Origin of the sequence: Streptomyces sp. E2N166, from assembly GCF_003671715.1 — a bacterium.
Classification (GTDB): domain Bacteria; phylum Actinomycetota; class Actinomycetes; order Streptomycetales; family Streptomycetaceae; genus Streptomyces; species Streptomyces thinghirensis.
Genome location: NZ_RAIF01000012.1, coordinates 1147502 through 1189399, shown reverse-complemented (window position 1 = coordinate 1189399; position 41898 = coordinate 1147502). Strand labels below are relative to the sequence as shown.

The 41898-nt window shown below is 71.2% G+C and carries 35 protein-coding genes, 1 tRNA gene and 2 pseudogenes; 12 read left to right on the top strand and 26 right to left on the bottom strand.

Annotated elements, in window-relative coordinates:
* The coding region (locus tag EBH09_RS13145) for a chitinase (RefSeq protein WP_121747131.1) at positions 1-1003 on the top strand (1003 nt) is incomplete at its 5' end.
* 110 nt (positions 1004-1113) lie between these two features.
* On the opposite strand, the gene EBH09_RS13140 is transcribed toward EBH09_RS13145, so the two are convergent.
* The 4 genes from EBH09_RS13140 to EBH09_RS13125 form a co-directional block, all read right to left on the bottom strand.
* Positions 1114-2553, bottom strand: coding sequence for a GH1 family beta-glucosidase (locus EBH09_RS13140; protein WP_121747130.1), 1440 nt, complete (start codon positions 2551-2553; stop codon positions 1114-1116).
* Positions 2554-2665: 112 nt separating this feature from the next.
* A complete protein-coding gene (locus tag EBH09_RS13135; protein ID WP_121747129.1) occupies positions 2666-3574 on the bottom strand; it encodes a carbohydrate ABC transporter permease in 909 nt (302 codons plus the stop codon).
* Positions 3575-3586: 12 nt separating this feature from the next.
* Positions 3587-4597, bottom strand: a complete 1011-nt coding sequence (locus EBH09_RS13130) for a sugar ABC transporter permease (RefSeq protein WP_121747128.1) — start codon at positions 4595-4597, stop codon at positions 3587-3589.
* 5 nt (positions 4598-4602) lie between these two features.
* The gene (locus EBH09_RS13125; protein WP_121747127.1) at positions 4603-5928 is read right to left on the bottom strand and encodes an extracellular solute-binding protein; all 1326 of its coding nucleotides are present in this window, start codon (positions 5926-5928) and stop codon (positions 4603-4605) included.
* A gap of 363 nt (positions 5929-6291) precedes the next feature.
* On the opposite strand from EBH09_RS13125, the gene EBH09_RS13120 reads away from it, so the two are divergent.
* Positions 6292-7347: a LacI family DNA-binding transcriptional regulator gene (locus EBH09_RS13120; RefSeq protein WP_121747126.1), complete on the top strand. Its 1056-nt coding sequence runs from the start codon at positions 6292-6294 to the stop codon at positions 7345-7347.
* A 132-nt stretch (positions 7348-7479) separates the two neighbouring features.
* Here the strand turns inward: EBH09_RS13120 and EBH09_RS13115 are convergent, their stop codons facing one another.
* From EBH09_RS13115 to EBH09_RS37810, 5 genes are all read right to left on the bottom strand, one after another.
* On the bottom strand, positions 7480-7677 hold the full coding sequence (locus EBH09_RS13115) for a hypothetical protein (RefSeq protein ID WP_121747125.1): 198 nt from the start codon (positions 7675-7677) through the stop codon (positions 7480-7482).
* A 15-nt stretch (positions 7678-7692) separates the two neighbouring features.
* A tRNA-His gene (locus EBH09_RS13110) sits at positions 7693-7765 on the bottom strand.
* Between the two features lie 110 nt (positions 7766-7875).
* Complete coding sequence (gene orn / locus EBH09_RS13105; protein WP_121747124.1) at positions 7876-8478, bottom strand: oligoribonuclease; 603 nt, start codon at positions 8476-8478, stop codon at positions 7876-7878.
* 166 nt (positions 8479-8644) lie between these two features.
* On the bottom strand, positions 8645-9832 hold the full coding sequence (locus tag EBH09_RS13100) for a helix-turn-helix domain-containing protein (RefSeq protein WP_121747123.1): 1188 nt from the start codon (positions 9830-9832) through the stop codon (positions 8645-8647).
* Between the two features lie 387 nt (positions 9833-10219).
* Entirely contained in the window at positions 10220-10573 is a 354-nt protein-coding gene (locus EBH09_RS37810) for a hypothetical protein (protein WP_193776268.1), read from the bottom strand.
* A 295-nt stretch (positions 10574-10868) separates the two neighbouring features.
* Here EBH09_RS37810 and EBH09_RS13090 point away from each other — a divergent pair, with 295 nt between their 5' ends.
* Together EBH09_RS13090 and EBH09_RS13085 are read left to right on the top strand one after the other, a co-directional pair.
* Positions 10869-11396, top strand: coding sequence for a universal stress protein (locus EBH09_RS13090; RefSeq protein ID WP_055417064.1), 528 nt, complete (start codon positions 10869-10871; stop codon positions 11394-11396).
* A gap of 20 nt (positions 11397-11416) precedes the next feature.
* Positions 11417-11725, top strand: a pseudogene (locus tag EBH09_RS13085) (hypothetical protein); the annotation flags it as partial.
* Between the two features lie 175 nt (positions 11726-11900).
* Here the strand turns inward: EBH09_RS13085 and glmS are convergent.
* The 3 genes from glmS to EBH09_RS13070 all read right to left on the bottom strand — a co-directional run bounded on the left by glmS (position 11901) and on the right by EBH09_RS13070 (position 14983).
* Positions 11901-13718, bottom strand: a complete 1818-nt coding sequence (glmS, locus tag EBH09_RS13080) for a glutamine--fructose-6-phosphate transaminase (isomerizing) (RefSeq protein WP_121747122.1) — start codon at positions 13716-13718, stop codon at positions 11901-11903.
* Between the two features lie 33 nt (positions 13719-13751).
* Positions 13752-14009 carry a hypothetical protein gene (locus tag EBH09_RS13075; RefSeq protein ID WP_055417062.1) on the bottom strand — a complete coding sequence of 86 codons (258 nt, stop codon included), beginning with the start codon at positions 14007-14009 and terminating at the stop codon, positions 13752-13754.
* Between the two features lie 89 nt (positions 14010-14098).
* Positions 14099-14983, bottom strand: coding sequence for a DUF4429 domain-containing protein (locus tag EBH09_RS13070; protein ID WP_121747121.1), 885 nt, complete (start codon positions 14981-14983; stop codon positions 14099-14101).
* A 90-nt stretch (positions 14984-15073) separates the two neighbouring features.
* Between EBH09_RS13070 and EBH09_RS13065 the strand changes: the two genes are divergently transcribed.
* A complete protein-coding gene (locus EBH09_RS13065; protein ID WP_121747379.1) occupies positions 15074-16684 on the top strand; it encodes a beta-N-acetylhexosaminidase in 1611 nt (536 codons plus the stop codon).
* A gap of 88 nt (positions 16685-16772) precedes the next feature.
* Here the strand turns inward: EBH09_RS13065 and EBH09_RS13060 are convergent, their stop codons facing one another.
* The 10 genes from EBH09_RS13060 to EBH09_RS13015 all read right to left on the bottom strand — a co-directional run bounded on the left by EBH09_RS13060 (position 16773) and on the right by EBH09_RS13015 (position 29780).
* Complete coding sequence (locus tag EBH09_RS13060; protein WP_121747120.1) at positions 16773-18545, bottom strand: IucA/IucC family siderophore biosynthesis protein; 1773 nt, start codon at positions 18543-18545, stop codon at positions 16773-16775.
* Complete coding sequence (locus EBH09_RS13055; RefSeq protein ID WP_121747119.1) at positions 18542-19099, bottom strand: GNAT family N-acetyltransferase; 558 nt, start codon at positions 19097-19099, stop codon at positions 18542-18544. The genes EBH09_RS13060 and EBH09_RS13055 overlap by 4 nt, the downstream gene beginning before the upstream one ends.
* A complete protein-coding gene (locus EBH09_RS13050; protein WP_193776267.1) occupies positions 19096-20376 on the bottom strand; it encodes a lysine N(6)-hydroxylase/L-ornithine N(5)-oxygenase family protein in 1281 nt (426 codons plus the stop codon). The genes EBH09_RS13055 and EBH09_RS13050 overlap by 4 nt, the downstream gene beginning before the upstream one ends.
* Positions 20360-21802, bottom strand: a complete 1443-nt coding sequence (desA, locus tag EBH09_RS13045; RefSeq protein ID WP_121747118.1) for a lysine decarboxylase DesA — start codon at positions 21800-21802, stop codon at positions 20360-20362. Before desA ends, EBH09_RS13050 begins: the two co-directional genes overlap by 17 nt.
* A 182-nt stretch (positions 21803-21984) precedes the next feature.
* The gene (locus tag EBH09_RS13040) at positions 21985-22845 is read right to left on the bottom strand and encodes a siderophore-interacting protein (RefSeq protein ID WP_121747117.1); all 861 of its coding nucleotides are present in this window, start codon (positions 22843-22845) and stop codon (positions 21985-21987) included.
* A gap of 34 nt (positions 22846-22879) precedes the next feature.
* The gene (locus EBH09_RS13035; protein ID WP_121747116.1) at positions 22880-23926 is read right to left on the bottom strand and encodes an ABC transporter substrate-binding protein; all 1047 of its coding nucleotides are present in this window, start codon (positions 23924-23926) and stop codon (positions 22880-22882) included.
* A gap of 132 nt (positions 23927-24058) precedes the next feature.
* Positions 24059-25219, bottom strand: coding sequence for an acyl-CoA dehydrogenase family protein (locus EBH09_RS13030; protein ID WP_121747115.1), 1161 nt, complete (start codon positions 25217-25219; stop codon positions 24059-24061).
* A 5-nt stretch (positions 25220-25224) separates the two neighbouring features.
* Entirely contained in the window at positions 25225-26193 is a 969-nt protein-coding gene (locus EBH09_RS13025; protein WP_121747114.1) for a hydroxymethylglutaryl-CoA lyase, read from the bottom strand.
* A complete protein-coding gene (locus EBH09_RS13020) occupies positions 26190-28127 on the bottom strand; it encodes an acetyl-CoA carboxylase biotin carboxylase subunit (RefSeq protein ID WP_121747113.1) in 1938 nt (645 codons plus the stop codon). Before EBH09_RS13020 ends, EBH09_RS13025 begins: the two co-directional genes overlap by 4 nt.
* A 36-nt stretch (positions 28128-28163) precedes the next feature.
* The gene (locus EBH09_RS13015; protein WP_121747112.1) at positions 28164-29780 is read right to left on the bottom strand and encodes a carboxyl transferase domain-containing protein; all 1617 of its coding nucleotides are present in this window, start codon (positions 29778-29780) and stop codon (positions 28164-28166) included.
* Positions 29781-29876: 96 nt separating this feature from the next.
* Here EBH09_RS13015 and EBH09_RS13010 point away from each other — a divergent pair, with 96 nt between their 5' ends.
* The 4 genes from EBH09_RS13010 (at position 29877) to EBH09_RS12995 (ending at position 33619) form a co-directional block, all read left to right on the top strand.
* Positions 29877-30476 (top strand): TetR/AcrR family transcriptional regulator, encoded by a 600-nt coding sequence (locus EBH09_RS13010; RefSeq protein ID WP_121747111.1) that lies wholly within the window; start codon positions 29877-29879, stop codon positions 30474-30476.
* Positions 30477-30590: 114 nt separating this feature from the next.
* Positions 30591-31748: an acyl-CoA dehydrogenase family protein gene (locus tag EBH09_RS13005; RefSeq protein ID WP_121747110.1), complete on the top strand. Its 1158-nt coding sequence runs from the start codon at positions 30591-30593 to the stop codon at positions 31746-31748.
* Between the two features lie 10 nt (positions 31749-31758).
* Complete coding sequence (locus tag EBH09_RS13000; RefSeq protein ID WP_121747109.1) at positions 31759-32631, top strand: acyl-CoA thioesterase II; 873 nt, start codon at positions 31759-31761, stop codon at positions 32629-32631.
* A 4-nt stretch (positions 32632-32635) separates the two neighbouring features.
* Positions 32636-33619: a cation diffusion facilitator family transporter gene (locus EBH09_RS12995; RefSeq protein ID WP_121747108.1), complete on the top strand. Its 984-nt coding sequence runs from the start codon at positions 32636-32638 to the stop codon at positions 33617-33619.
* A gap of 30 nt (positions 33620-33649) precedes the next feature.
* Here EBH09_RS12995 and EBH09_RS12990 read toward each other — a convergent pair whose 3' ends face one another.
* Positions 33650-34438 carry a phosphatase gene (locus EBH09_RS12990; protein WP_121747107.1) on the bottom strand — a complete coding sequence of 263 codons (789 nt, stop codon included), beginning with the start codon at positions 34436-34438 and terminating at the stop codon, positions 33650-33652.
* 61 nt (positions 34439-34499) lie between these two features.
* Positions 34500-36077: a PucR family transcriptional regulator gene (locus tag EBH09_RS12985; RefSeq protein ID WP_193776266.1), complete on the bottom strand. Its 1578-nt coding sequence runs from the start codon at positions 36075-36077 to the stop codon at positions 34500-34502.
* Between the two features lie 183 nt (positions 36078-36260).
* Between EBH09_RS12985 and EBH09_RS12980 the strand changes: the two genes are divergently transcribed.
* The 3 genes from EBH09_RS12980 to EBH09_RS12970 are packed head-to-tail and all read left to right on the top strand — an operon-like array spanning position 36261 to position 40460.
* On the top strand, positions 36261-37736 hold the full coding sequence (locus tag EBH09_RS12980; protein WP_121747105.1) for a sodium:solute symporter: 1476 nt from the start codon (positions 36261-36263) through the stop codon (positions 37734-37736).
* Positions 37737-37788: 52 nt separating this feature from the next.
* Complete coding sequence (gene speB / locus EBH09_RS12975; protein WP_121747104.1) at positions 37789-38778, top strand: agmatinase; 990 nt, start codon at positions 37789-37791, stop codon at positions 38776-38778.
* The gene (locus tag EBH09_RS12970) at positions 38775-40460 is read left to right on the top strand and encodes a thiamine pyrophosphate-binding protein (protein ID WP_121747103.1); all 1686 of its coding nucleotides are present in this window, start codon (positions 38775-38777) and stop codon (positions 40458-40460) included. The genes speB and EBH09_RS12970 overlap by 4 nt, the downstream gene beginning before the upstream one ends.
* Before the next feature lie 12 nt (positions 40461-40472).
* On the opposite strand, the gene EBH09_RS12965 is transcribed toward EBH09_RS12970, so the two are convergent.
* Together EBH09_RS12965 and EBH09_RS12960 are read right to left on the bottom strand one after the other, a co-directional pair.
* The gene (locus tag EBH09_RS12965) at positions 40473-41306 is read right to left on the bottom strand and encodes an endonuclease (RefSeq protein WP_121747102.1); all 834 of its coding nucleotides are present in this window, start codon (positions 41304-41306) and stop codon (positions 40473-40475) included.
* A 149-nt stretch (positions 41307-41455) separates the two neighbouring features.
* A pseudogene (locus EBH09_RS12960) lies at positions 41456-41898 on the bottom strand (hypothetical protein); the annotation flags it as partial.

Below are 41898 nucleotides of genomic sequence, written 5' to 3'. Positions count from 1 at the left end.
GACGCCCACGCCGCCCCCCACTCCGAGCGACACGGCCACCGCCGAGCCGACGCCGACCGACACGGCCACCGCCCCCGCGCCCACCGAGACCCCCGGCAACGGCACCGCCACCGGCGCCGGTTTCGCGCCCTACGTCGACACCTCCCTCTACCCGGCCTTCGACCTGGTCGCGAGTGCCGAGGCGACCGGCGTGAAGAACTACAACCTCGCCTTCGTCACCGACGGTGGCGGCTGCACCCCCAAGTGGGGCGGCGTCACCGACCTCGCGAGCGACGCGGTGGCGAACCAGATAGGCGCCCTGCGCGCCGAGGGCGGCGACGTCCGCGTCTCCTTCGGCGGCGCGGCCGGCTCCGAACTGGCCACGACGTGCACGACGGCGGAGGCGCTGGCGGCGGCGTACGGCAAGGTCGTGGACACCTACGGGCTGACCAAGGTCGACTTCGACGTCGAGGGTGGCGCCCTGCCCGACACGGCCGCCAACACCCGCCGTTCGCAGGCCATCGCCGGCCTGCAGAGGAAGCACCCGGACCTGGACGTCTCCTTCACCCTGCCGGTCATGCCCGAGGGACTGACCCAGGCGGGCGTCGACCTCCTGGCCGACGCCGAGAAGAACGGCGTGAAGATCGGCAACGTCAACATCATGGCGATGGACTACGGCCCCGCCTACAGCGGCGACATGGGCACCTACGCCGAGCAGGCGGCCACCGCCACCCAGGCCCAGGTCAAGGGCGTCCTCGGCCTCTCCGACAGCGAGGCCTGGAAGACGGTCGCCGTCACCCCGATGATCGGCGTCAACGACGTCGTCACCGAGGTCTTCAAGGTCGACGACGCCACGCAGCTGGTGAGGTTCGCCGAGTCCAAGGGGATCGGCTGGCTGTCGATGTGGTCCGCCACCCGCGACAAGCCCTGCCCGGGCGGCCCGAAGCCCGCGGCCGACGCGACGTGCAGCTCCATCGACCAGGACAAGGACGCCTTCGCGAAGGCCTTCGCCGCCTACAACTGACCCGGCGCGCACCTCCACAGGCCGGGGCGCGGCACCCCCGTGGAATGCCGCGCCCGCCCCCCTCACCGCCCCCGCCCCTCCGCCGCTCCCGGCCCTTCGGGGGCGGCGGTCTATTCGGCCGACTCCACCGGCGGCAGCGTCGCCGTGCGGGCCGCGCGCCCGTACCACAGGGCGCTCGACTTCGGGATGCGCTGCTGGGAGACGTAGTCGACGTACACCGCGCCGAACCGCTTCTCGTAGCCGTAGGCCCACTCGAAGTTGTCCAGCAGGGACCACAGGTAGTAGCCGCGGACGTCGGCGCCGTCGGCGATGGCCCGGCGGACCGCCCGGAGGTGGCCGTCCAGGTAGGCGACCCGCTCGGGGTCGTGCACCGTGCCGTCCGCGCCGGGCTTGTCGTCGTAGGCGGCGCCGTTCTCGCTGATGTACAGCGGCAGGCCGGGAGCCTCGCGGTCGTAGCGCATGATCAGCTCGTGCAGGCCGGTCGGGTCGACGCTCCAGCCCATCTCCGTACGGTCGCCCGGCGGCTGGTGGAACGCCACGTCGTCCGCGGCCGGCCACGGCGAGTGGTCGCTCGAGCCGTGCCCGTCGGCGCGCGGCGCGCGCGAGTCCGCGTCCGCCGCCGACACCACGGTGGGCGTGTAGTAGTTGAGGCAGATCGCGTCCAGCGGCTGGCGGATCAGGCCCAGGTCGCCGTCCTCGACGTGCGACCAGTCGGTCACCGACGCCGTCGCCTCCAGCAGGGTGGCCGGATAGGCGCCGTGCAGGATCGGGCCGTGGAAGATCCCGCCGGACAGGTCGTCGATCTTCCGCGCCGCCGCCAGGTCCGCGGGCCGCTGCGACAGCGGCCGGACCACGGAGGTGTTGAGGCTGATGGCCACCGAGTTGCGGGCCGGCATCACCGAGCGCAGGGCCACCGTGCCCAGGCCGTGCGCCAGGTTCAGGTGGTGCGCGGCGCGCAGCGAGGCCGCCGGGTCGGTACGGCCGGGGGCGTGCACCCCGGAGGCGTAGCCCAGGAAGGCGGCGCACCACGGCTCGTTGAGCGTGATCCACTGCTCGACCCGGTCGCCGAGCGCCTCGCCGACGATCTGCGCGTACTCGGCGAACCGGTACGCCGTGTCCCGCTCGGGCCAGCCGCCCGCGTCCTCCAGCTCCTGCGGCAGGTCCCAGTGGTAGAGGGTGACGGCCGGCTTGATCCCGGCGGCCAGCAGCTCGTCCACCAGACGTCGGTAGAAGTCCAGGCCGCGCTGGACCGCGGGGCCGCGGCCGGTCGGCTGGACCCGGGGCCAGGAGATGGAGAAGCGGTAGGCGCCCAGACCCAGCTCGGACATCAGCGCCACGTCGTCGCGGTAGCGGTGGTAGTGGTCGACAGCGATGTCACCGGTCTCGCCGCCGGCCGTCTTCCCCGGCGTATGGCTGAAGGTGTCCCAGATCGAAGGGGTACGGCCGTCCTCCCGCACCGCGCCCTCGATCTGGTACGCCGAGGTCGCGGCGCCCCACAGGAAGGCAGGGGGGAAGGTCACCGGGGTCACCGGCGTTGCGGACTCAAGCATGGAAGCGCTCCCATAGCAGGTCGGGACGGGTCGTGAGAGACCGACGTGTAGTGATGGCGAGGGGGGGAGGTCGGGGCCGGGGCGGCGGTGACCCGGCCCCCGAGGTGAGGCGTCAGCCCTTGACGGCGCCCTGCATGATGCCGCCCACGATCTGCTTGCCGAAGATCGCGAAGACCAGCAGCAGGGGCAGCGTGCCGAGCAGCGCGCCGGCCATGATCAGGGCCTGGTCGGGGGTGAAGCCGCGGCCGAGGCCCGCCACCGCGACCTGCACGGTCGGGTTGCCGTTCTGGGTCAGCACCAGGAACGGCCACAGGAAGTCGTTCCACACCTGCACGAACGTCAGCATCCCCAGCACGGCCATCGCGGGCCGCGCCGTCGGGAACACCACGTGCCAGATCACCCGCCAGCTGCTGGCTCCGTCCACCCGTGCGGCCTCGATGATCTCGTCCGGCAGCGCCTGGAGCAGGTACTGCCGCATGAAGAACACGCCGAACGCGCTGACCAGGGACGGGAAGATCACCGCCTGGAGCTGGTCGGACCAGTCCAGCTCGGCGACCATCATGTACAGCGGGATGACGCTGAGCTGCGGCGGCACCATCATCGTGCCGACCACGACCAGCATCAGCGCGTTGCGCCCCCGGAACTTCAGCTTGGCGAAGGCGAAACCGGCGATCGTCGCCATGAAGACGACGGTGGCCGAGGAGATCCCCGCGACGATCGTGGTGTTGAGGATCGCCTCGCCCATGTTGGCGTCGGTCCAGGCGATCTCCAGCTTGTCGAAGAGGTTGGAGCCGAACCAGAGCGGCGGCGGGGTCTGGGCCAGGCGCTGGTTGTCGCGGGAGGCGGCGATGGCCGTCCACACCAGCGGGAACAGCGAGCCGAGCGTGAACAGGGCGAGGATGATGTACGCGATCGGCCCGGCGTGCAGTTGCCCGCCGGCCCGGGACGCCTTGGACCGGCGGCGCCGCCGCGGAGGCTCGGACACCGGCTCGGCCGGGGGTTTCGTCAGGGTCGTCGTCACGGCCGGTTCTCCTTAACTACTGGCGCGCAGCCGGCGCGAGATGACGTAGTTGACGAGCCCGATCACGATGAGGATCAGGAACATCGTCCAGGCGATCGCGGAGGCGCGGCCCAGGTGCTGGTTGACCCAGCCCTGCTCGTACAGGTACAGGCCGAGCGTCTGGAACTGGTGCTGGCCGCCGCCCGAGGCGCCCTTGTTGGCGTCGAACAGCAGCGGCTCACCGAAGAGCTGCGAGGCGCCGATGGTCGACACGACGACCGTGAACAGGATCGTCGGGCGCAGCGCGGGCAGCGTGACGTGGATGAACTGCCGCCACCGGCTGGCACCGTCCAGCGCCGCCGACTCGTACAGGTCCTGCGGGATCGCCTGCATCGCCGCCAGGTAGATCAGCGCGTTGTAGCCGGTCCAGCGCCAGATGACGATCGACGAGACGGCGAACTGGGACGCCCACTTGTCGTTCTGCCAGTCGACCTTGCCCAGGCCCACCGAGTCGAGCACCCAGTTGATCATGCCGTAGTCGCGGCCGAAGAGCAGCACGAAGACCAGCGCGGCGGCGGCGATCGACGTGGCGTACGGCGCGAGCATGATGACGCGGTAGAAGGTGGAGCCGCGCAGCTTGTAGTTGAGGATGTGCGCGAGGCCCATCGCCATCATCAGCTGCGGCACCGTGGAGATGATGCCGATGGTCAGCGTGTTCTTCGCGGCGTTCCAGAAGAAGTCGTCGTCGAAGATCCTGGTGTAGTTGTCCAGGCCCGTCCACGCCATGTCGGTGGGCGCCGTCAGCTCCACCGAGTGCAGCGAGGCCCAGCCGGTGTAGATCAGCGGGAACAGGCCGAACGCGGCGAAGAACACGAAGAACGGTGCGACGAACGCGTACGGGCTCCAGCGCATGTCGCGCTGCCAGCGGCGGGAGAGCCGGGCCCGTTTCCTCGCCGCCTCGGGGGAGACCGCGTCACCGGGCGGTCGGCCCGGGGCCGCGCCCCCCTTCTCGGGGGGCGCGGCGGTGTCGTGCCGGGTGGTCATTCCGGTCACTTCTCCAGGTTGTTGTCGATGGTCTTGGTGGCGTTCTCCCAGGCCTCCTCGGGCGACTTGCCCTGGGTGACGAGGATGACGCCGTTGTCGGTCAGACCCTGCTGGATGATCTGGTCCTTCGGTCCGATCACCTGGGCCGGGATGGCCTCGGCGGCCTTGGCGAAGATGTCACCGATCGGCGCGGCACCGGTCATCTCGTTCTTCGCGTCCGTCACCTGGGGAAGCTTGTAGGCGGCCGGGGCGCTCGGGAAGCTGCCCTGCACGGCGAAGAGCTTGGCCTGCTGCTCCGGCGCGGTCAGCCAGGCGACCAGCTTCTGCGCCTCCTTCACGTTCTTGCCGCTCTTCGGCACGCCCAGGAAGGAGCCGCCCCAGTTGCCGGACTTCGGGGCCACGGCCACGTCCCACTTGCCGGCCGCGTCGGGCTGCGACTTGCCCTTGATGGTGCCGATCATCCACGGCGGGCAGGCGACGGTGGCGAACAGGTTGTTGGAGATGGTCTGCTCCCAGGCCGGCTGGAACTGGGTCTGCGCCTGGACCAGGCCCTTCTCCGCGGCCTCCGCCGTCAGGTCGAACGCATCCTTGACGGCGGGGTTGGTCTTGTAGATGACCTCGCCGGAGGAGTCGTAGAACTTCTCCTCCTCACTGCTGAGGATGGCGTTGATCAGACCGCCGGGCGAGTCCATGAAGTAGGTGTCCTTGCCGGCACCCTTCTTGTACTTCTCGCCGGTCTCGACGAACTTCTTCCAGTCCCCGGCCCACAGCGCGCCGACCTCGTCGCGGTCGGTCGGCAGGCCCGCCTTCTCGAAGAGGTCCTTGCGGTAGCAGATGGCCATCGGGCCGATGTCGGTGCCGAGGCCGACCGCCTGGCCGTCCTTGGTGACGCCCTGCTTCCATTTCCAGTCCAGCCAGCTGCTCGGCTGGACGCCCTCGACCTTGGCCATGTCCGCGAACTTGTCCGCCTGGGTCTCGACGACCTCGGCGATGTTGCCGACCTCGATGGCCTGGACGTCCTGGAGGCCGCTCTCGGTGGTGAGGTGGTTGACCAGAGCGGGGTAGTAGTTCTCGTTCCGCTCGGTGACGGTCTCCTCGATGTTGATGTCGGGGTTGAGCTTCTCGTACTCCTCGTAGAGGCCCGCCTCCTTGAAGCCCATGGTGCCGAACAGGCCGAGGGTGATGGTGGTCTTGCCGCTGCTGTCGCCCGACGACGAGCCGTCCTCGTCGTTGCCGTCGTCGGCGCAGCCGGCCAGCAGCCCGGCGCCCAGCGACGCGATGGCCGCGACGACCACCGCCTTGCGGGCGGATCGATTACGTGCTGCTCGCATTGCGTCCTCCTGTTGCCCTGACGTGCCGACCCCCCGGCCAACTACATGGTTGGGACCGCTGCTTCATGTGGTTCGTTCGACGCTGCGGCTCGGGCGGGGAACGTGCGGGATGTGTATGTGCCAGGTAGTGTGGGAGCGCTCCCACAAGTGATGTGTTGAAGAGTCGTCGGTCCGGGCGGGGGTGTCAAGGGAGCGGACGCGACGAAGTGCGTTCAGTTATCGGCCTGTTAACTGGACGTCGCGAGCGGCGTCGAGGCACCCCTCCGCGGCGGGCGGCGGCCCGGAGCCGGTCATTACACCCGACCGGCCTGTTAAATTCCAGGCCAGCCGCAGAGTGCGGGGTGTCGACGGGAGGCGGAGCCGATGGCAAGCCACGGAGCGCGTGGGCGGAGCGGTGGCCGGCCCACCCTCGAAGAGGTGGCGGCACGGGCGGGCGTCGGCAGGGGAACGGTCTCCCGGGTGATCAACGGCTCGCCCCGGGTCAGCGACGCGACCCGGGCGGCGGTGGAGGCGGCGGTCGCGGAACTCGGCTACGTTCCGAACACGGCGGCCCGCGCCCTGGCCGCCAACCGCACGGACGCCATCGCGCTCGTGGTGCCCGAGCCGGAGACCCGTTTCTTCGCGGAACCGTACTTCTCGGACATGCTGAAGGGCGTCGGCGCCGAACTGTCCGACACCGAGATGCAACTGCTGCTGATCTTCGCGGGCAGCGACCGGGAGCGGCAGCGGCTCGCCCAGTACCTGGCCGCGCACCGCGTGGACGGCGTCCTGCTGGTCTCGGTGCACGCCGACGACCCGCTGCCCGACCTGCTGTCCCAGCTGGAGATCCCCGCGGTGATCAGCGGCCCGCGCTCGGCCCGGGAGTCGCTGGCGTCGGTGGACTCGGACAACTACGGCGGCGCCCGCTCGGCCGTCGAACACCTGCTGTCCCGAGGCCGCCGCCACATCGCGCACATCACCGGCCGCCTCGACGTCTACGGTGCCCAGCGGCGCGTCGACGGCTACCGCGCGGCCCTGCGCGACGCGGGCCACGACGCGGACGAGCGGCTGATCGAGGCGGGGGACTTCACGGAGGAGGGCGGGCGCAGCGCCATGGTGGAACTGCTGCGCCGCCGCCCCGACCTGGACGCCGTCTTCGCCGGCTCGGACGTCACCGCGGCCGGCGCCCGCCAGGCCCTGCGCGAGGCGGGCCGGCGCATCCCGGACGACGTGGCGCTGGTCGGCTACGACGACTCGGCCATCGCCCGCCACATGGAGCCGCCCCTGACCAGTGTGCGGCAGCCCATCGAGGAGATGGGCCGCGCGATGATAGACCTGCTGCTCACCGAGATCGCGGACCGCCGCCCGGCGGCCTCGCGAGGGCTGGAGCGGCACCAGGTGGTCCTGGCGACGGAACTGGTGGAGCGGGCGTCGTCGTGACGGCCCGGGCCGGGGCGAACCGGCGCTGACCCGTGCCGACCGTTGCCGACCGGTGCTGACCGGAGCGAATGTCCCGGCGACGCGCCGCCCGAGTGCCTGTCGGCCGGGTCGTTCGCTCCCGTCGATGCCCTGCTACGCCCGCGAGGTACGGCGGCAGGCGCGGGCGTCAGGCATGGGCGTCAGACGTGACGTCCCGTCCCGCAGCGCGGGGGCGAGGTGGGCGGGGGCGAGCAGCGGCTCGGCCTCCTGACCCACGTACTCCTCCCGCTCGTGGTCGTCGAGGGGGACCCCGGGAACGCCGTCAGCCGGTGGCCTTCTCGCGAAGGCCACCGGCTGACGTATCAGGGTGAGTGACGGGACTTGAACCCGCGGCCACCTGGACCACAACCAGGTGCTCTACCAACTGAGCTACACCCACCATGGCCGGTCTTCGGAACCCGTGGTGGGCTTCCCCGACCGGCTGAGAAAAAGTGTACAGGGTCCGAAGGGGTGCTCGCGCACGCCTTTACCGGGCCCGCCGGTGTGCTGTTACCGGGCCCGCACGACGTGCTTCGCGGCGATCGCCTTGGCGGTCTCGGAGTCCGGACCGGGCTGCGGGACGAAGACGGCTTCCCGGTAGTAGCGCAGTTCGGCGATGGATTCGCGGATGTCGGCGAGCGCGCGGTGGTTGCCGTTCTTCTCGGGGCTGTTGAAGTACGCCCTCGGGTACCAGCGGCGGGCCAGCTCCTTGATCGAGGAGACGTCGACGATCCGGTAGTGGAGGTAGTCCTCCAGCGTCGCCATGTCCCTCAGCAGGAAGCCGCGGTCGGTGCCGACCGAGTTGCCGCACAGCGGGGCCTTGCCGGGCTCCTTCACGTGCTCCCGGACGTAGGCCAGGACCTGCGCCTCGGCGTCCGCCAGCGTAGTGCCGCCGTCGAGCTCGGCGAGCAGGCCGGACGCGGTGTGCATCTGACGCACCACCTCCGGCATCGTCTCCAGGGCCCGCTCCGGCGGACGGATGACGATGTCGACACCTTCGCCGAGGATGTTCAGCTCGGAGTCGGTGACGAGGGCGGCCACCTCGATGAGAGCGTCGTCGGACAGCGAGAGGCCGGTCATCTCGCAGTCGATCCACACCATGCGATCGTTCATGCGGACACCCTACGGCTGACGTCCGCCGTCCGGTCCCCCGGCGTCGGTGCCGGTCCCGCCCGGGGCCGCGCCCCCAGGCCCCCGCTCCGGCCTGGACGGCCTCGTCCTCGAACGCCGGACGGGCTGGACGGCCCGCCCGGCGTTCGATATGTCACGTCACTTCATGTCACGGCGCGCTGCGCTGCCCCGGCAGGCTCGCCGCCGTCGGCATCGGTGGCACGCTGCGGCGGGTCTGGTACGGGACCGCGCTCTCCGGTGCCAGGGCGGCCTCGGGCGGGACGGGGACCCGGGGGGTTCCCTCGGTGCCGGCCTCCGGGGCCGCCGGCCGCTCGCCCTGCGGGCGGCGGGCCCGGTAGGCGGCCCGGTAGGCGGCCGGGGACGAACCGAGCTGGCGGCGGAAGTGGCCGCGCAGTGCCACCGGGGAGCGGAAGCCGCAGCGGCCCGCGACCTCGTCCACCGAGTAGTCGGACGTCTCCAGCAGGCGCTGCGCCTGGAGCACCCGCTGGGTGATCAGCCACTGCAGCGGGGCGCTGCCGGTGAGCGAGCGGAAGCGGCGGTCGAAGGTGCGGCGGCTCATGTACGCGCGGGCCGCCAGTGTTTCCACGTCGAACTGCTCGTGGAGGTGCTCCAGCGCCCAGGCGACGACCTCGGCGAGCGGGTCGGCGCCGATCTCCTCCGGTAAAGACCTGTCGAGGTAGCGCTCCTGGCCGCCCGAGCGGCGCGGCGGGACCACCAGGCGGCGGGCCAGCGCGCCGGCCGCCTCGTTGCCGTGGTCCGTGCGCACTATGTGCAGGCACAGGTCGATGCCGGCCGCGGTGCCCGCCGACGTCAGCACGTCGCCGTCGTCCACGAACAGCTCGCGCGGATCGACGTGCACCGACGGATAGCGCTTGGCCAGCGTCGGCGCGTACATCCAGTGGGTGGTCGCGGGGCGGCCGTCGAGCAGGCCCGCCGCCGCGAGCACGAAGGCGCCGGTGCACAGCCCGACTATGCGGGCGCCCTCCTCGTGCGCGCGGCGCAGGGCGTCGAGCGCGTCCTCCGGTGGCGGAGAGGTGATCGACCGCCAGGCGGGCACCACGACGGTGCCGGCCCGGGAGATCGCCTCCAGGCCCTGGGGCGCGGTGAGTTCCAGGCCCCCCGTGGTCCGCAGCGGGCCCTCCTCGCCGGCGCACACCAGCAGCCGGTAGCGCGGCACGCCTGCGTCCTGGCGGTCGATCCCGAACACCGACAGCGGTATGGAACTCTCGAAGATGGGGCCGCCGCTGAACAGCAGCACCGCGACGATCTCCTTGCGGCGTCGCCCGGAGAGCTTCCGGGCCGCGGTTTCCGGCGCGGCGGTGGAGTCGTGGCCCATGATTGCTAAGCCCCCCTCGGTGGTCGCGGCGCCCTGATCCTTTCGGGTCTGTCGCTCCAACACGTTTCCCCTCGGTCCTGCACGAGTCCCCCGCCGTAGACAGTCAAGATCGAATCTACTGTGTCCCATCGCGCCGAGGTGGCCGGTTCGGCACTTGGGACATTGTCGACATGGCAACTTGGCGTGAAGCAGTCGATCACGAAGCGTGGCACTCCGGGGCGCCCCAGGGAAGTGCGCCTTGTCGCAGTGGCCAATCCCCGTAGGGTGCGCAGGGTCCCGGAGACCCTTTCCGTGCAGGTGGAACGGGGGTTGGGGGGTGGTGGGGGGCAGGGATGAGCCACCCTCAGAAGTTGGCTGAAAAGAAGCGGACTAGTGCGCGGAAACCGGTCAGTCGACCGGTGTGTTTTCCCCGGCGTGCCGTCCGCCCCTGCGGGCCGGCGGCCCGGCCCGGTGCCGGCGCCCGGCCCGCACCGCGCCATCCTCGCCGGCCGGCCGCGCCGCGAGGCGCTCGGACCGGCGCAGCAGCAGGCGGCAGGCGCCGGTGACGGCGGCCAGGCCGAGGGCCGTGCCGGCGGTGCCGGCGAAGGAGGTGCCGTACCAGAGGAGTACGACCGGGACGAGGAAGCAGCTGAAGGCCGCCCAGCGGACGAGATCGGTGACGCCGTCCCGGGACGGCGCGGCCGGATCGGGGACGTAGGGTGCGCCGGACGGCGGCTCGGAGGGCTGGTGCGGTCCGGACATGCGTGCTCCCTGGGGCTGGCGGCATGGAGATCAACGGTTGTGCGAAGCGCCGGTCACGACCGGCCACCGGCAGTTGAATCCTGTGCAAACCGCCTGTACAGCGCAGCAACCATTGCGTTACGGGCGCCCCCTCGGGCATGCTCCGGGGAACCCGCGGCGGACCGTACGCGGGATCTGGGCGAAGGAGGCTTGGCGCCGTACCCTTGGGGGTATGGGGTTGGGAAGACCATTCCCGGACACACGGCTCCGCCGCACACAGTTGTCCCCCATAGAGGATAAAAACGCCGAGACAGCCATGGCCGGTCACGAATTCTTCGAACCCGCGGACCGCAAGCGGCCCGTCGCCGAACCTACGGCGGCCGAGCCCCTGGCGGCCGAAGAGCCACGCCAGTCGTGCGACCCAGCCTTCAAGCATGGCGTCGTCGTCGGCTTCGACGGCTCCACGTCCAGCGAGCGTGCCCTCGCGTACGCCATCGGCATGGCACGCCGGCTCGGCTCCGGCCTGGTCATCGTGCACGTGGCCAACCGGCTGCCCACCACCGTGTGGGCCGGCTGCGAGCCCCCCGTCTTCGTCGACGTACCGGACCACCGCACCGAGGTGCTGGGTCTGGAGCTGGCGTGCGCCGACTATCTCGCCGAGGTGCCCTGGATCCTGGTCGAGCGCGGCGGCGACATCTGCCACGAACTCGAGGAGGTGGGCCGGGAGTACGAGGCGGACGCCATCGTCGTCGGCTCCAGCCACGGCCTGGTGGGCCGCCTCTTCGGCTCCGTCGCCGGCCGGCTCGCCAAGCGGGCGAAGCGGCCCGTGGTGGTCATTCCGTAACGGCTCGGGCGGTGGCTCCGGCCGTCTCGGCCGGCGGCCAGGTCTCCGCCAACGCGGCGGGACTCTTCCTGCTCCTGTTCGCCCTCGTCGCCCTCTCCCTGACGTTCGCCGGCGGCGATCTGCTCGGGCAGGGGATGTACGGGCTGCTCTGCGTCTCCCCGCTGCTGCTCTCGATCGCCGCCTTCGCGGACGCCGGGGCGCTGGGGAAGGCGGGCGGATGGTTCGCCGTCGCCGCGGGCGCGGTCGCCTGGTACGCGGCGACGGCGGTCCTGGCGCACTGGCCCACGGCGCCGCGCGGGCGTGCTGCGGGCCGGGGTGTGACGGTTTAGCCGCCACGGGCCGGGGGTTGGGCGGCTCCCGGCGACAGGGACGGCCCCCCACGTGTCTGGTGGCATACGTGGGGGGCCGTTCGGTTGTCTTTGCCCGTGCAGGTGCGTGGGGGTTGCTCGCGCCCACGCGGCGGAGCCGCAAATCGATACGGCCCCGCGCCCCTTCGGGGTGCTTCTACTCCACCGTCACCGACTTCGCGAGGTTGCGCGGCTTGTCGATGTCCCTGCCCAGGGACAGGGCCGTGTGGTAGGCGAGGAGTTGGAGGGGGATGCCCATGAGGATGGGGTCCAGCTCGTCCTCGTTCTTCGGGACGACGATCGTGTGGTCGGCCTTCTCCTGCTCCTGGTGGGCGACGGCGAGGATCTGGCCGCTGCGGGCCTTGATCTCCTCCATGGCCGCGCGGTTTTTTTCCAGCAGGTCGTCGTCGGGCACGATCGCGACCGTCGGCAGGGCCGGCTCGATCAGCGCGAGCGGGCCGTGCTTCAGCTCGGAGGCCGGGTAGGCCTCGGCGTGGATGTAGGAGACCTCCTTGAGCTTCAGGGAGGCCTCGCGGGCGACCGGGTAGCCGCGGACGCGGCCGATGAAGAGCATCGAGCGGGCGTCGGCGTACTGCGCGGCCAGCTTCTTGATGTCCTCCTCCCGCTCCAGCATCTCGGAGATCTGCTGCGGCAGCTTGCGCAGGCCCTCGATGATCCGCTTGCCGTCGCGCACGGACAGGTCGCGGGTGCGGCCCAGGTGCAGGGCGAGCAGCGCGAAGGCGACGCAGGTGTTGGTGAAGCACTTGGTGGAGACGACGCAGACCTCGGGGCCGGCGTGCACGTACATGCCGCCGTCGGCCTCCCGGGCGATCGCCGAGCCGACCACGTTGACGATGCCGAGGACGCGGGCGCCCTTGCGCTTCAGCTCCTGCACGGCGGCCAGCACGTCGTAGGTCTCACCGGACTGGGAGACGGCGATGTACAGGGTGTCGGGGTCGACGACCGCGTTGCGGTAGCGGAACTCGGAGGCGGGCTCGGCGTCCGCGGGGATGCGGGCCAGCTCCTCGATCATCTGGGCGCCGATCTGGCCCGCGTGGTACGAGGTGCCGCAGCCGAGGATCTTCACCCGGCGCACGGCACGCGCGTCGCGGGCGTCCAGGTTGAGGCCGCCGAGGTGCACGGTGGAGAAGCGGTCGTCGATCCGGCCGCGCAGCACGCGGTCCACGGCCTCGGCCTGCTCGTGGATCTCCTTGTGCATGTAGGTGTCGTGGCCGCCCATGTCGTAGGAGGCGGCCTCCCACTCCACGGTGGTCGGCTCGGCGGTGGTGCGGGTGCCCTCGGTGGTGTAGGTGCGGAAGTCGTCCGCCTTGAGGGTGGCCATCTCGCCGTCGTCGAGGGTGACTATCTGGCGGGTGTGGGCGACCAGCGCGGCGATGTCCGAGGCGACGAACATCTCCTTCTCGCCGATGCCGAGGACGACCGGCGAGCCGTTGCGGGCGACGACGATGCGCTCGGGGAAGTCGGCGTGCATCACGGCGATGCCGTAGGTGCCCTCGATCAGCCGGAGGGTCTCGCGGACCTTGTCCTCCAGCTTCTGGGCCTCGGAGCGGGCGATGAGGTGGACGAGGACCTCGGTGTCGGTCTCGGAGAGGAACTCGACGCCGTCCGCCTCCAGTTTGCGGCGCAGGTCGGCGGCGTTGTCGATGATGCCGTTGTGCACGACGGCGACCTTGTCGTCGGCCGACATGTGCGGGTGCGCGTTCAGGTCGGACGGGGCGCCGTGGGTGGCCCAGCGGGTGTGGGCGATGCCGGTGGTGCCCTTGAAGCGCGCCGGGACCTTGGCCTCCAGGTCACGGACCCGGCCCTTGGCCTTGACCATCTTCAGGCCGGCCGCCTTCGGCGAGGTGACGACGATGCCCGCCGAGTCGTAACCCCGGTACTCCAGGCGCTGGAGGCCCTCCAGCAGCAGGGGGGCGACGTCACGCTTGCCGATGTATCCGACGATTCCGCACATGTATACGTAAACCTCGTGTCCCTCTTCGGCTTCTCAGCCGTAGACGATGCGGCGCAGCTGGCGGAGCGACAGCTCCGGCGGTGCGACCGCCCGGTATTTAAGGTCCGCCTCGATCCGTTCGAAGATCGTCGCGTTCACCAGGCCCTGGGCCTGGAGCTCGCGGTGGCGGCGACGGACGTACTCCTCGGTCGTCTCGTCGAAGTAGGCGAGCACGTCCTGGATCACGCGCAGCGCCTCGCCCCGGCTCAGGGGGGTGGACCGCGTCAGATGATCAACGAGTTCGTCGTGCACCCGGTAGATCCTGGGGTACGAGTGAGGGTTTCGCAAGAATCCTGCCCGATTTCGGGCAGACTCCCGCCGGGGCGTGTCCGCGAGGACACCTACATGCGCTTCAGTACCGCCTGCTTCGCCAGGGTGAACTCCTCGTCCGTCAGCACCCCCGACCGGTGCAGTTCACCCAGCTCCCGCAGCCGCCGCAGCAGCGCGTCGTGGTCGTCCTCGGCGGTGGCGGTGGCCGGGGCGGGCGTGTCCTCCGCCGGCCGGGTCTCCTCCGGGGCCACGGGCGCGGCCGGGTGCGGGAGGCGGGCCTGCACGGCCGCGGCCACCAGGGCCATCAGTGGATCCTTCTTGAAGCCCCACAGCTCCACGGCGTTGGGATCGTACTTGGGCGGTGCCTTGGTCGGCGCGCCTCGCACGGTGAAGCGGAGGTGGCCGTTCTCCAGGCCGACCGTCGGCTGCCACTCGACCGCGACGATGTCGGCCAGGGGGAGGGTGCGGGTGCCGGCGGCCGACTTGGCGTCCTCCGCCTGCCACTTCCACTCCAGGCGCACGCGTTCGCCGTCGAAGCTCGCGATGCCGTCCCCGGCGGACACCGACAGCGGTACGGAGGGGCCGGGCAGCAGGTAGGCGTCCACCGGGCCGGACGGAACCTGGTCGAGGAGCAGGGCGTTGCGCACCTCGTCCACGAAGTACTCGGCGACGCCGTACCGGTCGGACTCCACGATCAGCTGGTACGGGTCGTGCGGCTCGGCCAGCCGGCCGCCGGTCGCGTGCAGCAACGGGTCGGCGCCGTCCCGCAGGCGCAGCCGCAACCGGCCCGACTTCTTGCCCTGCTCGAACGATATGCCCGCCAACGCCGCCAGCGGGACGAGTAGTTCACCCAGTTCCCTGCGGAGCAGACCGACGTTCTTGTCCCGCCCGGGAGTCAGCCGCAGGGTGTCGCCGTCGAAGACCCACGTTCCGTCCTTCTGGATGATTTCCGCCATGCGCGGATTGTTTCACCGCTTCTGCGTACGGCGGTTGTGAGGGAGAGTGGTCCGCACCCCCATCTGTGCACCATCGTGAAGGGAGCGCACGTGAGACCTCTTCGACGGCACCACAGAACGACTCCCCGGCTGACCCGGATCCTGGGCTCGCTGCTGCTGGTCGCCGCGGTCGGCGCCATGACCACCGGCGCGGCGCCGGACCGGAGGACGCCGGCGGCCACTCCCCTGGACCGGGTGATTCCGGCTCCCGCGTCGGTCGAACCGGGCGGCTCCCCGTACCGCATCACCCGCGGCACCCGCATCCACGTCGACGACTCGCGCGAGGCCCGCCGCGTCGGCGACTACCTCGCCGACCTCCTGCGGCCCTCCACCGGTTACCGGCTCCCCGTCACCTCCCACGGCCACGGCGGCATACGGCTCCGCCTGGCCAAGGGCCCGTACGGCGACGAGGGTTACCGCCTGGACAGCGGCCTCGGCGGCGTCACCATCACCGCACGCGAGGCCGCCGGTCTCTTCCACGGCGTCCAGACCCTCCGTCAGCTCCTGCCCGCCGCCGTCGAGAAGGACTCCGTGCAGCCCGGACCCTGGCTGGTCGCGGGCGGCACCATCGAGGACACCCCGCGCTACGGCTGGCGCGGCGCCATGCTGGACGTCTCCCGGCACTTCTTCACCGTCGACGAGGTCAAGCGCTACATCGACCGCGTCGCCCTCTACAAGTACAACAAGCTCCACCTGCACCTCAGCGACGACCAGGGCTGGCGCATCGCCATCGACTCCTGGCCGCGCCTGGCGACGTACGGCGGCTCCACGGAGGTCGGCGGCGGCCCCGGCGGCTACTACACCAAGGCCGACTACAAGGAGATCCTCCGCTACGCCGCCTCCCGCCACTTGGAGGTGATCCCCGAGATCGACATGCCGGGCCACACCAACGCGGCCCTCGCCTCCTACGCCGAGCTGAACTGCGACGGCGTGGCGCCCCCGCTGTACACCGGCACCAAGGTCGGCTTCAGCTCGCTGTGCGTGGACAAGGAGGTCACGTACGACTTCGTGGACGACGTCGTGCGCGAGATCGCCGCGCTCACTCCCGGCCGCTACCTCCACATCGGCGGCGACGAGGCGCACTCCACCCCGCACGAGGACTTCGTGCGCTTCATGGACCGGGTGCAGCCGGTCGTCGCGAAGTACGGCAAGACGGTCATCGGCTGGCATCAGCTGGCCGGCGCCACCCCCGCCGAGGGCGCGCTGGTCCAGTACTGGGGCCTGGACCGCACCAGCGACGCGGAGAAGGCACAGGTCGCGAAGGCCGCCCAGAACGGGACCGGGCTGATCCTGTCCCCGGCCGACCGGACGTACCTGGACATGAAGTACAACAAGGACACCCCGTTGGGTCTGTCCTGGGCGGGCTACGTGGAGGTGCAGCGGTCCTACGACTGGGACCCGGGCGCCTATCTGCCGGGCGCCCCGGCCTCCGCGGTCCGCGGTGTCGAGGCGCCGATGTGGACGGAGACCCTGGAGACGCCGGACCAGCTCGACTTCATGGCCTTCCCGAGACTGCCGGGCGTCGCCGAGCTGGGCTGGTCCCCGGCGAAGACGCACGACTGGGACACCTACAAGGTGCGGCTCGCCGAGCAGGCACCGCGCTGGGAGGCGCTGGGGATCGACTACTACCGGTCGCCGCAGGTGCCCTGGACTGCCGACTGACCCGCGACGCGATGCCCGACGGGCACCCCGGAGGACCGTCCCCGGGGTGCCCGCCCGTCTGTGAGGAGCCGCTCGCCATGTCCCTTCGCTACAGGCCCGCGATGGGGTTCTTCAGGTTCCCGACGAGCTGGAGCGCGCCGGACGGGTCCGCGAGGTCCACCATCTGCTCGTTGTTGCGCAGTTGGAGCCGGTTGAGGCAGGACAGCGCGAACTCGGGCGCGAACATGTCGTACCGGTCGAACTTCTCGGCCAGTTCCGGCACCGACTCCTGGTACTCGCGGGTGACCTCCGCGACCGTCCGCCAGAAGACGTCCTCCTCCACGATCCCCTCGCCGGCGAGGTTCGCGGCGAGGAAGCGGAAGAAGCAGTCGAAGACGTCCGTGAAGATCGACAGGAGCTTCTTGTCCTCCGGGACCTCGACCGCGATCCGGGAGACCTCCGGCGGCAGCACCGCGTCCGGGTCCATCACCGCGATCTCCTCGGCGATGTCCTTGTAGACCGCCCGCTGCACGACCCCGTCCTTCAGGACCAGGATCACGTTCTCGCCGTGCGGCATGTAGACCAGGTCGTACGCGTAGAAGCTGTGCAGCAGCGGGACGAAGTAGGCCCGCAGGTAGTGCCGCAGCCACTCGGCGGGCGCGAGCCCCGACCGCTCGATCAGCGCGCCCGCGAACGAGGCGCCCTCGTGGTCGACGTGGACGAGGGAGGCCATGGTGGCGAGCGTCTCGCCGTCCTGGAGGGACGGGACGGGGCTCTCGCGCCACAGCGCCGCCAGCATCTTGCGGTACGGCGAGTAGCGGTCGGTGGCCTGCTCGTACTCCAGGTGCCGGTAGCCGACGGCCGCCCGCTCCCGGATGATCGACAGGCCCGTCGACTTGAGCACCGGGTCGCCCTCGATGAGCTGGGCGAGCCAGTCGTTGATGGCCGGCGTCGCCTCCATGTACGCCGCCGACAGGCCGCGCATGAAGCCCATGTTGATGACGGACAGCGCCGTCTTCACGTAGTGCTTCTCGGGGCGCGAGGTGTTGAAGAAGGTGCGGATGGACTGCTGCGCCAGGTACTCGTCGTCGCCCTCGCCCAGGCAGACCAGGTGCCCGCGGGCGACCTCGGCGGCGAAGGTGACGGTGAGCTTGTTCCACCACTGCCAGGGGTGGACCGGGATGAACAGGTAGTCGGCCGGGTCCAGGCCCCGCTCGCGCAGCACGCCGTGGAAGCGGTCGACGGTCGCCTCGCCCAGCTCGTCCCGTACGAAGGACTCGTACTCGATGCCGACACCGGCCGTGAACGCCGCCCGCGAGCGGTGCGCGGCCAGCCACACCAGCCGGACCGGGCTCGCGGTCTCCGGGGCGTACGACAGGTACTCGTGGATGCCGAAGCCGAGCCGACCGTTGTTGGCGACGAAGCAGGGGTGGCCCTCGGTCATGCCGGTCTCGACGGCCTGGAAGCCGCTGGTCGCCAGCTCGGCGGAGGTGAGCTTCGGCTTCGTCAGCTTGTAGCAGGTGCCGGAGAGGGTGGAGGAGATCTCCTCCAGGTACACGGGCAGGATCGCGTCGCTCAGGCCCAGGGACTCCTTCAGCTCGATGAAGAAGTCCAGCGCGGCGAGCGGGAGCTCGGTGGCGTCGCGGTGGCGGGTGATCGAGTCCGCGTCCACCTGCCAGTGGTCCAGGGCGCGGACGGTGGCGGTGAAGCGGTACTCGGTCCCGCCGTCGTCGGAGCGGACGACGTACCCGTTGCCCGTGGAGTGCTCCGGCGCCAGCAGCCGCTCGTGCGTGAACTCGGCGAGGGCCTTGCGGATCAGGAGGCGGTTGGCCTGGTCCCAGCGCTCGGGGGAGAGGTGGGCGACGGCGTCGGCGAGGCTCATGCGGACACCGCCTTCTCGAACTGCTCGCGGGTGCAGAAGCTCAGCAACGCCTTCTTCTCCGGCTTCTGGATCTCGCGCTCGGGCACGAATCCGACGGCCGCGTTCAGGGCGTGGACGGCCTTGTTGTCGAGGTCCGGTTCGACGACGACGCGGGCGGTCGCCGGGTCGGCGAACAGTTCGGCCATGACGGCGGTGATGACGGCGCGGGTGAAGCCGTGCACGGGCCGGTCGGTGGGGGCGACCAGGAAGTGCATGCCGACGTCGCCCGGCTCGGGCTCGTACAGGCCGACCAGCTCGCGGTGGGCCGGGTCGTACCTCTCCATCAGGAAGGCGGGGACGCCGTCGTGCAGGCCGACGTAGGCGTGGTGGTGCTCGTCGGCGGCTATCTCCATGTAGGCGCGCTCGACGTCCACCAGCTTCGCGTCCTGCATCATCCAGAACGCGGACTTGGGGTGCGTGACCCAGCCGTGCAGCAGTTCGGCGTCCTTCAGCGGGTCGAGGGGGCGGAGGGTGAGCGCGCCGATGCCGGCGGCCGTGGGGGTGGTGGTGCTCATGCGCTGAACTCCTGGAACGCGATCGACTTCTCGACCGGGTAGTACTCGGTGCCGAGCAGCTCTCGGACGATGTAGCTGTTGCGATAGGCACCCATGCCCAGATCGGGGCTGGTGATGCTGTGCGTGTGGACCCCCGCGTTCTGCAGGAACACGCCGCCGCCCGTGACGTCGACGGCGTAGTTGCGGGCGACGTCGAAGTTGCCCCGGGAGTCGTAGCGGAGCCGGTCCCGGACGGGCTTGAGGAACTCCGGCTCGGCGTACCGGTAGCCGGTGGCCAGGATCAGCCCCTCGGTCTCGATCTCGAAGTCGCTGCCCCGCTCCTCCTGCCGGAAGCCGAGCGTGTACCTGCCGTCCGCGTACCGGGCGTCGGTCAGCGCCGAGTTGGTGAGCAGACGGGTGGGGACCGGGCCGCCGAGCTTCTTCTGGTAGAGCAGGTCGAAGATCTCGTTGATCAGGTCACCGTCGATGCCCTTGAACAGGCCCTTCTGCTCGGCGGTGAGGCGGTAGCGGGTGTCCTCGGGGAGGGCGTGGTAGTAGTCCACGTACTCCGGGGAGGTCATCTCCAGTGTGAGTTTGGTGTATTCGAGGGGGAAGAAACGCGGGGAGCGGGTCACCCAGTTCAGCTGGTAGCCGTGGACGTCGATCTCGCCGAGCAGGTCGTGGTAGATCTCGGCGGCGGACTGGCCGCTGCCGACCAGCGTGATCGACTTCTTCTTCACCAGCTCCGCCCGGTGCTGCACATAGCGGGAGTTGTGGATGAAGTCGCCGGCCAGGCCCCGGCAGGCGTCCGGGATGTGCGGCGGGGTGCCGGTGCCGAGGACCAGGCGGCGGGCGCGGTACGTGTCGCCGCCCGTGGTCGCGACGACGTACAGCTCGTCCCGCTCGTCGTACGTCACCTCGGTGACCGTCGTGCTGAAGCGCACGCAGCTCAGCTTGTTCGCGGCCCAGCGGCAGTAGTCGTCGTACTCGACGCGCAGCGGGTAGAAGTTCTCCCGTATGTAGAACGAGTACAGCCGGCCCTTCTCCTTCAGGTAGTTCAGGAAGGAGTACGGGGACGTGGGGTCGGCGAGCGTGACCAGGTCCGACATGAACGGTGTCTGGAGGTGGGCGCCGTCCAGGAACATGCCGGCGTGCCACTCGAAGTCCGGCTTGGACTCCAGGAAGACGCCGTTCAGCCCGGCGATGGGCTCGGTGAGGCAGGCCAGGCCGAGGTTGAAGGGGCCGAGGCCGATCCCCACGAAGTCGTACGGGGCACTGGCTTCAGGAAGCGCGGTCAAGGGACTCTCCCAGGTACTGCTCGGCGTGGCCGGCGATCAGGTCGAGGACGGCGGCGATGTCGGCCGTGGTCGTCTCGGGGTTGAGCAGGGTGAACTTCAGGTAGTGGCGCCCGGCCACCTTGGTGCCCGCGACCACCGCGTCGCCGGAGGCGAACAGGGCCTTGCGGGCGTACAGGTTGGCGCGGTCGATCTCGGCGGGGTCGGTGACGGCCGCCGGTACGTAGCGGAAGACCAGGGTGGAGAGCGACGGCTGGACCACGACGTCGAAGCGCGGGTCGGCGGCGAGCAGCTTCCAGCCCTCGGCGGCCAGATCGCACACCTCGTCGAACAGCTCGCCGATGCCGTCGGCGCCCATCACGCGCAGGGTCATCCACAGCTTCAGCGCGTCGAAGCGGCGGGTGGTCTGGAGGGACTTGTCCACCTGGTTGGGGATACGTTCCTGCACCATGCGGCGCGGGTTGAGGTACTCCGCGTGGTAGGTGGCGTGGCGCAGCGTGGCCGCGTCCCGGACCAGTACGGCCGACGAACTCACCGGCTGGAAGAAGGACTTGTGGTAGTCCACGGTGACCGAGTCGGCGCGCTCGATGCCCTCGATGCGGTCCCGGTACTTCAGGGAGGCGAGCAGCCCGCAGCCGTAGGCCGCGTCCACGTGCATCCACACGCCGTACTGCTCGCACAGTCCGGCGATCTCGGGCAGCGGGTCGATGGAGCCGAAGTCGGTGGTCCCGCCGGTGGCGACGACGGCCATGGGGACCAGGCCGTCCGCGGCGCAGCGCTCCAGCTCGCGGGCGAGGGCGACGGTCCGCATGCGCTTGTCGTGGTCGACGGGGATCGACACGACGGCGTCGGGGCCGAGGCCGAGCAGTTTCGCCGACTTCTTGACGCTGAAGTGGCTGACCTCGGAGGCGAAGACGCGCAGGTCGGCGAAGTTCTCCGTCTTCGCCTCCTCCCGGGCCAGCAGCAGCGCCTGGAGGTTGGACTGGGTGCCGCCGGAGGTGAACACGCCGTCGGCCGCCGGGCCGAGACCGATGCGGGCGGTGGTCCAGTCGATCAGCTTCCGCTCGATGAGCGTGCCGCCGGCCGACTGGTCCCAGGTGTCCAGCGAGGAGTTGACGGCGGACAGCACGGCCTCGCCGAGCACGGCCGGGATGACGACCGGGCAGTTGAGGTGGGCGAGGTAGCGGGGGTGGTGGAAGTAGACGGCGTCGCGGAGGTAGACGTCCTCCAGCTCGTCGAGGACCGCGGCCGTGTCGTGCAGCGGCTTGTCGAGGTCGATCTCCTCGATGCGGGGGGAGAGGGCGTCGACCGTGACGCCGGTGAACGGGCGGTCGGTGGTGGCGATTTTGGCGGCCACCCGCTCGACTCCTTCGGTCACGGAGCGGCGGTACTGCTCCGCGGTGGTGTCGTTGAGCAGGTGCGAACGCATGTGGGGGTCCTCCGGTTGGGGACGGGCCGAGAGGGGGGCGGGGAGAGGGCGAAGCCCTTGCTTCGACTTAGGTTAGCCTAACCTAAGTAACTTCGATCAAGCGCACGCCGCTACGTGACTGTCGTCACTTGCGCATCACCGGTGCGTCACGGACGGTGAGTTGAGGCTTGGGGTGCCGGTCGTCAGCCCTGCTCGCGGAGTTGCTCCTCCGTCAGGCCCCGACGCCAGTAGCCGACGAAGGTGACGCGGCGGCGGTCGATGCCGCGTTCGCCCACGAAGTGCCTGCGCAGTTGCTTGACGCGGGCGGACTCGCCGGCGATCCAGACGTACGGGCGCTCGGCGGGCGGCAGCTGGGCCGCGCGCAGGGTGGTGAGGGTGGCCTCGGGGCCGCTGGTGACGTCCCTGACCAGCCAGTCGACCTCGGCGTCGGCCGCCGTCGTCAGCTCCTGCACGTCCTCGGCGTGCGGCACCTCCAGCCAGACCCGGGCGCGGGTGCCGGGCGGCAGTGACTCGACGATGGCGCAGGCGGCCGGTACGGCGGTCTCGTCGCCCCAGATCACCACCAGGTCGGTGTCCTCGGGCGGCCGGAAGCGGATCGCCCGGTTGTCGGCGACCGCCGGGCCGAGCAGCACGACCCGGTCGCCGGGGGCGGCGTCGGCGGCCCAGCGGGAGGCGGGGCCGGCCTGGAGGGCGGCCCCGGGTTCGACGCCGTGCAGCACGAAGTCGATGTCGATCTCCGCGGTGTCCCCGTGGGCGTCCCGGCGCAGGCCCCGCAGCGTGTACGAGCGCATCACCGCGCGTACGTCGTCGGGCAGTTCACGCCACCCCTGCCACCAGCCGTCGCCCAGCTCGACGGGCACCGCGGGCTCCGGCTGCCCCGGATGCGGCAGGAACAGCGACAGGGACTGGTCCTGCCCGCCGGAGTGGAAAGCGCGCAGGTCGGGGCCCGCGAAGGTGACCCGGGTCAGAGACGGCCCGAGCCGCCTCGTCCGTACGACCTGGAGGGAGAAGAAGCGGAACGGGGCGGCTACGGCCGTCGTCATGAAGGGCTCCGGGAGGAGGGGAGAGGGCGAGAGGTCAGCCGACCTTCTTGGCGTTCTCGATCGCCTCGGCCAGGTTGTCGAGGAGCGGCGTGCACTTGTCGTAGGACAGGATCGGCTCGGGGGAGCGGGCGATGACCTGGCCGGCCTTGACCGCGGGCAGCTGCTTCCAGGTGCCCTCGGTGATGTCGGCGGGCTGGATGGTCGAGGCGCGGTCGTCCATGATGATGACGTCGGCCGGGTACTTGTCGACGTTCTCCCAGCTCAGGCTCTCGAACCAGCCGCCGGTCGCCTTCTTGGCCGCCTCGGAGGGCTCGACGAAGTTGACGCCGAGGGCCTTGAAGTACTCCAGGTCCACGGAGAGGTTGGTGCCGGAGACGTAGAAGAGCTCGGCGCTCGCGGAGCCGGCCAGCACCCTGATCTCGGGCTTGGCCTTGGCGGCGGCGCGCAGTCGGGCCGCGGCCTTCTCGAAGGCGGCCTTGGCGTCGGTGGCCTTCTTGGCCTTCATGTCCGCGCCGAGCGACTCGGCCAGCTCCCACATGCGCTGGAGCGGCTGGGTGAGCTGGCGGTCGAAGACGGAGATCGCGACGCTCGGAGCGAGCTTGGCGATCTTGTCCTTGGAGTCCTCCGGGACGGACCAGAGGGTGCCCGCGGTGTCGAACGTCGTGGTGATGAGCACCTCGGGGGCGAGGGTGGCGTACTTCTCGACGTTGAGCTTGCCCCACTCGTTGCCGAGGACGGTGACCTTGCTGACGTCGAGGTCGCCGGCCTGGACGTCGGGCTTGCCGTCCTTGGTCGTGGTGGGCCCGAACACGCCCTTGACCTGGACGCCGTAGTCGTGGAGGGCGGCGGCGACACCGGTGAAGGCGACGATGTTCGCCGGGACCTCGTCCAGCTTCACGGTCGTGCCGCGGTCGTCCTTGAAGGACCAGGGACCGGACTTGGCGGCGGCCTTCCCGTCGTCCGAGCCACCGCTTTTCGCGTCCTCGTCACCGCAGGCCGTGAGTACGGCACCGAGGCCGAGTGCGCCGCCCGCGGCGAGGATTCCGCGACGGGTCAGGTGGGTAGCTCTGGCGTTGAACATGGCGTGGCTGCTTTCGAACGGTGCGGAGCGTCCGCAGGACAAGTTCAAGGTAGGTTAGCCTAACCTCAGATCTTGTTCATAGGGCGGGGCTGTGACCAGCCCCGGACCAACCCCGCCCGGACCGCCCGTACCTCAGCTCACCAGGCCCAACTCCCTCGCGATCAGCATCCGCTGGACCTCGCTGGTGCCCTCGCCGATCTCCAGGATCTTCGCGTCCCGCCACATGCGGGCCACCGGGTACTCGTTCATGAAGCCGTAGCCGCCGTGGATCTGGGTGGCCTCGCGGGCGTTGTCCACGGCCACCGTCGACGAGTACAGCTTCGCCAGCGCCGCCTCCTTCTTGAAGGGGTCGCCGGTCACCAGCCGGGAGGCCGCGTCGCGCCACGCGAGGCGGGCCGTGTGGGCCTTCATCTCCATGTCGGCGATCTTGAACTGGATCGCCTGGTTGGCGCCGATGGGCTTGCCGAAGGCGTGACGTTCCTTCGCGTACTTGACCGACTCGTCGACACAGCCCTGCGCGAGCCCCGTGCCCAGCGCCGCGATGGCGACGCGCCCCTCGTCGAGGATGCGCAGGAACTGGGCGTACCCGCGGCCCTCCTCGCCCAGCAGATTCGCCGCCGGGACCCGGACGTCGGAGAAGGACAGCTCACGGGTGTCCGACGCGTTCCAGCCGACCTTCGAGTAGGGGGCGGCGACCGTGAAGCCCGGGGTGCCGGACGGCACGATGATCGCCGAGATGAGCGGACGGCCGTCCGGCTTGCGGCCGGTGACCGCCGTGACCGTCACCAGACCGGTGATGTCCGTGCCCGAGTTGGTGATGAAGCACTTGGTGCCGTTGATGACCCACTCGTTCGTCTCCGCGTCCAGGCGGGCCGTCGTCCGCGTCGCGCCCGCGTCCGAGCCGCCGTCCGGCTCGGTCAGGCCGAAGGCGCCGAGGATCTCGCCGGAGCACAGCCGGGGCAGCCACTCGCGCTTCTGCTCGTCGGTGCCGAACAGGTGGACCGGCATGGCGCCCAGCGAGACGCCCGCCTCCAGGGTGATCGCCACCGACGAGTCGACGCGGGCCAGCTCCTCCAGGGCGATGCCGAGCGCCAGGTAGTCGCCGCCCATGCCGCCGTACTCCTCCGGGAACGGCAGGCCGAACAGGCCCATGCGGCCCATCTCCCGGACGATCTCGTACGGGAACTCGTGCCGCTCGTAGAAGTCGCCGATCTTGGGCGCCACGACGTCGTGGGCGAACTCCTCCACCGTGCGGCGGAGCTCCTCGAGTTCGGGGGAGAGCTTGTGGTCCATGGCTGTCACTTCTCCTGGTCGGAGTCGTCGCCCGGGCCCGCGAGGGCCCGGACGGTGCGGGACGGGCTGGGTCGGCCCAGGTGGGCGGCCATCCAGACGCTGGTGGCGACGAGAGAGCCGAGGTCGACCCCGGTGTCGATGCCGAGGCCGCGCAGCATCCACACGAGGTCTTCGGTGGCGAGGTTGCCGGTGGCGGACTTCGCGTAGGGGCAGCCGCCCAGTCCGCCGGCGGAGGCGTCGACGGTGGTCACGCCGTGCCGCAGGGCGGCGTAGGTGTTCGACAGGGCCTGGCCGTAGGTGTCGTGGAAGTGCACGCCCAGGGCGCTCACCGGCACACCGGCCTCCGTGAGCGCGGTGAGCAGGGCGCTCACCTGCCCCGGGGTCGCCACCCCGATGGTGTCGCCCAGGCTCAGTTCGTCGCAGCCCATGTCCAGCAGGGCCCGGCACACCTTCACCACCTGCTCGACGGGCACGGCGCCCTCCCAGGGGTCGCCGAAGCACATCGACAGGTAGCCCCGTACGTGAACGCCGTCCGCGTCCTTCGCCCGCGCCACCACCGGCTCGAACATGGCCAGCGCCTCGTCCACCGTCCGGTTGAGGTTGGCCTTGGCGAAGGACTCCGTGGCGCTGGCGAAGACCGCGACGCGGCGGGCGCCGAGCGCGAGCGCGCGGTCGAGGCCGCGTTCGTTCGGCACCAGGACGGGCAGGTCGACCGGCAGGTCCGCGACCGCCGGGAAGAGCTGCTCCGCGTCCGCCAGTTGGGGAACCCACCTGGGGTGCACGAAGCTCGTCGCCTCGATGGTGGTCAGGCCCGTGGCGGCCAGGCGGCGGATGAACTCCGCCTTCACCTCCGCCGGGACGGTCGCCTTCTCGTTCTGCAGGCCGTCGCGGGCGCCGACCTCGTGGATGCGGACGCGGGCGGGCAGGCCGTCCGCCGGTACGACCATGGGCAGGTCCGGTTCGGGGGCGTTCATGCCGTCTCCTCCGTGTCCTCCGCCGGCGTGATGACCGCCAGTACCTGGTCCATGGCGACCGTCGTGCCCGGCGCCACGTCCAGCTCGGCGACCGTGCCCGCGTGCGGGGCGGAGATGACGTGCTCCATCTTCATCGCCTCCACGACCAGCAGACTCTGCCCGGCGGTCACCTCGTCGCCGACGGCGACCTTCACCACCGTCACCGTGCCCGGCATGGGCGCGGTCAGCGAGTCGGCGCCCGCGTGCGCGGCGCCGGTGAGGGAGGCGGCGACCGGGTCGTGGTCGCGCACGTGCCAGGCGTCGCCGTCGCGGCCGAGCCAGTCGGCGGCGCGGTGGAAGGTGTGCCGGACGCCGTCCAGGGTGACGGCGACGTGGTCCTCGGTGACGGTGTGGGCGCCGCGCGGGGTGTGCTCCACCGGGTCGGTGACGCGCAGGTGGAAGGCGACCGGCTTCGGCTCGCCGCCCATGCGCCAGCCGCTCGGCACCGAGAACGGGTCCGTCCAGCCGTCCCCGCGCGGAAGCAGCGCGTCCAGCCGTACGGCCGCCGCCGCCTCGTACACCTCCTCCGGCACGTCGGTGGTGACGAGACCGTCGGCCTCGCGCTCCACCAGCCCGGTGTCCAGCTCGCCCGCCACCACCGCCGGGTGCGCGAGGAGCCGGCGCAGGAACCCGGCGTTGGTCTGCACGCCCAGCGTCACCGTCCGGGCCAGGGCCGCCCGGAGCCTGCGCAGGGCGGTGGCGCGGTCGGGGCCGTACGCGATCACCTTGGACAGCATCGGGTCGTAGAGGCTGCCGACCTCGGTGCCCTCGCTGAGGCCGGAGTCGGTGCGGACGCCGTCGCCCTCGGGCTCGTGCAGGCGCAGCACCGTGCCGCCGGACGGGAGGAAGCCGCGCGAGGGGTCTTCGGCGCACAGCCGGGCCTCGACCGCGTGCCCGGTCAGCCGGACGTCCTCCTGCGCGAAGCCGAGCGGTTCGCCCGCCGCCACCCGCAGCTGCCACTCCACCAGGTCCACTCCCGTGACCAGCTCGGTCACCGGGTGCTCGACCTGCAGGCGGGTGTTCATCTCCATGAAGTAGTACTGGGAGGGGTCGCTGCCCGGCACGATGAACTCCACCGTGCCCGCGCCCCGGTAGCCGCAGGAGCGGGCCGCCTGCACGGCCGCCTCGCCCATCGCGGCACGGGTCGCCTCGTCGAGGAGCACACTCGGCGCCTCCTCGATGATCTTCTGGTGCCGGCGTTGCAGCGAGCACTCGCGCTCGCCCAGGTGCACGACGTTTCCGTGGCCGTCGGCCAGGACCTGGATCTCGATGTGCCGGGGCCGGTCGATCCACCGCTCCACGAGCAGCGTGTCGTCGCCGAAGGAGGCGCGGGCCTCGCGGCGGGCGGCGGCGATCTCGTCGGCGAGCACGGCGGCGTCCCGCACCAGCCGCATGCCCTTGCCGCCGCCACCGGCCGACGGCTTGAGCAGCACCGGCGTGCCGATCTCGCGGGCGGCGTCGGCGAGCTGCGCGTCCGTCAGCCCGCTGCCACTGGAGCCGGGTACCACCGGGACCCCGGCCGTCTTCACCGTCTCCTTGGCGCGGATCTTGTCGCCCATCAGGGCGATGGCGTCGGCGGACGGTCCGATGAAGACCAGCCCCGCCTCCTCGCAGGCCCGGGCGAAACCGGCGTTCTCGGCGAGGAAGCCGTACCCGGGATGGACGGCCTGTGCCCCCGTCCGGGCCGCCGCCTGAAGCAGCCGCTCGACGGACAGATAGCTCTCCGCCGCCGGCGCCGGACCGATCCGTACCGCCTCGTCGGCCTCCCGCACGTGCCTCGCGTCCGCGTCGGCGTCGGAGAAGACCGCCACCGAGCGCACGCCCATCGAGCGCAGGGTCCGGATGACACGCACCGCGATCTCACCGCGGTTGGCCACCAGTACCGTGTCGAACATCGAGCTCCCCATCGGGCTTCCCATCGAGTCCCCTCCTCACATCCGGAAGACGCCGAACTGGGGGTCGCCCAGTGGCGCGTTGGCACACGCGGTCAGGGCCAGACCCAGCACCTGCCGGGTGTCGGCGGGCTCGATCACCCCGTCGTCCCACAGGCGGGCGGTCGCGTAGTAGGCGTTCCCCTGATGCTCGTACTGCGCACGGATCGGCGCCTTGAAGGTCTCCTCCTCCTCGGCCGGCCAGTCCTCCCCGCGCGCCTCCAGCTGGTCCCGCTTGACCGTGGCCAGTACGGACGCGGCCTGCTCGCCGCCCATGACGGAGATCTTGGCGTTGGGCCACATCCACAGGAAGCGCGGCGAGTACGCCCGCCCGCACATCGAGTAGTTCCCCGCGCCGTACGACCCGCCGACCACGACCGTCAGCTTCGGCACGCGCGTGCACGCCACCGCCGTCACCATCTTGGCGCCGTGCTTGGCGATGCCGCCCGCCTCGTAGTCCCTGCCGACCATGAACCCGGAGATGTTCTGCAGGAACACCAGCGGGATGCCGCGCTGGTCGCACAGCTCGATGAAGTGGGCGCCCTTCTGGGCCGACTCGGAGAAGAGGATGCCGTTGTTGGCGACGATCCCCACCGGGTGGCCGTGGACGCGGGCGAAGCCGGTGACGAGGGTCTGCCCGTACTCGGACTTGAACTCGGCGAACCTGGAGCCGTCCACCACGCGCGCGATGATCTCGCGTACGTCGTAGGGGGTGCGGGAGTCGACCGGGACCGCGCCGGACATGCCGTGCGGGTCGACCTTGGGCTCGACGGCGGGCTCCACACCCCACGGGAGCTTGCCGCGCTCGGGCAGCGTGGAGACGATCTGCCGCACGATCCGCAGCGCGTGCGCGTCGTCCTCGGCCAGGTGGTCGGTCACGCCGGACACGCGCGAGTGGACCTCGCCGCCGCCCAGCTCCTCCGCCGTGACCACCTCACCGGTGGCCGCCTTCACCAGGGGCGGGCCGCCCAGGAAGATCGTCCCCTGGTTGCGGACGATCACCGCCTCGTCGCTCATCGCGGGGACGTACGCGCCGCCCGCCGTGCAGGAGCCGAGGACGGCCGCGATCTGCGGGATGCCGGCGCCGGACATCCGGGCCTGGTTGTAGAAGATCCGCCCGAAGTGCTCGCGGTCCGGGAAGACCTCGTCCTGCATCGGCAGGAAGGCGCCGCCCGAGTCGACGAGGTACAGGCACGGCAGCCGGTTCTCCAGCGCCACCTCCTGTGCCCGCAGGTGCTTCTTCACGGTCATCGGGTAGTACGTGCCGCCCTTGACGGTGGCGTCGTTGGCGACGATCACGCACTCCCGGCCGCTCACCCGCCCGATACCGGCGATGACGCCGGCGGCCGGGGCCTGTCCGTCGTAGAGCCCGTCGGCCGCGAGCGGCGCCAGCTCCAGGAACGGCGAACCCGGATCGAGCAGCGTGTCCACGCGGTCGCGCGGCAGCAGCTTGCCGCGCGCGGTGTGCCGGGCCCGCGCCCGCTCGCCGCCGCCGAGCCGGGCCGCCGCGAGCTTGGCGCGCAGCTCCTCCACGAGGACGCGGTGCGCCTCCTCGTTGGCCCGAAAGGCCTCGGAGGCGGGATCTGCCGCCGTCGTCAGCTCCGGTGCCTCGTGCATCCTGCGGTCCCCTCACCGATGGTCGATCAGTTAATGAGCGTTAACGCATTTCCTCCAGGTTAACGACCGCTAACCTCCCTGTCTAGAATTGACTCCATGGCCACGAGAACCGACGCCCCCACCCGCCGCGAGCAGATCCTCAAGGAGGCCGCCCGGCTCTTCGCCGAGCGCGGCTTCCACGGTGTCGGCGTCGACGAGATAGGTGCCGCCGTCGGGATCAGCGGCCCCGGCCTCTACCGGCACTTCGCGGGCAAGGACGCCATGCTCGCCGAGCTGCTCGTCGGGATCAGCGACTCGCTGCTGACCGGCGCGAAGCGGCGGCTGGCGGAGGCGGACGGGGTGACCGGACCCGAGGCGGTCCTCGACTCGTTCATCGAGGGGCACATCGACTTCGCACTCGACGACCGCCCGCTCATCACCCTGCACGACCGCGAGCTGGACCGCCTGCGGGACGCCGACCGCAAGATGGTGCGGCAGCTCCAGCGGCAGTACGTCGAGCTGTGGGTCGGGGTGGTGCGCGAGGTCTACCCGGCGGTGTCGGAACCGAGTGCCCGCTCGGCCGTGCACTCGGTCTTCGGCCTGCTGAACTCCACCCCGCACCTGGGCCGCCCCGGCTCCCTGCCGGGCCGCGCGGTGACGGCGACGCTGCTGCACCGGATGGCGCGGGGGGCGTTCGCGGCGGTGGCCGCCGGCTGAAGGGGGCGGGGGAGTGACGAGGGTTACCCACGCCCCACTCTGGACGCCTCTACCTACCCGCCGGTACGGTGAAGTCTGAGCAAGCGCTTAGATACGTACCCTGGAGGTGGCGCGGTGCGCCGTACGGTGTTCAACGAGGACCACGAGGCGTTCCGGGAGACCCTGCGCGCCTTCATCGAGGCCGAGGTCGTCCCCGTCTACGACGAGTGGTTCGCCGCGGGCCAGGCGCCGCGCGAGTTCTACTACAAGCTCGGCGAGCTGGGCATCTTCGGCATCAACGTGCCGGAGGAGTACGGCGGCGCGGGCATGGACAGCCACAAGTTCGAGGCCGTCCACTACGAGGAGACCGCCCGCGCGGGCGTCACCTTCGGCGGCTCCGGCGTGCACGTGCTGCTCGCCCTGCCGTACATCAAGATGCTGGCCACCGACGAGCAGAAGAAGCGCTTCCTGCCGAAGTTCGTCAGCGGCGAGGAGATGTGGGCCATCGCGATGACGGAACCGGGCACCGGTTCCGACCTCGCCGGCATGAAGTCCACCGCCAAGCTCTCCGAGGACGGCACCCACTACGTCCTCAACGGCGCCAAGACCTTCATCACCGGCGGCGTGCACGCCGACAAGGTGATCGTCTGCGCCCGCACCGCCGCGCCCACGGCCGAGGACCGCCGCCACGGCATCTCCCTGTTCGCCGTGGACACCAAGTCCGAGGGCTACTCGGTCGGCCGCAAGCTGGACAAGCTGGGTCTGCGCACCTCCGACACCGCCGAGCTGGCCTTCGTCGACGTCAAGGTGCCCGTCGACGACCTGCTCGGCGAGGAGAACAAGGGCTTCTCCTACCTGGGCCACAACCTGGCCTCCGAGCGCTGGGGCATCGCCTTCGGCGCCTACGCCCAGGCCAAGGCCGCAGTCCGCTTCGCCAAGCAGTACGTGCAGGACCGCACCGTCTTCGGCAAGCCGGTCGCCCACTTCCAGAACACCAAGTTCGAGCTGGCCGCCTGCCAGGCCGAGGTGGACGCCGCCGAGGCCGTCGCCGACCGCGCCACCGAGGCCCTGGACGCCGGCGAGCTCACCCCCGCCGAGGCCGCCAGCGCCAAGCTGTTCTGCACCGAGGTCGCGCACCGGGTCATCGACCGCTGCCTCCAGCTGCACGGCGGCTACGGCTACATGAACGAGTACCCGATCGCCCGCCTGTACGCGGACAACCGCGTCAACCGCATCTACGGCGGCACCAGCGAGGTCATGAAGATGATCATCGCGAAGAACATGGGCCTGTGACCCACGGGGCATGAGCGAAGCACTCCAGTCCCTCCTCGATCTGCTCGACCTCGAGCGGATCGAGGAGGACATCTACCGCGGCCACTCCCGCTCCGCCGTGGTCCCCCGGGTCTTCGGCGGGCAGGTGGCGGCCCAGGCGATGGTCGCCGCCGGCCGCACGGTCCCCGAGGACCGGCACGCGCACTCCCTGCACGCGTACTTCCTGCGCCCCGGCGACCCGGGCGCCTCCATCGTCTACAACGTCGACCGCCTGCGTGACGGCCGCTCCTTCACCACCCGCCGCGTCGTCGCCGTCCAGCACGGCAAGCCGATCTTCACCCTGTCGGCGTCCTTCCAGACGTACGAGGAGGGCCTCGACCACCAGGCCCCGATGCCGCCCGCACCGGACCCGGCGACCCTCCCCACCGGCGAGGAACGGCTGCGGAGCTACCCGCACCTGCCCGCAGAGACCGTCGAACGCTTCGTGGAGGCCCGCGCGGCAGTCGACCTCCGCTACGTCGACGACCCGCCCTTCGGCGACTTCGGCACGCCCCGCGAGCCGCACTCCCAGGTCTGGTTCCGCACCAACGGCAAGCTCTCGGACGACCCCCTCCTGCACGTCGTCCTCGCCACCTACGTCTCCGACATGACCCTCCTCGACTCGGTCCTGCTCGCGCACGGCCGCGGCGGCTGGGCCGTCGGTGACGTCGTCGGGGCCTCGCTGGACCATGCGATGTGGTTCCACCGGCCCTTCCGTGCCGACGAGTGGCTGCTGTACGACCAGCAGTCGCCGTCCGCGTCCGGCGGCCGGGGTCTCGGCCAGGCCCGGATCCACACCCAGGACGGGCGGCTCGCCATCTCGGTCATCCAGGAAGGTGTGGTGCGCGTCCCGAGGGAACACTGAGGGCATGGCCGAACCCGTGCGCGAACGGCATGTGACCGACGGCGGCGGCGACAGCACCTTCACGGTGATCGTCGCCGCCCTCGCCAATCTGGGCATCGCCATCGCCAAGGCGGTGGCCGGCGTGCTCAGCGGGTCCAGCGCGATGCTGTCGGAGGCCGCGCACTCGGTCGCCGACACCGTCACCGAGGTCCTGCTGCTGACCTCACTCAGACGCGGCGCCCGTCCCGCCGACGAGGACCACCCCCTCGGCCACGGCCCCGAACGCTACATCTGGGCCCTGCTCGCCGCCGTCGCCACCTTCGTCGGCGGCGCGGTCTTCGCCCTCTACGACGGCGTGCACTCCCTCACCCACGGCGAGGAACCCGGCGACCCGCTGGTGGCGTACCTCGTCCTGGCCGTCGCCTTCCTCCTGGAGGGCTACTCCCTGCGCACCGGCCTGAAGCAGGCGCGCGGCGAGGCCCGCCACTACAAGGTGCCCTTCGGCCGCTATCTGCGCCGCACCCCCGACACCGCCGTGAAGGCCGTCGTCATGGAGGACTCCGCCGCCCTCGCCGGCCTGCTGCTGGCCGCGGGCGGACTGCTCGGCGGGCAGCTCACCGGCTCCGGCGTCTGGGACGGCGTCGCCTCGCTCTGCATCGGCGCCCTGCTGCTCTACGTCGCCTGGGTGCTCGGCCGCGCCAACGCCGGGTTCCTCATCGGCCGGCCGCTGCCCCGCACCGTGCGGGACCGCGTCCGGGCGGAACTGGTGGCCGTCGAACACATCGAGGCCGTACTGGAGCTGACCACCCTCGTGCAGGGCCCGCGGGAGGCGCTGGTCGCCGCCAAGGTCGACTTCCGGGACGTGGCGACGGCGGCGCAGATCGAGTGGGCGTGCGAGCGGGCCGAGCAGCGGCTGCGCGAGGAGTTCCCGATCGTCCGCCGGGTCTACCTGGACCCGACGCCCGGGTTCGCGCAGCGCCGCTCGGAAGGGCTCAACCCCTGGCCATGAGGGGTCGGCGGGCGTGCGGGACCGGCGGGGCTACTTGAGTCCCGCCTCCGTCAGCAGATACGCCGTCATCGGGTCGTAGTAGCGCGGGCTGACCACGTGGTCGTCCAGCGGCACCGCGACCTGGAGGGTGCCCTCGGACTCGGCGAGGAAGAGCGCCGGGTCGTTGCAGTCGGCGTATCCGACGGAGTCGACGCCGTGCTGAGCGGCGTAACCGGCCCAGCCGTGGTCGGCGACGACCAGGTCGGGCAGCGGACGGCCCGCGCGCTCCAGACCGGTCAGGATGGCCTTCATCGGTTCACCGGAATGGGTGTGCCACAGCGAGGCGCCGTGCTCCAGCACGGCCACGTCCGCGAACTGCTGGACGTACCCCTCCTCCGTCGTCAGCCCTTCCGGGATCACGACGATCTCGCATCCGGCGGTGCGCAGCGCGTCGGCCGTGGCGCGGTGCACGTCGAGCAGACCGCCCGGGTGACCGGTCGCGAACAGCACGCGCTGCCCGCCGTCGGCCGCCTTGCGCAGCCGCCCGGCCATGCGCTCCAGCGCGGCCACGGTCAGCTCCGGGTCGATGGTGTCCTGGCCGTACCGGTATTCCGGGTCGTCGTTGACGCCGACCCGCTCCGCCATCACCGCCAGCACATCCTGCTCGTCGCTCCAGCGGTCGCCCAGCTCCAGGCCGAGCCAGAAGTTGCGGTCGCCGTTCGCCAGCTTCCGGTAGTGGGAGAGGTTGTTCTCGCGGGGCGTGGCGACGTCGCCCGCGATACGGGTTCTGACGAGGTGTTCGGCGAGTTCGGCGCGGCTGGGTGTCCCGGGTATCGGCATGGCTCCATTGTGAGGCAGCCGACAGTCGGCGTCTTGGGCATGTCGCCCGCTGCGACGTGGGTCACCTCCGCAGCGCGAACCACAACTCCATCCGTACGTCCGGGTCGTCGAGGTCGGCGTCCAGCAGGGCCGCGCAGCGGGCGATGCGCTGCCGGACGGTGTTGCGGTGCACGGACAGGGCGACGGCGGTGCGGTCCCAACTGCCGTGCAGGGAGAGCCAGGCGCGCAGCGTCTCGGTGAGCGCCGGAACCGCCGCGACCGGCGCGAGCAGCGCACGCGCGTGCGCCTCGGCCTCGCCGTCCGGCACGAGGTCGGCCAGCGCCGGCCGCGCGCCGTGCCGGACCAGCGGCACCCGGGTGGCCCCGGCCCGGGCCAGCGCGCGGGCCGCCTGGGCGTCGGCGGCCGGCCACTCGGCGGGGGCGACGGCGGAGCTGACGCCGAGGGTCCAGCCGGGCTGAGCGGCCGGCCCGGTGACGGCCGCGGGCCCTCCGGCCCCGGCTTCCGGGTCGGTCGCGGGTGCGGGGCCCGCGTCGGCCCCGGCCCCGGATCCTCCCTCCGCGCCGGCGTGCCGGATGGCCGGTACGAGCACCCGTACGACGTCCCCGTCCGTGTCGACCAGTGGGGAGCCGAGAGCCGTGCCCAGCGCGGAGGCGGAGACCGGGTCGGGGGCCCCGGTGGCGGGGCGGGCGTGCACGACGTGCCATTGGGTGACGCCCTCGCCGCCCCCTCCGCCCAGCAGCGGCGCGACCTCCTCGGGGCGGGCGCCCAGCAGCAGCCGTACGAGTGCGGAGGAGCGGGCCGCGCCCGTGCCGCTCTGGTGCTCGCCGGTGAGGAGGGAGAGCAGGACGGCGGCGACCGACGCGATGGTGTGGTCCCCGGACTCCCGGTGCGGGGCCGCCACCCCGAGGACGAAGCCCTGCCCGGTGCCGAGGGCGTACACGGCGAGACGGGTGCCCGCGACCGTGTCCGTGGCGGTGCTGGAGGCGTGGCCGGTGACGTACCGGGCCAGCTCCGCCAGCGCCCGCCCCACCTCGCCCCCGGGCTCCCGCCCCGCCGCCGCGATCTCCGCGCCCTCCGGCCCGTACAGCACCGCCCGCCCGTCCAGCCGGGTCGCCAGCCGGCGCAGTACCGACGGCACCGGGTCCGGACGGGAGGCCGCGGCTGCCAGACCCTGCTGGGCCTCGGAGACCCGGCGCAGCTCGGCGAGCCGGGCCCGCGCCATCAGCTGCCACACCGCGCGGGCCACACCGGAGAACGTCGTCCTCGGCGGCACCTCCACCAGCGGCAGCCCGTACGCCTCGCAGGCCGCGACCAGCGCCCCCGGCACGGTGTCGTGCACCGGCGCCACCCCGAAGCCGAGCGCGGCGCCGCCGGCCGCCACGATCCGCGAGACGTAGTCGTCGAAGTACGTCCCCGAGTCCGCCCCCTCCGGGATGTGCACGCCCGCGGTCAGCAGCAGCTCGCCGCCCAGCAGGTACGGGAAGGGGTCGGACATCTCCGAGGTGTGCGCCCAGTGGACCGTCACCTGCGCGGCCGGGGGTCCCGCGAGCTGCCGCAGGGCCAGGTCCTCGCGGGACAGCAGGGCCGCGAGGGACACCGGGGGAGTGGGAGGCGTGGGCGGAACGGCCGATTCCTGCATGGTGGACGTTTCCTCCATCCAAGTGCTGCCGACTGGATGAAACGTACACTTCGCAGCCGCTTTTCAGCCACCTAGTGTCAACCTCGACCGGCGGCCGCGGGTACGGGCGGATGTCCCCGCGACCAGCCACCGGACAACTCCCCACCGCACGACACGCCACCGACACAGGCGAAGGAGGCCCCCATGGCCGTCGACTACGTAGTGATCGTCGTCTATCTCGCCGGGATGCTGGCCATGGGCTGGTGGGGCATGCGCCGCGCCAAGTCCAAGAGCGAGTTCCTCGTCGCCGGACGCCGTCTCGGCCCCGCGATGTACTCCGGCACCATGGCGGCGATCGTCCTCGGCGGCGCGTCCACCATCGGCGGCGTCGGCCTCGGCTACCAGTACGGACTGTCCGGCGCCTGGATGGTCGTCACCATCGGCCTCGGCCTGCTCGCGCTGTCCGTCTTCTTCTCCGCGCGCATCGCCCGCCTGAAGGTCTACACCGTCTCCGAGATGCTCGACCTCCGCTACGGCGGCAGGGCCGGCGTCATCTCCGGCGTCGTCATGTGGGCGTACACCCTGATGCTGGCCGTCACCTCCACCATCGCCTACGCCACCATCTTCGACGTCCTCTTCGACGTGAACCGCACCCTGGCGATCATCCTGGGCGGCTCGATCGTCGTCGCCTACTCCACGCTCGGCGGCATGTGGTCCATCACGCTCACCGACATGGTGCAGTTCGTGGTGAAGACCATCGGCGTACTGCTCCTGCTGCTGCCCATCGCGGTCGTCAAGGCCGGCGGCTTCAGCGAGATGAAGGCCCAGCTGCCGACCTCGTACTTCGACCCGCTGGGCGTCGGCGGCGAGACCATCTTCACCTACGTGCTGATCTACACCTTCGGCATGCTCATCGGTCAGGACATCTGGCAGCGCGTCTTCACCGCGGGCAGCGACCGCACCGCAAAGTGGGGCGGCACCATCGCCGGCACCTACTGCCTCGTCTACGCCGTCGCCGGTGCGGTCATCGGCACCGCCGCCAAGGTGCTCTACCCCAAGCTCGGCAGCCCCGACGACGCCTTCGCCACCATCGTCAAGGACGAACTGCCGATGGGCGTGCGCGGACTCGTGCTGGCCGCCGCCCTGGCCGCCGTGATGTCCACGTCCTCCGGCGCCCTCATCGCCTGCGCCACCGTCGCCAACAACGACATCTGGTCCCGGCTGCGCGGCGTGATCCGCAAGCCGGAGGGGGAGGGCGAGGGCGAGCACGACGAGGTGAAGGGCAACCGCGCCTTCATCCTCGCCATGGGCGTCGCGGTGATCCTCATCGCCATCGCCCTCAACGACGTCGTCGAGGCCCTCACCGTCGCCTACAACCTCCTCGTCGGCGGCCTCCTCGTCCCCATCCTCGGCGGGCTGCTGTGGAAGCGCGGCACCGCACAGGGCGCCCTCGCCGCCGTAGCGGTCGGCGGACTCGCGGTCGTCGGTCTGATGGCCGCCTACGGCATCCTCGCCAACGAGCCCGTCTACTACGGCCTGCCGGCCTCCCTCGCCGTCTACGTCGCCGTCTCCCTGGCCACCCGCCCCACCGACGAGGCGATCCTCACCGCCTGGCGCGAACGCCTCGCCGGACGGGCTCCCGAACCCCGGTCCGAACCGGCGGTCCCGGCTCACCAGTAGAGTCGGACCGCAGTAGTACATACGCGACGAAGCGTAAGAAGGAAGGCAGTACATGAGCAGCAACGAGACGCCCCGCGGCCCCGTCGACTCCTCCCGCGTCCCGCGCTACGCGGGTCCCGCGACCTTCGCCCGGCTGCCCCGCCTCGACGAGGTCGGGACCGCCGACGTCGCCGTGGTCGGCGTGCCGTTCGACTCGGGCGTCTCCTACCGGCCGGGAGCCCGCTTCGGCGGCAACGCCATCCGCGAGGCCTCCCGCCTGCTGCGCCCCTACAACCCGGCACAGGACGCCTCTCCCTTCGCCCTCGCCCAGGTCGCGGACGGCGGTGACATAGCGGTCAACCCCTTCAACATCAACGAGGCCGTCGAGACCGTCGAGGCCGCCGCCGACGACCTCCTCGGCACCGGCGCCCGGCTGATGACCCTGGGCGGCGACCACACCATCGCCCTCCCGCTGCTCCGCTCGGTCGCCAAGAAGCACGGCCCGGTCGCCCTGCTCCACTTCGACGCCCACCTCGACACCTGGGACACCTACTTCGGCGCCGAGTACACGCACGGCACCCCGTTCCGCCGCGCCGTCGAGGAGGGCATCCTCGACACCTCCGCCCTCTCCCACGTCGGCACCCGCGGCCCCCTGTACGGCAAGCAGGACCTCACCGACGACGAGAAGATGGGCTTCGGCATCGTCACCTCCGCCGACGTCTACCGACGTGGCGCCGACGAGGTCGCCGACCAGCTCCGCCAGCGCATCGGCGACCGTCCCCTCTACATCTCCATCGACATCGACTGCCTGGACCCCGCCCACGCCCCCGGCACCGGCACCCCCGAGGCCGGCGGCATGACCTCCCGCGAGCTGCTGGAGATCCTGCGCGGCCTGGCATCCTGCAACCTGGTGTCGGCCGACGTCGTCGAGGTGGCCCCCGCGTACGACCACGCGGAGATCACCTCGGTCGCGGCCTCCCACACGGCGTACGAACTGACCACCATCATGAGCCGCCAGATCGCCCAGGCGCGCACGACGGACCAGGAGACCGAGACCAAGTGACCCACGACCACGACCTGGTGCTCCGTCCGACCGCCGCCCAGACGGAGGCCGCGCTCAACCCTCCCCCCGGCCGCAACGGCGGAGACCTGGTCGTGGAGACCCTGGCCGGGCTCGGCGCGACCACCGTCTTCGGCCTGCCCGGCCAGCACGCCCTCGGCATGTTCGACGCGCTGCGCCGCTCGGACCTGCGCTACATCGGCCTGCGGGTGGAGAACAACGCCGGTTTCGCGGCGGACGCGTACGGTCGGATCACGGGTGAGGCGGCCCCGCTGCTCCTGTCCACCGGCCCGGGAGCCCTCACCTCCCTGGCCGCGCTCCAGGAGGCACGGGCGGCCTCCGCCCCCGTGCTGGCGATCAGCAGCCAGGTCCCGACGGCGGGCCTGGGCGGCGGACGCCACGGCTACCTGCACGAACTCCCCGACCAGGCGGCGTCGTTCCGGGGCGTGGTGAAGTCCGTCCACACCGTCCGCACCCAGTCCCAGATCCCGTCCGCGATCGCGGAGGCGTGGACGTCGGCGCTGACCGCCCCGCACGGACCGGTCTGGGTGGAGATCCCTCAGGACGTCCTCCTGTCCGAGACACCGATCCCCGTCGTGACCGGCGGCGACGCCTTCCCCGAGGAACTGCCCCCGCGCCCCGAACTCACGGCGCTCGCGGCTGACCTGCTCTCCCGCGCCGAGCGCCCCGCCATCATCGCGGGCGGGGGCGTCGTCCGGGCGGACGCGTCGAAGAAGCTGCGGCAACTGGCGGAGCGGCTCCAGGCCCCGGTCGTCACCACCTTCGGCGGCAAGGGCGCGTTCCCGTGGACGCACCCCCTGTCCCTCCAGTCCTGGCTGGAGGACCGTCACACGACGGACTTCCTGGAGGACGCCGACGTACTCCTGGTCGTCGGCTCCGGCCTCGGCGAACTCTCCTCGAACTACCACACGTTCAAGCCGCGCGGCCGCGTCGTCCAGATCGAGGCCGACCTCGGCAAACTCGAATCCAACCACCCGGCGCTCGGCATCCACGCCGACGCCCGCCTCGCCGTCCAGGCCCTGCTGGAGACGGTGGACGAACGCACCGACCCCGCCGCCCCGGAACGCGTACGGGCCGTGCTGGACAAGGTCCACGAGCGCGTCGCGTCCCAGGAACTCACCCTGGAGCAGGACGTACTGGCGGCCGTCCGCCGGGCCCTTCCGGCCGGCGCCCCGTCCTTCTGGGACATGACCATCCTCGCCTACTGGGCGTGGTCGGCCTTCGACGCCAAGGCCCCCAACACCATGCACTCGGCCCAGGGCGCGGGCGGCCTCGGCTACGGCTTCCCGGCGGCGTTGGGAGCCGCGGCGGCCGACCCCACCCACCCGGTCCTGGCGGTCTCCGGCGACGGTGGTGCCCTGTACTCCATCGCGGAACTGGCCACCGCCCGCCAGTACGACCTGAACGTCACCTGGCTGATCGTCGACGACGGCGGCTACGGCATCCTGCGGGAGTACATGACCGACGCCTTCGGGCAGCCGACGGCGACGGAACTGACCCGCCCCGACTACGTGGCCCTCGCCGAGTCGTTCGGCGTGCCGGGCGTGCGTACGTCGCCGGAGGCGCTGGAGGCCGACCTCGCGAAGGCCCTGGCCGCACCGGGGCCCTCGGTGGTCGTCCTCCCCGCCGTACTGCGCATGTTCGCGCCGACGCACCTGGACTGAGGGCGGCTGGGCCTACCAGATCGCCTCGACCCACTCCGGGTGGTCGACGAACGGGTTGCGGTTGTGCTGGTAGGAGTCGTGGATGACCTGGTTGCGCCGCTCCTCGAAGGCGTCCGGCGGGTCCTCGTCGTTCCACTGCTTCAGCACGTCGAGCTTGCCGATGTACGGGCTGCTGCCGTTGTCGACGCTGCCGTTGACCTCCAGGTCGGCCCAGCCGTCGCCGCCCTCGTAGCGGACCGCCATGTAGAAGATCATGCGGGCCACGTCGCCCTTGACGGCGTCGCGGGGCTCGAAGGAGTCGGAGTCGGTGAGGCTGCCGCCGTCGTCGGTGAAACCGCTGCCGCCGTCGTCGAAGTCCTTGTTGCCCCGGACGCCGTTGACCCGGACGTCCTCTGGGCGCAGATGGTGCAGGTCCGTGCCGGGCCCGGTCGAGGTGCCGAAGTCGCCGTGGGACTTGGCCCACACGTGCTCGCGGTTCCAGTCGCCGGTGTCGCCGCCGTTCAGCGACTTGCTGCGGGAGATGCCCGAGTAGAGCAGGATCACGTTGCCGCTGTCGGCCGGGTCCTGGTCGGTGTTCCTCAGCGCGTCCCAGACCGCCGAGTACGAGAGCTTGGTCTGGTCGCTGATGATCGTGTGGAGGGACGACTTGAGGCTTGCGCCGGTCTTGCCGATCGCGTCCTCGTAGTACGTCGAGTCGTAGTCGGTTGCCGTTGCCGTTGCCGTTGCCGTTGCCGTTGCGGTGGCGGTGGCCGGGGTGGCGGCCAGGGAGGGGGCGGCGAGGCCGGCGAGTGCGGCGGCTGTGGCGAGGACGGCGGTCTTCCGGCGCCGTATGCGTATCGCGAGCATGTGGGGTGTCCGATCTACGCGAGTAGTGGAACGGTGAACCGAGCGTGACATGGACATGTTGTAGGCGGGGTGTACGGAACGTGGCGATTGCGTGACGACGGGCCCCCGGCCGTCGTGGTCGGGGGCCCGTCGTGCCGGATGCGGCCGGGTCAGTCCACGTCCGAGGGGTCCAGCCGGTAGACAGCCGACGTGCTCTCCGCCTCCTCGACGGCTGTGCCGTGCTCCTGGACCCACTGGGCCACCTCGGAGCTGACTCCTGAGCCGCCGCCCGTACCACCGCCCGTGCCTCCGCCGCCGACCTGGACGTAGCGCAACTCGCCCGTCCGCACAAGCTCCTTGAGGCGGGTGAGGGTCATGGCGTTGTCGCTGCCGGACCAGCCCCACATGGAGATGACGGGTTGGCCGCTGCTGAGGATGAGCTGCGCGGCGCTCTGCGAACTCGACACCGCGACGAGCCACTCGGCGCCGTCCCGGTGCTTCTTCAGATAGGCGATCAGCTCACTGCTCGCTCCGTCCGTGCCGTCGTCCGTGCCCGAGCCGCTGCCCGGGGGTGTGCCGTTCGGGGGTGTACCGCCCGCCTTCCCGACGTCGC

What these genes read in the sequence shown, in the direction of transcription:
- speB (WP_121747104.1), top strand. Translation starts at nt 37,789, where the DNA reads ATGAGCAGCAACGAGACGCCCCGCGGCCCCGTCGACTCCTCCCGCGTC.
- EBH09_RS13025 (WP_121747114.1), bottom strand. Translation starts at nt 26,193, where the DNA reads ATGAACGCCCCCGAACCGGACCTGCCCATGGTCGTACCGGCGGACGGC.
- EBH09_RS12990 (WP_121747107.1), bottom strand. Translation starts at nt 34,438, where the DNA reads ATGCCGATACCCGGGACACCCAGCCGCGCCGAACTCGCCGAACACCTC.
- EBH09_RS13035 (WP_121747116.1), bottom strand. Translation starts at nt 23,926, where the DNA reads ATGTTCAACGCCAGAGCTACCCACCTGACCCGTCGCGGAATCCTCGCC.
- EBH09_RS13015 (WP_121747112.1), bottom strand. Translation starts at nt 29,780, where the DNA reads ATGCACGAGGCACCGGAGCTGACGACGGCGGCAGATCCCGCCTCCGAG.
- EBH09_RS13030 (WP_121747115.1), bottom strand. Translation starts at nt 25,219, where the DNA reads ATGGACCACAAGCTCTCCCCCGAACTCGAGGAGCTCCGCCGCACGGTG.
- EBH09_RS37810 (WP_193776268.1), bottom strand. Translation starts at nt 10,573, where the DNA reads ATGTCCGGACCGCACCAGCCCTCCGAGCCGCCGTCCGGCGCACCCTAC.
- EBH09_RS13070 (WP_121747121.1), bottom strand. Translation starts at nt 14,983, where the DNA reads ATGGCGGAAATCATCCAGAAGGACGGAACGTGGGTCTTCGACGGCGAC.
- EBH09_RS13130 (WP_121747128.1), bottom strand. Translation starts at nt 4,597, where the DNA reads ATGACCACCCGGCACGACACCGCCGCGCCCCCCGAGAAGGGGGGCGCG.
- EBH09_RS13100 (WP_121747123.1), bottom strand. Translation starts at nt 9,832, where the DNA reads ATGGGCCACGACTCCACCGCCGCGCCGGAAACCGCGGCCCGGAAGCTC.
- EBH09_RS12995 (WP_121747108.1), top strand. Translation starts at nt 32,636, where the DNA reads ATGGCCGAACCCGTGCGCGAACGGCATGTGACCGACGGCGGCGGCGAC.
- EBH09_RS13120 (WP_121747126.1), top strand. Translation starts at nt 6,292, where the DNA reads ATGGCAAGCCACGGAGCGCGTGGGCGGAGCGGTGGCCGGCCCACCCTC.
- EBH09_RS12980 (WP_121747105.1), top strand. Translation starts at nt 36,261, where the DNA reads ATGGCCGTCGACTACGTAGTGATCGTCGTCTATCTCGCCGGGATGCTG.
- EBH09_RS13000 (WP_121747109.1), top strand. Translation starts at nt 31,759, where the DNA reads ATGAGCGAAGCACTCCAGTCCCTCCTCGATCTGCTCGACCTCGAGCGG.
- EBH09_RS12965 (WP_121747102.1), bottom strand. Translation starts at nt 41,306, where the DNA reads ATGCTCGCGATACGCATACGGCGCCGGAAGACCGCCGTCCTCGCCACA.
- EBH09_RS13010 (WP_121747111.1), top strand. Translation starts at nt 29,877, where the DNA reads ATGGCCACGAGAACCGACGCCCCCACCCGCCGCGAGCAGATCCTCAAG.
- EBH09_RS13140 (WP_121747130.1), bottom strand. Translation starts at nt 2,553, where the DNA reads ATGCTTGAGTCCGCAACGCCGGTGACCCCGGTGACCTTCCCCCCTGCC.
- EBH09_RS13055 (WP_121747119.1), bottom strand. Translation starts at nt 19,099, where the DNA reads ATGAGCACCACCACCCCCACGGCCGCCGGCATCGGCGCGCTCACCCTC.
- EBH09_RS13020 (WP_121747113.1), bottom strand. Translation starts at nt 28,127, where the DNA reads ATGTTCGACACGGTACTGGTGGCCAACCGCGGTGAGATCGCGGTGCGT.
- desA (WP_121747118.1), bottom strand. Translation starts at nt 21,802, where the DNA reads ATGCGTTCGCACCTGCTCAACGACACCACCGCGGAGCAGTACCGCCGC.
- EBH09_RS13060 (WP_121747120.1), bottom strand. Translation starts at nt 18,545, where the DNA reads ATGAGCCTCGCCGACGCCGTCGCCCACCTCTCCCCCGAGCGCTGGGAC.
- EBH09_RS13040 (WP_121747117.1), bottom strand. Translation starts at nt 22,845, where the DNA reads ATGACGACGGCCGTAGCCGCCCCGTTCCGCTTCTTCTCCCTCCAGGTC.
- orn (WP_121747124.1), bottom strand. Translation starts at nt 8,478, where the DNA reads ATGAACGATCGCATGGTGTGGATCGACTGCGAGATGACCGGCCTCTCG.
- glmS (WP_121747122.1), bottom strand. Translation starts at nt 13,718, where the DNA reads ATGTGCGGAATCGTCGGATACATCGGCAAGCGTGACGTCGCCCCCCTG.
- EBH09_RS13125 (WP_121747127.1), bottom strand. Translation starts at nt 5,928, where the DNA reads ATGCGAGCAGCACGTAATCGATCCGCCCGCAAGGCGGTGGTCGTCGCG.
- EBH09_RS12985 (WP_193776266.1), bottom strand. Translation starts at nt 36,077, where the DNA reads ATGCAGGAATCGGCCGTTCCGCCCACGCCTCCCACTCCCCCGGTGTCC.
- EBH09_RS13090 (WP_055417064.1), top strand. Translation starts at nt 10,869, where the DNA reads ATGGCCGGTCACGAATTCTTCGAACCCGCGGACCGCAAGCGGCCCGTC.